51 protein-coding genes and 1 pseudogene (1 of these 52 running past the window's edge) are annotated in these 56,567 nt (G+C 73.7%); 22 read left to right on the forward strand and 30 right to left on the reverse strand.

What is annotated here, in order from left to right; all coding sequences use genetic code 11:
• On the forward strand, positions 1–1,087 hold a 1,087-nt coding region (locus CXR44_RS00100), incomplete at its 5' end, for a serine hydrolase domain-containing protein (RefSeq protein ID WP_342748517.1).
• 110 nt (positions 1,088–1,197) lie between these two features.
• The gene (locus CXR44_RS00105; protein WP_101782773.1) at positions 1,198–1,575 is read left to right on the forward strand and encodes a DUF6578 domain-containing protein; all 378 of its coding nucleotides are present in this window, start codon (positions 1,198–1,200) and stop codon (positions 1,573–1,575) included.
• Positions 1,576–1,742: 167 nt separating this feature from the next.
• Here the strand turns inward: CXR44_RS00105 and CXR44_RS00110 are convergent, their stop codons facing one another.
• Positions 1,743–2,702: a TIGR03619 family F420-dependent LLM class oxidoreductase gene (locus CXR44_RS00110; protein WP_101782774.1), complete on the reverse strand. Its 960-nt coding sequence runs from the start codon at positions 2,700–2,702 to the stop codon at positions 1,743–1,745.
• A 157-nt stretch (positions 2,703–2,859) separates the two neighbouring features.
• Between CXR44_RS00110 and CXR44_RS00115 the strand changes: the two genes are divergently transcribed.
• Together CXR44_RS00115 and CXR44_RS00120 are read left to right on the forward strand one after the other, a co-directional pair.
• Positions 2,860–3,732: an aminoglycoside phosphotransferase/kinase family protein gene (locus CXR44_RS00115; RefSeq protein ID WP_101782775.1), complete on the forward strand. Its 873-nt coding sequence runs from the start codon at positions 2,860–2,862 to the stop codon at positions 3,730–3,732.
• A 40-nt stretch (positions 3,733–3,772) separates the two neighbouring features.
• The gene (locus CXR44_RS00120) at positions 3,773–4,039 is read left to right on the forward strand and encodes a TFIIB-type zinc ribbon-containing protein (RefSeq protein WP_101782776.1); all 267 of its coding nucleotides are present in this window, start codon (positions 3,773–3,775) and stop codon (positions 4,037–4,039) included.
• Positions 4,040–4,489: 450 nt separating this feature from the next.
• Here the strand turns inward: CXR44_RS00120 and CXR44_RS00125 are convergent, their stop codons facing one another.
• The 3 genes from CXR44_RS00125 to CXR44_RS00135 all read right to left on the reverse strand — a co-directional run bounded on the left by CXR44_RS00125 (position 4,490) and on the right by CXR44_RS00135 (position 7,623).
• On the reverse strand, positions 4,490–5,467 hold the full coding sequence (locus tag CXR44_RS00125; protein WP_144069822.1) for a hypothetical protein: 978 nt from the start codon (positions 5,465–5,467) through the stop codon (positions 4,490–4,492).
• Positions 5,468–5,517: 50 nt separating this feature from the next.
• Positions 5,518–6,996, reverse strand: a complete 1,479-nt coding sequence (locus CXR44_RS00130) for a serine/threonine-protein kinase (RefSeq protein ID WP_101782778.1) — start codon at positions 6,994–6,996, stop codon at positions 5,518–5,520.
• Positions 6,997–7,107: 111 nt separating this feature from the next.
• The gene (locus tag CXR44_RS00135) at positions 7,108–7,623 is read right to left on the reverse strand and encodes a CGNR zinc finger domain-containing protein (RefSeq protein WP_101782779.1); all 516 of its coding nucleotides are present in this window, start codon (positions 7,621–7,623) and stop codon (positions 7,108–7,110) included.
• Positions 7,624–7,649: 26 nt separating this feature from the next.
• Between CXR44_RS00135 and CXR44_RS39205 the strand changes: the two genes are divergently transcribed.
• Together CXR44_RS39205 and CXR44_RS00140 are read left to right on the forward strand one after the other, a co-directional pair.
• On the forward strand, positions 7,650–7,823 hold the full coding sequence (locus CXR44_RS39205) for a hypothetical protein (RefSeq protein WP_180903126.1): 174 nt from the start codon (positions 7,650–7,652) through the stop codon (positions 7,821–7,823).
• Positions 7,824–7,890: 67 nt separating this feature from the next.
• Entirely contained in the window at positions 7,891–9,663 is a 1,773-nt protein-coding gene (locus tag CXR44_RS00140) for an AMP-dependent synthetase/ligase (protein ID WP_101782780.1), read from the forward strand.
• 209 nt (positions 9,664–9,872) lie between these two features.
• Here the strand turns inward: CXR44_RS00140 and CXR44_RS00145 are convergent, their stop codons facing one another.
• The 3 genes from CXR44_RS00145 to meaB form a co-directional block, all read right to left on the reverse strand.
• Positions 9,873–10,301 (reverse strand): acyl-CoA thioesterase, encoded by a 429-nt coding sequence (locus tag CXR44_RS00145; protein WP_245898695.1) that lies wholly within the window; start codon positions 10,299–10,301, stop codon positions 9,873–9,875.
• Positions 10,298–10,945, reverse strand: a complete 648-nt coding sequence (locus CXR44_RS00150) for a TetR/AcrR family transcriptional regulator (protein ID WP_101782781.1) — start codon at positions 10,943–10,945, stop codon at positions 10,298–10,300. Before CXR44_RS00150 ends, CXR44_RS00145 begins: the two co-directional genes overlap by 4 nt.
• A 69-nt stretch (positions 10,946–11,014) precedes the next feature.
• Complete coding sequence (meaB, locus tag CXR44_RS00155; RefSeq protein WP_101782782.1) at positions 11,015–11,974, reverse strand: methylmalonyl Co-A mutase-associated GTPase MeaB; 960 nt, start codon at positions 11,972–11,974, stop codon at positions 11,015–11,017.
• A gap of 123 nt (positions 11,975–12,097) precedes the next feature.
• Here meaB and CXR44_RS00160 point away from each other — a divergent pair, with 123 nt between their 5' ends.
• Positions 12,098–14,131: a serine/threonine-protein kinase gene (locus CXR44_RS00160; protein WP_101782783.1), complete on the forward strand. Its 2,034-nt coding sequence runs from the start codon at positions 12,098–12,100 to the stop codon at positions 14,129–14,131.
• A gap of 6 nt (positions 14,132–14,137) precedes the next feature.
• Here CXR44_RS00160 and scpA read toward each other — a convergent pair whose 3' ends face one another.
• The 5 genes from scpA to CXR44_RS00190 all read right to left on the reverse strand — a co-directional run bounded on the left by scpA (position 14,138) and on the right by CXR44_RS00190 (position 23,172).
• Positions 14,138–16,294, reverse strand: a complete 2,157-nt coding sequence (gene scpA / locus CXR44_RS00165) for a methylmalonyl-CoA mutase (RefSeq protein WP_101782784.1) — start codon at positions 16,292–16,294, stop codon at positions 14,138–14,140.
• Positions 16,291–18,138: a methylmalonyl-CoA mutase subunit beta gene (locus CXR44_RS00170; protein ID WP_101782785.1), complete on the reverse strand. Its 1,848-nt coding sequence runs from the start codon at positions 18,136–18,138 to the stop codon at positions 16,291–16,293. Before CXR44_RS00170 ends, scpA begins: the two co-directional genes overlap by 4 nt.
• Before the next feature lie 57 nt (positions 18,139–18,195).
• Positions 18,196–20,199, reverse strand: coding sequence for a peptidoglycan-binding protein (locus CXR44_RS40460; protein WP_245898696.1), 2,004 nt, complete (start codon positions 20,197–20,199; stop codon positions 18,196–18,198).
• Between the two features lie 85 nt (positions 20,200–20,284).
• The gene (mtnA, locus tag CXR44_RS00185) at positions 20,285–21,235 is read right to left on the reverse strand and encodes an S-methyl-5-thioribose-1-phosphate isomerase (protein ID WP_101782786.1); all 951 of its coding nucleotides are present in this window, start codon (positions 21,233–21,235) and stop codon (positions 20,285–20,287) included.
• 71 nt (positions 21,236–21,306) lie between these two features.
• Positions 21,307–23,172 carry a CASTOR/POLLUX-related putative ion channel gene (locus tag CXR44_RS00190; protein WP_101782787.1) on the reverse strand — a complete coding sequence of 622 codons (1,866 nt, stop codon included), beginning with the start codon at positions 23,170–23,172 and terminating at the stop codon, positions 21,307–21,309.
• Positions 23,173–23,300: 128 nt separating this feature from the next.
• Between CXR44_RS00190 and CXR44_RS00195 the strand changes: the two genes are divergently transcribed.
• Positions 23,301–24,413 (forward strand): DUF5925 domain-containing protein, encoded by a 1,113-nt coding sequence (locus tag CXR44_RS00195; protein WP_245898698.1) that lies wholly within the window; start codon positions 23,301–23,303, stop codon positions 24,411–24,413.
• Between the two features lie 72 nt (positions 24,414–24,485).
• Here CXR44_RS00195 and CXR44_RS00200 read toward each other — a convergent pair whose 3' ends face one another.
• On the reverse strand, positions 24,486–25,859 hold the full coding sequence (locus CXR44_RS00200; RefSeq protein ID WP_101782788.1) for an SWIM zinc finger family protein: 1,374 nt from the start codon (positions 25,857–25,859) through the stop codon (positions 24,486–24,488).
• A gap of 116 nt (positions 25,860–25,975) precedes the next feature.
• Between CXR44_RS00200 and CXR44_RS00205 the strand changes: the two genes are divergently transcribed.
• Genes CXR44_RS00205 through CXR44_RS00215 form a run of 3 tightly spaced genes read left to right on the forward strand, consistent with a single transcriptional unit; the run spans position 25,976 to position 30,172 of the window.
• Positions 25,976–27,031, forward strand: coding sequence for a peptidase C39 family protein (locus tag CXR44_RS00205; protein ID WP_101782789.1), 1,056 nt, complete (start codon positions 25,976–25,978; stop codon positions 27,029–27,031).
• Between the two features lie 4 nt (positions 27,032–27,035).
• Positions 27,036–28,913, forward strand: coding sequence for a S9 family peptidase (locus tag CXR44_RS00210; RefSeq protein ID WP_180903127.1), 1,878 nt, complete (start codon positions 27,036–27,038; stop codon positions 28,911–28,913).
• Positions 28,910–30,172, forward strand: coding sequence for a M20/M25/M40 family metallo-hydrolase (locus CXR44_RS00215; RefSeq protein WP_101782791.1), 1,263 nt, complete (start codon positions 28,910–28,912; stop codon positions 30,170–30,172). The genes CXR44_RS00210 and CXR44_RS00215 overlap by 4 nt, the downstream gene beginning before the upstream one ends.
• Before the next feature lie 24 nt (positions 30,173–30,196).
• On the opposite strand, the gene CXR44_RS00220 is transcribed toward CXR44_RS00215, so the two are convergent.
• From CXR44_RS00220 to CXR44_RS00235, 4 genes are read right to left on the reverse strand one after another with little or no spacing between them, the layout of a single operon-like run.
• Entirely contained in the window at positions 30,197–31,165 is a 969-nt protein-coding gene (locus CXR44_RS00220) for an ABC transporter permease (RefSeq protein WP_101782792.1), read from the reverse strand.
• Positions 31,162–32,022: an ABC transporter ATP-binding protein gene (locus CXR44_RS00225; RefSeq protein WP_101782793.1), complete on the reverse strand. Its 861-nt coding sequence runs from the start codon at positions 32,020–32,022 to the stop codon at positions 31,162–31,164. The genes CXR44_RS00220 and CXR44_RS00225 overlap by 4 nt, the downstream gene beginning before the upstream one ends.
• On the reverse strand, positions 32,019–32,411 hold the full coding sequence (locus tag CXR44_RS00230) for a GntR family transcriptional regulator (protein WP_101782794.1): 393 nt from the start codon (positions 32,409–32,411) through the stop codon (positions 32,019–32,021). Before CXR44_RS00230 ends, CXR44_RS00225 begins: the two co-directional genes overlap by 4 nt.
• 59 nt (positions 32,412–32,470) lie before the next feature.
• The gene (locus CXR44_RS00235; protein WP_101782795.1) at positions 32,471–33,541 is read right to left on the reverse strand and encodes a hypothetical protein; all 1,071 of its coding nucleotides are present in this window, start codon (positions 33,539–33,541) and stop codon (positions 32,471–32,473) included.
• A 208-nt stretch (positions 33,542–33,749) separates the two neighbouring features.
• On the opposite strand from CXR44_RS00235, the gene CXR44_RS00240 reads away from it, so the two are divergent.
• On the forward strand, positions 33,750–34,592 hold the full coding sequence (locus tag CXR44_RS00240) for a glycerophosphodiester phosphodiesterase (RefSeq protein ID WP_101782796.1): 843 nt from the start codon (positions 33,750–33,752) through the stop codon (positions 34,590–34,592).
• Between the two features lie 95 nt (positions 34,593–34,687).
• On the opposite strand, the pseudogene CXR44_RS00245 reads toward CXR44_RS00240, so the two are convergent.
• A pseudogene (locus CXR44_RS00245) lies at positions 34,688–34,918 on the reverse strand (hypothetical protein); the annotation flags it as partial.
• Positions 34,867–35,442 (reverse strand): NADPH-dependent FMN reductase, encoded by a 576-nt coding sequence (locus CXR44_RS00250; protein ID WP_101782797.1) that lies wholly within the window; start codon positions 35,440–35,442, stop codon positions 34,867–34,869. The gene CXR44_RS00250 and the pseudogene CXR44_RS00245, both read right to left, overlap by 52 nt.
• A 153-nt stretch (positions 35,443–35,595) precedes the next feature.
• Here CXR44_RS00250 and CXR44_RS00255 point away from each other — a divergent pair, with 153 nt between their 5' ends.
• From CXR44_RS00255 to CXR44_RS00270, 4 genes are all read left to right on the forward strand, one after another.
• On the forward strand, positions 35,596–37,089 hold the full coding sequence (locus tag CXR44_RS00255; protein WP_101782798.1) for an MFS transporter: 1,494 nt from the start codon (positions 35,596–35,598) through the stop codon (positions 37,087–37,089).
• Between the two features lie 13 nt (positions 37,090–37,102).
• The gene (locus CXR44_RS00260) at positions 37,103–39,814 is read left to right on the forward strand and encodes a helix-turn-helix transcriptional regulator (protein ID WP_101782799.1); all 2,712 of its coding nucleotides are present in this window, start codon (positions 37,103–37,105) and stop codon (positions 39,812–39,814) included.
• Between the two features lie 90 nt (positions 39,815–39,904).
• Positions 39,905–40,519 carry a DsbA family oxidoreductase gene (locus CXR44_RS00265; RefSeq protein ID WP_101782800.1) on the forward strand — a complete coding sequence of 205 codons (615 nt, stop codon included), beginning with the start codon at positions 39,905–39,907 and terminating at the stop codon, positions 40,517–40,519.
• 153 nt (positions 40,520–40,672) lie between these two features.
• Positions 40,673–42,103, forward strand: a complete 1,431-nt coding sequence (locus CXR44_RS00270; RefSeq protein WP_180903128.1) for an alpha/beta hydrolase — start codon at positions 40,673–40,675, stop codon at positions 42,101–42,103.
• A gap of 237 nt (positions 42,104–42,340) precedes the next feature.
• Here the strand turns inward: CXR44_RS00270 and CXR44_RS00275 are convergent, their stop codons facing one another.
• On the reverse strand, positions 42,341–42,928 hold the full coding sequence (locus CXR44_RS00275; RefSeq protein ID WP_101782802.1) for a phosphatase PAP2 family protein: 588 nt from the start codon (positions 42,926–42,928) through the stop codon (positions 42,341–42,343).
• Positions 42,929–43,008: 80 nt separating this feature from the next.
• Between CXR44_RS00275 and CXR44_RS00280 the strand changes: the two genes are divergently transcribed.
• Positions 43,009–43,980 carry a helix-turn-helix transcriptional regulator gene (locus CXR44_RS00280; RefSeq protein ID WP_101782803.1) on the forward strand — a complete coding sequence of 324 codons (972 nt, stop codon included), beginning with the start codon at positions 43,009–43,011 and terminating at the stop codon, positions 43,978–43,980.
• Between the two features lie 72 nt (positions 43,981–44,052).
• Here CXR44_RS00280 and CXR44_RS00285 read toward each other — a convergent pair whose 3' ends face one another.
• Positions 44,053–44,562 carry an ATP-binding protein gene (locus CXR44_RS00285; protein ID WP_245898700.1) on the reverse strand — a complete coding sequence of 170 codons (510 nt, stop codon included), beginning with the start codon at positions 44,560–44,562 and terminating at the stop codon, positions 44,053–44,055.
• Between the two features lie 159 nt (positions 44,563–44,721).
• Between CXR44_RS00285 and CXR44_RS00290 the strand changes: the two genes are divergently transcribed.
• Both CXR44_RS00290 and thrS read left to right on the forward strand, forming a co-directional pair.
• Positions 44,722–45,189 (forward strand): adenylyltransferase/cytidyltransferase family protein, encoded by a 468-nt coding sequence (locus tag CXR44_RS00290; protein WP_101782805.1) that lies wholly within the window; start codon positions 44,722–44,724, stop codon positions 45,187–45,189.
• A gap of 132 nt (positions 45,190–45,321) precedes the next feature.
• Positions 45,322–46,509 carry a threonine--tRNA ligase gene (gene thrS / locus CXR44_RS00295; RefSeq protein WP_101782806.1) on the forward strand — a complete coding sequence of 396 codons (1,188 nt, stop codon included), beginning with the start codon at positions 45,322–45,324 and terminating at the stop codon, positions 46,507–46,509.
• 9 nt (positions 46,510–46,518) lie between these two features.
• Here the strand turns inward: thrS and CXR44_RS00300 are convergent, their stop codons facing one another.
• Entirely contained in the window at positions 46,519–47,493 is a 975-nt protein-coding gene (locus CXR44_RS00300; RefSeq protein ID WP_219601611.1) for a magnesium transporter CorA family protein, read from the reverse strand.
• Complete coding sequence (locus tag CXR44_RS00305) at positions 47,494–48,207, reverse strand: DUF72 domain-containing protein (protein ID WP_101782807.1); 714 nt, start codon at positions 48,205–48,207, stop codon at positions 47,494–47,496. It lies immediately after the preceding gene.
• An 80-nt stretch (positions 48,208–48,287) separates the two neighbouring features.
• Here CXR44_RS00305 and CXR44_RS00310 point away from each other — a divergent pair, with 80 nt between their 5' ends.
• Entirely contained in the window at positions 48,288–49,631 is a 1,344-nt protein-coding gene (locus tag CXR44_RS00310) for a YibE/F family protein (RefSeq protein WP_101782808.1), read from the forward strand.
• Here CXR44_RS00310 and CXR44_RS00315 read toward each other — a convergent pair.
• The 4 genes from CXR44_RS00315 to CXR44_RS00330 form a co-directional block, all read right to left on the reverse strand.
• Complete coding sequence (locus CXR44_RS00315; protein WP_101782809.1) at positions 49,577–50,434, reverse strand: NAD(+)/NADH kinase; 858 nt, start codon at positions 50,432–50,434, stop codon at positions 49,577–49,579. The genes CXR44_RS00310 and CXR44_RS00315 overlap by 55 nt on opposite strands.
• 83 nt (positions 50,435–50,517) lie before the next feature.
• A complete protein-coding gene (locus tag CXR44_RS39210; RefSeq protein WP_180903129.1) occupies positions 50,518–50,880 on the reverse strand; it encodes a hypothetical protein in 363 nt (120 codons plus the stop codon).
• A gap of 523 nt (positions 50,881–51,403) precedes the next feature.
• Positions 51,404–51,880, reverse strand: a complete 477-nt coding sequence (locus CXR44_RS00325; protein WP_101782811.1) for a hypothetical protein — start codon at positions 51,878–51,880, stop codon at positions 51,404–51,406.
• Between the two features lie 8 nt (positions 51,881–51,888).
• Positions 51,889–53,088, reverse strand: a complete 1,200-nt coding sequence (locus CXR44_RS00330) for a helix-turn-helix domain-containing protein (RefSeq protein ID WP_101782812.1) — start codon at positions 53,086–53,088, stop codon at positions 51,889–51,891.
• Positions 53,089–53,262: 174 nt separating this feature from the next.
• On the opposite strand from CXR44_RS00330, the gene CXR44_RS00335 reads away from it, so the two are divergent.
• Positions 53,263–53,829 carry a COG4315 family predicted lipoprotein gene (locus CXR44_RS00335; RefSeq protein WP_101782813.1) on the forward strand — a complete coding sequence of 189 codons (567 nt, stop codon included), beginning with the start codon at positions 53,263–53,265 and terminating at the stop codon, positions 53,827–53,829.
• Between the two features lie 97 nt (positions 53,830–53,926).
• Here the strand turns inward: CXR44_RS00335 and CXR44_RS00340 are convergent, their stop codons facing one another.
• Both CXR44_RS00340 and CXR44_RS00345 read right to left on the reverse strand, forming a co-directional pair.
• Positions 53,927–54,472, reverse strand: coding sequence for a GNAT family N-acetyltransferase (locus tag CXR44_RS00340; protein ID WP_101782814.1), 546 nt, complete (start codon positions 54,470–54,472; stop codon positions 53,927–53,929).
• 60 nt (positions 54,473–54,532) lie between these two features.
• Complete coding sequence (locus tag CXR44_RS00345; RefSeq protein WP_425437394.1) at positions 54,533–55,495, reverse strand: helix-turn-helix domain-containing protein; 963 nt, start codon at positions 55,493–55,495, stop codon at positions 54,533–54,535.
• Positions 55,496–55,611: 116 nt separating this feature from the next.
• Here CXR44_RS00345 and CXR44_RS00350 point away from each other — a divergent pair, with 116 nt between their 5' ends.
• Positions 55,612–56,502: a glycoside hydrolase family protein gene (locus tag CXR44_RS00350; protein ID WP_245898703.1), complete on the forward strand. Its 891-nt coding sequence runs from the start codon at positions 55,612–55,614 to the stop codon at positions 56,500–56,502.
• 15 nt (positions 56,503–56,517) lie between these two features.
• Here the strand turns inward: CXR44_RS00350 and CXR44_RS00355 are convergent, their stop codons facing one another.
• On the reverse strand, positions 56,518–56,567 hold the 3' portion of the coding sequence (locus tag CXR44_RS00355; RefSeq protein ID WP_180903130.1) for a serine/threonine-protein kinase. Its footprint extends 1,660 nt past the window's final position; only the last 50 of its 1,710 coding nucleotides appear in the window; the start codon falls outside the window, past its right edge; its stop codon occupies positions 56,518–56,520.

Raw genomic sequence — 56,567 nt, forward strand, 5'->3', positions numbered from 1 at the left:
CGGAACGGCCGACGGGCTGGAGCGCGGCGGGACCGCCGACCGGCTGGAGCGCATCCTGGCGGAGGCGGTTCCGCGTGTGTGCGCGGCGGCGGTCGCGCTGATCGCGGTGGACGGCGAGGTGGCGGCGTCGGCGGTCGCCGGCGAGCTGGTGCGGTACGCCGACGCCGGCGGGACCCTGGCGGAGCGGCGGCCACCCGCGCGCCCCGACTCCGTCTTCGACCTGGCCTCGATCAGCAAGCTCTGCACCACGGTCGTCCTGCTCTCGCTGGCGGAGCGGGGCGACCTGGACCTCGACGAGCCGGTGGCCGCATGGCTGCCCGGCAGCGACCGGCGCCTCACCCTGCGCCGCCTGCTCACCCACACGGCCGGGCTGACGCCGACCCGCCGGATCGACCTCGAACTTCCCGGCGCCGACCCGGCCGCCCGGCTGGCCGCCATGGTCGCCACGCCGGTCACCGGGCCCGTCGGCGGGCCGTACCTCTACAGCGACGTCGGCATGGTCATGGCGGGCCGGGTGGCCGAGCTGGCGGGCGGGGCGCCGCTCGACGAGCTGGTACGCGACCGGGTCGCCGGGGCGCTGGGCCTGCGTGACCTGGGTTACCGGCCGGACGCGGCCACGCTGCCGCGCGTCGCCGCCACCGAGTGGAAGCCCGAACGGCCGGGGCCGGGCTGCGTGCGCGGCGAGGTGCACGACGAGACCGCCTACGCGCTGGGCGGGGTGGCGGGCCACGCGGGGGTGTTCGCCACGGCCGGCGACGTGCTGGTGTTCGGCGAGACGCTGCGGCGCGGCGGCGGCGCGATGCTGCGCCCGGAGACCGTGGCCGAGATGACGCGCGACCAGGGCGCGGAGGGTGCCGCCTTCCGGCACGGGCTGGGCGTGCGCCTCGGCGACCCGGCCATCGTGGGGCCGCTCGGCGGCGCGTACGGGCATTCGGGTTTCACCGGCACCTCGCTCGTCGTGGACCCGGCGCGACGGCTGACCGTGGTGCTGCTGACGAACGCCGTCCACCCGCTGCGCGGCCGTGACGGCATCCGCGCGCTGCGCCACGCGGTGGCCGCCGAGGCGCTCCGCCTGGCGACCCCGTAGCGCCCGCCCACTGTCCCGGACGGCGGGCGGGCGAGGCCCCGACCATGCCTTCGCCCCGGCTCGCACCCGCTGAGCTGGCGTAGCGCGTCCGGGCTGGGGAGACTGGTGGGATGAGGTGGAACATCTGGGTCGACGACTGGCAGATGCAGTGCTGCGGCGATCCGTTCAGCGTCGGCTCGACGGTCTCCTGGACCCTCTGCCCGGCCGACCGCGGCTGGCTGACCCGGGTCCTGGGCGAGAGGACCGCCGCCACCATCGACTGGAGTGAGGAACACCACAGCGACCCGTCCGACGACCAGCTCCGCGTCGAGGGCCGGGTCACCCATATCTCCGCGCTCCATGCTCATCTCGAGCGTCTCCCCGGCGAGGACGCGTGTCACCCGGTCAGGGGAGTCCTCTCGCCGCAGACCGACGCCGACGGGTGGACTCCGGATCAGGGCGACCTGAGTTTCGTCGGGTACCTCGTGACCCTCGCGGTCGACCCGTAGCTCCGGCCGTCACGGCGCGGGCCGGAGACATCGTCGCCGGGTCGTCGAACCCGTCCCTCCCCGCCGGCCGGCCGCCGCCTGCACCGCCCCTGCGAACACCGGGCCGGCCCCTCACGTCTTCGTGGGCATCGCTCACCGGGTGGGACGTCGTCCCAGCCCGGGCGCCCCTATGCGCCGGGCGCGAGGGCCTCCAGGGCTTCCTCGGCTCGGCGCAGCGCCTGTCCGGGGTCGGCGGTGACGATCCCCACGTCGAAGTTGAGGTCGTGGAAGACGTCCGTCACGCCGTGTCCGGCGAGGGCGGCGACGTCGCGCCGGATCTCGTCGTACGTGCCCGTCAGCGGCGCCCGGCCCCCATCCGATCCCCCGTCCGATCCCCCGCCCGGTCCCCCGCCCGGCCGCCCGTCCTGATCCGGGCCGGACGCGCCGGGCCGGACGAGGGTGACGCCCCGGCAGACGAACCGCAGCGCCTCCGGGTCGCGGCCGGCCTCCCTCGCCGCCGCCTTGACCGTCTCGATCCGCGCGCCGATGCCGGCCAGGTCCTCCCTGCTGGAACTCACCCACCCGTCCGCGACGCGCCCTGCGCGACGCAGCGCCACGTCGGCGCTGCCGCCCAGGAGGATCGGCGGCACCGGCGCCGGGCTCGGGTCCATGTGGGAGGCGGGCACCCGGTAGAACTCGCCGTCGTGCTCGACCACGTCCCGCGTCCACGCCTTGCGCAGCACCTCGACGAACTCCTCGCCCCGCCGCCCGCGCCGCTCGAAGCCCACACCCGCCGCCTCGAACTCCTCCCGCAACCAGCCCAGCCCCAGCCCGGCCGTCAGCCGGCCGCCGGAGACGATCTGCAGCGTGGCGAGCTGCTTGGCCAGCACGACGGGCTGGACGAACGCGTTGACCACCGCCACCCCCAGCCTGATCCGGCCGGTCACCCCGGCGAGGTAGGAGAGTGTCACCACGGGGTCGTGCACGGACCGGTAGACCGGCCCCATCGGGTGGCCGACGGGATAGAGCACCCGCTGGAACGTCCACAGCTCGTGGTAGCCCAGTTCCTCGGCCCGGGTGGCGATCCGGCGCATGGCGTCAGGGGTGGCCCAGGGTCCCGACTGGGGCACGGCGAAACCGACTCTCATCAGATCACAGTACTCACCGCTCATCCGGGGCCGACGCGAACGTACGGACGGGCGAGCGGCCCGCGCCGGCGACCAGGCATCCCGGGAGGGTCACCGTCCGGCTGAGCGCTCCGGCGACCCGGCCGTGGGAGCAAGCCGGGCACTCTAGGCTGTACGGGTGGATCTCGAGGCGGCACTCGCGGACATCGCCGATGCGCACGGCGGCAGGGGCGCACCGGTGCTCCACCCCACCCGCACCGACGTGGTGGTGCTGCGCCGGGGCGAGGTCGTGGTCAAGGCCCACTCCGCCCGCGAGGACGCGGCGGCGTTACGGGTGCGGTTGCGCGCCGTCGCCTCGGCGGCGCTGCACGGCGTGCTGCTCGCCCCGCTCCGCCCCGACGTGCTGACCGTGGCCGGGCGTCTGGTCACGGTGTGGCCCGCCGGCCGGCCCGTCTCCCCCGACGAGCTGGACGAGGCGCCGTGGGAGGAGGGCGCCAGGCTGCTGGCCAGGCTGCACGCCACCCCGCTGACCCCGCTGCCGCCGTTGCCCGCGGCCGGCGGCCCGGCGCGGGTCGCCCGCGCGGTCGAGCGGATGCCGGGCGACGGCCCCGTCGCCCGGCTGGTCCGGCAGGCGTTCGCCGAGTTGCCCGAGCCGGAGCCGGGCCCCGGGCTGCTCACCCACGGCGACTGGCACCTCGGCCAGCTGGTGCACCGCGACGGCTGGCTGCTCATCGACGTCGACGACCTCGGCGCCGGCGACCCGGCGTGGGACCTCGCCAGACCCGCCGCCTGGTACGCGGCCGGGCTGCTGGACCCGGTCGTGTGGGAGCGGTTCCTCGGCGCCTACCTGGCGGCGGGCGGACCGGCCCTGCGGGGCGGCGAGGACCCGTGGCGGTGGCTCGACCTGCCTGCCCGCGCGCTGACCGTCCAGCTCGTCGCGGTCGCGGTGCTCAACGCCCACCGGGAGGCCCGGGAACTCGACGAGGTCGAACATTCGTTGGTCGAATCGTGCAACAGAATCGTCCGAGCGTGGCGGGGCTGCGCGCGGTAGGTTGCCTGCAGAGACCCGAGGCCAAGGAGATCGACTAGAGATGCATTGCCCCAAGTGCCACGGCAACATGCGCACCTATGAGCGCAACGGCGTTCACATCGAGCAGTGCGACAACTGCCGGGGAATCTTCCTCGACTACGGCGAGCTGGAGACGCTGACCCGGATGGAGGCCAGCTACCACTCCGCTCCCCCGCCTCCCGCTCCCGGCCCGGCCTGGGGCGCCCCTCCGCCCCCGCACGGCGGCCACCACGGCCACTACGGCCACCACCGCCAGCGCAGCTGGGTGGGCATGCTCTTCTCCACCTGATCCGGCAAACCGAAGGCCGCGCACACACCCCGTGCGCGGCCTCCTCCTCATCAAGGGCCGCGTTGGGGGGCCGGCCAACTTGACCGGACCTCCTCGGCGTGGGCGAGGGCGAAGCACGGGTCGTTCTGATGCCGTTCCAGATCGGCCACCGTCCTGGCGTCAGGGTGGCCCCTGATCTGCTCGCGTCGATCTCTTCCTTCGTCGCCGTTATCGCCGATCTGGTCGAAGGCGGGAGGTAACGGCTCGATCACATGGTGACCACCGGCAGGCCTGATTGGCGCGAATCGGCCCTGATCCCCGCGACAGTGCCCCAACGACCGATTCGACATCACGCTAGGTCCTGGCCGAGTCGATCGGCGGCCCGGAGAGTTCCTCCGCCGCGTCTCCACGGTGGACGGACTCCTGCACGTCGGACCGCGCACGCCGGGACGACCTCGCGCCCGGGTGGGGTCAGGAGGGGAAGTCTTCGGGGTCCACGCCGGTGGTCTTGGCGTTGCCGCCGCTGATCGCGTGCAGCGTGATCCGCCAGTCGTGCCAGCGGATCCGCGTCGAGGTGTACGTGGTCTTGAACTTCACGGTCTCCTGGAACCGCTCGAAGCCGCAGTCGCGGGTGAAGGCGCGGCTCTTGCCGTCCCAGTCGACGCCGTGCGTGAAGAAGATCTTGTAGGTGCCGTCGCTGACGTTCTGGATCTTGTACTTGGCCTTCTTGCGCACGTACACGCTGAACGCCTTGGTCTTGCCGCGCATGAGCGTCACCACCGCGTCGCGGCTGTCGCCGTTGTGGATCTGCAGGGAGCCGCGGCCGTTGAGCGCGGTCCGGCGGACGAAGGTGCCGTTGCCGAGCCGTCTCGACTGCTTGCCCTTGGCCTTGACCGAGACCACGTCGGCCGGGTAGTCGCCGGCTTTCTGCAGCGCCTCGCCGGCCTCGTCGAGGTCCCGGAGCCGGTCGTCGAGCTCGGTCAGCACCGCGGAGGAGGTGCACAGGTCACGGCTGCCAACCCTGCCCACGGCGGCGGTGAGGCCGGTGGCGAACTCCCGCAGGCTCGACACGTAGGCGTCGTGCTGCGCGCGCACCTGCTCGGGCGGGGAGAGGGCGGCCAGTGCGCTCACGGCCCCGTCCACCTCGTCGCCGGCGCTCTCCAGGCGCGAGCCGAGCGACTTCAGCGATCCGGCGGCGACCATTGCCTTGAGGGCGTCGGCCATCGCCTTGCGCCGGGGTTCGAGCTCGTTCTTGTAGGCGTCGGGCGCCAGCGCGGTCACGCTGGGCGGGGCCGAGGTCGGCCCCGTGCTGGAGGGCTCCGCCGCCCCGCCGGCCACGCCACCGGCGGTGGGGGCGCCACCCGACGGTCCCGGGGGCGCCGCCGAGCACGCGCCGAGCGTCAGGGTCGCGAGTACGAGCGCGCAGGGGATCATCCTGGGGGCAGCCATCTGTCACACTATCGCCCGATTGATCCTTAGCCGTCAATTCGGCGGCGGGGCTACGCACCGTGGTGGTTCTGCGGTCCGGCGGAGAGCGCGGCCCCGCGGGCGGCTGAGTCGAGCCAGGGCCGGATGGAGCCGTCGGTGGTGAGGTCGGCGCGGTAGGCCACCGCCACCCTCAGGTAGCGGTTTTCTCTCCAGCTGTACCGCCATCGCTGGCTGCGGTAGACCTCGTCGGGACAGGGGGCGAGGCCGCCCCCGTCGCGGGCGCTCCAGAGGGTGAGGCGCTCGGCCCCGCCCCCGTCGCCCAGGTACCCGTGCGCGTCCCGGGCCATCGCCCAGTCGGGGAACGCTAAGACCTGGACGCAGACGTGGACAGGGTTCTCGGGCGTGGCGTGGGGACCGGGCTGCTCCACGTAGACGCCGACGACCAATCCGGTACAGTCACGGCGCGCGAGTTCCCTGACCAGGTCGCTGGGACCCGCTTCACGGGCGAGACGGGTGTCCTCGGCGATCCGGGCGAACTCGATGTTCATGTCGTTGGTGAACCGCCGCGGCAACAGGGCGTCCGCGGTGAACGGCGTCTCGTCGGTGGAGGCGCGGTTCCAGGAGTCGGGAGAGGGCGGCCGGGGCGCGCGCCGCGTGTCGTCCATCAGGCGGGTGCGCGGGGTCGGGGGCATCGCCGCGGTGGGAGCTTCCGCTGCCGCGCACGACGCCAGGAGTGCCTGAAGCCGCTGCTGGACCTGCTGTGCCGACTGGGGGCGCCGGTCGGGATCGCGCTCCAGTAGTTCGGCGACGAGCGCGGTCACCTCCGGCGGCAGGCCGGGGCGGAACGCGTCGAGGCGCGGGGCGTCCTCGTCGAGCTTGCGCCGCACGACCGCGATGCTGTTGTGCCCGATGAAGGGCGGCCGGCCGGCGAGCATCGCGAAGAGCGTCCCACCGAGTGCGTACAGGTCGGAGCGTTCGTCGCCGCGTTCCGTGAGGAACTGCTCCGGTGCGCCGAACTCCGGCGTTCCGGCCGGGGCCAGTTGGGTGGAGCGCGCCACGGTGAACGCGGCCTGGACGAACCCGGCGATCCCGAAGTCGATGACCTTCACCAGCCCGTCGCCGGTGAGGATGACGTTGTGGGGCTTGATGTCGTAGTGGATGACCTTGGCGCGGTGGGCGGCCTCCAGTGCGGCGCAGATGTCGCCGGCGATGGCCACGGCACGCGTCAGGGGGAAGGGACTCTCAGCCTGGAGACACGCTGTGAGCGTCTGGCCGTCCACCTTCTCCATGACCAGGAACAACACGTCGTCGCAGGTGCCCCGGTCGTACAGGGCGGCGACGTTGGGGTGGACGATCTGGGCGGCGGCGACCGCCTCGCGCTCGAACCGCCGGGGCAGGTCAGTCTGGGCGATCCCGTCGAGATCCAGCAGCTTGAGCGCGACCTCACGGTGGAGCACGCGATCCCGCGCGGCCCACACCTCGCCCATGCCACCCCGGCCCAGACGGTCGATCAGCTCGTAACGGTCCGCGATCAGCTTTCCCCGCTCCACGGGGCCAGCATACGAGCCGTCTCCACACCTGCGAAGACGGATGGTGCGGCGGTCGCCACACCGTCTCTCCGGCCTCCTCGGTGGTCCGTACGATGATCCAGACGAAGGTACCTAGGTGGACCTCGCCCGGTGTGCCGCCACGTTGACCCGGTTGGCGCAGGCCAGGGAGCAGAACCGGCGCCGCCCGTTGCGTGAGGTGTCGACGTAGACGGTGGCGCAGCCGGGCCTGTCGCACCGGCCCAGCCGCCCGCCGTCGGAGAACGAGATGGCCATGGCCAGCCCGCCGGCGGTGGTGTCCTTCGTCCGGGACACGATGTCGCCGTCCGCCGACGAGAAGTGCAGGTGGGGGGCGAGGCCGTCGTGGTTGCTCACGAACGGCTTGGTCGCGCTGATGTCGAGCAGGCCGTTGACCAGCTTGATCTGGACGTCGCGGTCGGTCTCGCCGAAGACCGGGGCGAGCAGCCGCGCCCACTCCCCCAGCTCGGCGGCCTGGGCCTGGGTCAGCGCGGTGCGAAGCATCTCGTGGTCGGTCAGCAGCGACTCGATCACCCGAGGGGTGAACTCCACGGCGTTGACGAGGGCCGCCGCGAGTGCCGCCCCGTTGCCGCCGTAAGCATTGAAATGCATAAGGCCATTACACCAGATTGGAGGTCATGCATACCAGGACGCTCCACGACCCGCTGTCCCTGACCGTCGTCTCCTCCCACCGCACCTCGGAGGGTCTCGTGTCCTACCTGCGCTGCGGTTGCGGCGCCTGGGAGGTGCGCACCACCGGCCGGCACGGCTCGGTCATCACGCTCCCCCGTTCCGTTGCCGACACGTGTTGATCAGGACATCGACTCGCGGCCCACGATCGTCCTAGAGTCGGCAGCACCACTCCCCAGGAGGACAGGCATGTCGAGCATTCCCTCCCTGCTGCGCGACCGCGTCGCGGCCACCCCGGACGCCGAGGCGTACCGGACCCCCTCAGCCGGTGGCTGGACCTCGCTGACCTGGCGCCAGGTGGGCGACCGCGTCCGCGAGCTGGCACTCGGCCTGGCCGCCATCGGCGCCGGCCCGGACACGCGGGTGGCCATCCTCTGCTCCACCAGGCTCGAATGGATCCTCGCCGACCTGGCGGTGCTGTCCACGGGCGCGGCCACCACCACGATCTACCCCTCCAACACCGCGGCCGAGTCGGCGTACGTCATCACCGACTCGGGCAGCACGATCGTCATCGCCGAGAACGACGACCAGGTGGCGAAGCTCAGGTCGGTGCAGAAGGAGCTGCCCGACGTGACCAAGGTCGTGGTCATCGACGGCACGCCGAGCGACGACGGCTGGGTGGTGCGCTTCGACGCGCTGCCCGGGCTGGCGGACGGCGAAGGCGACTATGACGCGATGGTCGACGCGATCAACCAGGACGACCTGGCCACGCTGATCTACACCTCCGGCACCACCGGCCGCCCCAAGGGCGTGGAGCTGACCCACGACAACTGGCTCTACACCGGCGGCGCGGTCCGCGAGCTGGGCATGATCTCGCCGGACGACCTGCACTTCCTGTGGCTGCCGCTGTCGCACTCGTTCGGCAAGCTGCTCGAGGTCGTGATGATCGACATCGGTGTGCCGACCGCGATCGACGGCCGGCTCGACAAGATCGCCGAGAACCTCGGCGAGCTCAGGCCGACCTTCATGGCGGCGGCTCCGCGCATCTTCGAGAAGATCCACAACACGGTGACCGCGACCGTGCGGCGCGAGGGCGGCCTCAAGCTGCGCATCTTCACCTGGGCGCGGGCGACCGGCCTGCGCGTGGTCAAGGCGCGCCAGCGCGGCGCGGCGATCCCGGCCACCACCCGCCTGGAGTACGCGCTGGCCGACCGGCTCGTCTTCGCCAAGCTGCGCCGGCGCTTCGGCGGGCGCATCCGCTTCTTCATCTCGGGCGCCGCCCCGCTGTCGCAGGACATCGCCGAGTTCTTCGACGCGGCGGGCCTGACGATCCTGGAGGGGTACGGCCTGACGGAGTCGTCGGCGGGCAGCTTCCTCAACCGGCCCGACACGGTGCGCTTCGGCACGGTCGGGCCGCCGTTGCCGGGCACGCGGGTGCGGATCGCCGACGACGGCGAGGTGCTGATCGGCGGGCGCGGCATCATGCGCGGCTACCACGGGCTGCCGGACGAGACGGCCGAGACGCTGGAGGACGGCTGGCTGCACACCGGCGACATCGGCGAGGTCGACGCCGAGGGCCGGCTGACCATCACCGACCGCAAGAAGGAGCTGATCAAGACCTCCGGCGGCAAGTACGTCGCGCCCACCTACCTGGAGGGCCGGATCAAGGCCGCCTGCCCGTACGCCTCGCACGTGTTCGTGCACGGTGACCGGCGCAACTACTGCACGGCGCTGGTCACGCTGGACATGGAGGTGGTCCGGCCGTGGGCGCAGGCCGAGGGGCTGCCGCTGGAGGCCGAGGCGCTGCGCGAGCACCCACGCATGCGCGCGGAGGTCGAGAAGGCCATCGCGCAGGTCAACGCGGACGAGGCGAGCTACGCGACGGTCAAGAAGTTCGCCATCCTGGCGGAGGACTTCACCGTGGAGTCGGGCGAGCTCACGGCCAGCCTCAAGATCAAGCGCAAGGCCGTCGAGGCACGCTACGGCGACACGCTCGACGGCTTCTACGACTCGTCCGTGTGAGCGCGGCGCGCCGGGGCCCGGGCCGCCCGCCCGCCCCGGCGTCCGCTTCTCGCCGACGCCCGCGCCCTCGCCCGGCGGGCCACAAGGCAGCCGGCGTCCGCTCCTGTTCGACGTCCGCTTCTCGCCGACGTCCGCTTCTCGCCGGCGCCCTCTCCTCGCCGGCGTCCTCTGCTCGCCCGGCGGGCCGCGGGGCGGCCGCGTGGGTCGGGTCAGGTGAGGGACGGTGCGCGCAGGAGCGGCTCGGCCGCGGCGCGGGTCTCGGCGGTGAACGGGGTGGGGCGCAGGGTCGCGGGGTCGAGGTTGACGTTGACCCGGTAGCCCTCCGCATGGGTGACGGAGCGGTCGGCCGACACGACGCGGAAGCCGTAGACGCCGCTGGTGCGCCCCATCTTGTCGATCCAGAACTCCACCAGCACCTCCCCCGCCCCGACGATCGGCACGCTGTAGGTGATCTTGAATTCGCGTACGGCCAGGAAGACGTCCTTGAAGCGGGACACCGCGGGGTCGAAGCTCCACCCCAGCTCCGCCCAGTACGCCGAGATGGCGCGCTCGACGAGCAGGGAGTAGCGGGAGTTGTGCAGCAGGCCCATCGCGTCGAGGTCGTCGAAGTGGATGTGCGCGGGGCGGGTCTGGGTCACGCGGATTCCTCCGGAAGCAGGGACGGGTCGGTGGCGAGGGCCCGCAGCCGGCGCAGCACGGCCCGGCGGGCGCGGGTGTAGACGAGGTCCCGGCCGAGCAGCCGCGCCTGGACGACGGCCGCCTCGCCGAGGGCCTCGATCTCGTAGGCGAGCTGGGCGGTGTCGGTGCCGGGCGGCAGCTCGCCGAGCTTCACGGCCTCGGCGGCCTGCCGCTCGAGGAAGGCGAGCCAGCGGGACATCGCCTGGGCGACGCGGTCGCGCACCGGGCCGGGCCGGTCGTCGAACTCGACCTGGGCGACGAAGAAGAAGCAGCCGCCGGGCAGCACCCCGTCGGCGTAGAAGGCCAGCCGTGCCTCGTGCAGGGCCAGCAGGCGCCGGATCCCGGCGGGCCGGCGGAGCGCGGGCTTGACGATGCGCTCGGTCCACTGGCGGCTCGCCCAGTCGACGGCGTCGAGCTGGAGCTGCTCCTTGTCGCGCCAGTGCGCGAAGAACCCCGACTTGCTCACCCCGGCGGCCTCGGCCAGCCTGCCCAGGGTCAGCCCGTCGAGCCCGTGGACGGAGGCGAGCGCCACGGCCCGCTCCAGGATCGCCTCGCGGCTCCGCTCACCGCGGATCCGGCGCCCGTCCGTCTTGGTGTCGGCCATGACCGCGACTATACACGACCGATCGGTCGTTCTTTTTTCCGGTCGGACCGGCCCACACCACGGGGCGGGTCAGGGACGCTTGAACGCGGCCAGCAGCCGGTCAGCCGCCAGGGCCGGGGTGAGGGTGCCGGCCAGCACCTCCTCCTCCACCCGCCCGGCGATGGCCCCCACCTCGGGGTCGTCGCGCAGCTCCGCCAGGAGCCGGTCCCGCACGAGCGTCCACGTCCACCGCACCTGCTGGTGCCGCCGCTTGGCGGCGAGGTCGAGCCCGTCCTGGTGTGCCAGGATCCGCTCCCACAGCTCGGGCAGGCCGTCGCCGGTCCGGCCGCTGCAGGTGAGCACCGGCGGCGGCGCGGTGTCGGAGCGCAGCATCCGCAGCGCCCCGGCGAGCTCGCGCGCCGCCTTCCGGGCCGCGAGGCGGTGCTCGCCGTCCGCCTTGTTGACCGCGATGACGTCCGCCAGCTCCAGCACGCCCTTCTTGATGCCCTGGAGCTGGTCGCCGGTGCGGGCGAGCGTGAGCAGCAGAAACGTGTCGACCATGTCGGCGACCGCCGTCTCCGACTGCCCGACCCCGACGGTCTCGACGAGCACGACGTCGAAGCCCGCCGCCTCCACCACCACCATCGCCTCCCTGGTGGCCTTGGTGACGCCGCCCAGCGTCCCGGACGTGGGCGAGGGCCTGATGAACGCCGACGGATCGGCCGCCAGGCGCGACATGCGCGTCTTGTCGCCGAGGATGCTGCCGCCGGTCCTGGTGGAGGACGGGTCGACGGCCAGCACGGCCACCCGGTGCCCCTGGCCGGTCAGCAGCACGCCGAGCGCGTCGATGAACGTGGACTTGCCCACACCGGGCACCCCGGAGACGCCCACGCGCCGGGCCCGCCCGGCCAGCGGGGTGAGCTCGACGAGCAGCCGCTGGGCGAGCGCGGCGTGATCGGACCTGGTGGACTCCACCAGCGTGATCGCGCGGGCGATCCAGGTGCGGGAGCCGTCCTTCACGCCCCTGACGTAGTCGTCCAGCGACCGCATGCGAGCACTCCCTTCCCGCACTCCCTGCCGCTCTTGATCATCTTAACTGCCGACATGTCATGAATTTTGACGCTAAGGTGCTGCAAGTCTGCCGTCCCTGTCGTCACAGGAGTCACTCCCCTCATGCCCAACGCCGAACCCCTGCACGAGGGCGACCCGGCATCGGTGGGACCCTATCGGCTGGCCGGTCGCCTGGGCGTCGGCGGTCAGGGTGTCGTCTACCTGGCCCAGGCTCCCAACGGGGCACCGGTCGCCGTCAAGGTGCTGCGCGAAGGCGTCACCGGTGACGAGCGCTTCGCCGAGGAGATCGCCGCCGCGCGCCGCGTCGAACCGCTGTACGTCGCCCAGGTCCTGGACGCGGGCGTCACCGGCCGGCCGTACGTGGTGACGGAGTACGTGGACGGGCCGTCGCTGCGTGATGCCGGGCCGCTGGCCGGCGAGGAACTGCGGCGGCTGGCGGTGGCGACCGCGACGGCGCTGTCCGCCATCCACCGGGCCGGCCTCGTGCACCGCGACTTCAAGCCGGCGAACGTGCTGCTCGGCACGGGTGGGCCGCGGGTCACCGACTTCGGCCTGTCGGCCGTGTTCGACGGCGTCGGGGCGGCCACCGGCAACGTGGCCGGCACTCCCGCGTACATGGCGCCGGAGCAGCTGGCGGGGCATCCCGGCGGGCCCGCCGCGGACGTGTTCGCGTGGGCGGCGGTGATGGTGTTCGCGGCCACGGGGGTGCCGCCCTTCGGCGACGACTCGCTGGCGGCGGTCGTCGGCCGCGTGCTGCACCAGGAGCCACGGCTCGGCGGGCTGCCGCAACCGCTCCTTCCCCTGGTGGCCGCCTGCCTGGTCAAGGATCCCACCGCCCGCCCGGCCATGCAGGACGTCCTGCCGCGCCTCCTCGCCGGCCAGGAACCGGACCCGTACGCGACTCCTCCCGCCACCGCCGTCCCGGGTGTGCGCGGTGCGCCGCCCTCCGCCTCCGGCCACCCCACGGCGCCCTTCCAGCCCGATCCTCCGGAGCCGGGCCTCCGGCACGGCCGGGAGGCCGATCCCCTCCCCCATCGGGCCGCCGGCCTGCCGCGCCGGAGCCCGGCCTCCGGGGGCGGGACCCACGACTTCGCGCCTCGGCCGGACCTCCGCTCCCAGCCCCGCCCGCCGGAACCGGCGCCCTGGCCGGACCGGGAAGCCGGGCCCCAGCTCCAGGAAACCTGGCGGGAGCGGGCGGAGGACCCGGCTCCGGGTGCGGGTGCGGTGCCGGGCGCTGGTGCGGTCCCCGGTGCCGGCGCGGTGCCGGGCGCTGGTGCGGTTTCGGGTGCGGGTGCGGTTTCCGGCGCTGGTGCGGTCCCCGGTGCCGGCGCGGTGCCGGGCGCTGGTGCGGCTCCCGGTGTGGGTGCGGGTGTGGGTGTGGGTGCTAGTGGGGCTCCGGGGGCGATGGTGTGGCCGCCTCATGACGCCGCGACGACGCCATCGGTCGCTGCCGGTGCCGCCGCGACCGCGCCACCCGGCGAGCAGCCGTGGCGCCCCGAGGAGGGCGCCCGGCACCCCGGCGGGTCCCCGCCGAAGCGGCGACGCGGGAAGACGGCGGCCATCGCGGTCGCCTCCGGCATGTCCGCCGTGGCGCTGGCGGGAGTGATCGTCTGGCTGACCCCGACCTCGCCGCAGCCCAAGTCGCAGGCGTTGCCGAGCGCCTCGGCCGGCGCCTCGTCGGCCACCTCCCGCGACGCGTCACCCCCGCAGCGGCCGCGCAGGACCCGTACCCCCGCGGCGGAGAGCACCGCCGACCCTTCGCCCGGCGACGCCTCGGCGACCGGGACGGCGACGCCCGACTCCTCCGCCACGGCGGCGGCCGACCGGCTGAGGGTGGGTTCCCTGCGCGCGATCGGCACCCCGAACGGCGACTGCTGGGCGGGCGGCCAGGTGACCCCGCGCGCGCTGGTGGTGCGCACGGGCGGGCCGCTCACCTTCAGGTACGCCTGGATCTACGACGGCACCACGGTCGGCCGGACCTCGGCCACCGTCCCCCGGAACGGCAGGCTGGCGCTGACCGCCCCCCGAAGCCTGGAGAGCGCCGGCGGGACCCACCGGGTCACCCTGCGGATCACCTCCCCGGTGGTCCACCAGCGCACCGTCTCCGTGACTCTCTGCGAGCGGGAGGCTCCCTGACGCCGCCTACCGCTGACGGGCCCGCAAGGCCTCCAGCAGGTCCAGGGCGGCGTCGGCGATCACGGTGCCCGGCGGGAAGATCGCCGCCGCGCCCGCCGCACGCAGCTCCGCGAAGTCGCCGGGCGGGACGACCCCGCCCACCACGATCATGACGTCCTCGGCATCGAGGTCGGCCAGCGCCCGCCGCAGGGCCGGGACCAGCGTGAGGTGCCCGGCGGCCAGCGAGGAGACGCCGACGATGTGCACGTCTGCCTCCACCGCCTGGCGGGCCACCTCCTCGGGCGTCTGGAACAGCGGGCCGACGTCCACGTCGAAGCCGAGGTCGGCGAAGGCGGTGGCGATCACCTTCTGGCCCCGGTCGTGTCCGTCCTGGCCCATCTTGGCCACGAGGATGCGCGGGCGGCGGCCCTCGGCGCGCTCGAAGTCGGCGCACGCCTGCCGTACCCGCTCGATGCCGGCGGAGGAGCCCGCCTCGTCCCGGTACACCCCCGAAATGGTACGGATCTGACCGGCGTGCCGGCCGAACACCCGCTCCAGAGCGTCGGAGATCTCCCCCACGGTGGCCTTGGCACGGGCCGCGTCGACGGCGAGCTTCAGCAGGTTGTGCTCCAGGCCGGGCGTCGGTTCGCCGGCGGCCTTGGTGAGCGCGTCGAGCGCGCGGGCGACGGCGGCGGGGTCGCGTTCGGCCCGCAGCCGGCGCAGCTTGTCGAGCTGCTGCGCGCGGACGGCGCTGTTGTCGACCTTGAGCACCTCGATCGGCTGGTCGGCGTCCGGACGGTACTTGTTGACGCCGATGACCGGCTGCCGGCCGGAGTCGATGCGGGCCTGGGCGCGGGCCGCGGCCTCCTCGATGCGCAGCTTGGGCAGCCCGGCCTCGATCGCCCGGGCCATGCCGCCCGCCGCCTCGACCTCCTCGATGTGCGCCCAGGCGCGCTCGGCGAGATCGTGGGTGAGGCGCTCGACGTAGTAGGAGCCGCCCCACGGGTCGATCACCCGGGTGGTGCCCGACTCCTGCTGCAGCAGGAGCTGGGTGTTGCGGGCGATGCGGGCGGAGAAGTCGCTGGGCAGCGCCAGCGCCTCGTCGAGGGCGTTGGTGTGCAGGGACTGGGTGTGCCCCTGGGTGGCGGCCATCGCCTCGACGCAGGTGCGGGCCACGTTGTTGAAGACGTCCTGCGCGGTGAGCGACCAGCCGGACGTCTGCGAGTGCGTACGCAGCGACAGCGACTTGGGGTTCTTCGCCCCGAACCCCGACACCAGCTTCGCCCACAGCAGCCGGGCGGCGCGCAGCTTGGCGACCTCCATGAAGAAGTTCATGCCGATGCACCAGAAGAACGACAGCCGGGGGGCGAACCGGTCGACGTCCATCCCGGCCGCGATGCCCGCCCGGAGGTACTCCACCCCGTCGGCCAGTGTGTAGGCCAGCTCCAGGTCGAGCGTGGCCCCGGCTTCCTGGATGTGGTAGCCGGAGATGCTGATCGAGTTGAACTTCGGCATCTTCTCGCTGGTGTAGGCGAAGATGTCGGAGATGATCCGCATGGACGGGGCCGGCGGGTAGATGTAGGTGTTGCGGACCATGAACTCCTTGAGGATGTCGTTCTGGATGGTCCCCGCGAGCTGCTCCGGCGCCACCCCCTGCTCCTCGGCGGCCACGATGTACAGCGCCAGGATCGGCAGCACCGCGCCGTTCATCGTCATCGACACCGACATGCGGTCCAGCGGGATCCCGTCGAACAGCACCCGCATGTCGTAGATCGAGTCGATCGCCACCCCGGCCATGCCCACGTCGCCCGCGACCCGCGGATGGTCGGAGTCGTACCCCCGGTGCGTGGCCAGGTCGAACGCCACCGACAGGCCCTTCTGCCCGGCCGCCAGGTTGCGCCGGTAGAAGGCGTTGGAGTCCTCCGCCGTGGAGAAGCCCGCGTACTGCCGGATCGTCCACGGCTGGTTGACGTACATGGTCGGGTACGGCCCGCGCAGGAACGGGGCGGCACCCGGGTAGGTGTGCAGGAAGTCGAGCCCGTCGAGGTCGGCGGCCGTGTAGAGCGGTTTGACGGCGATGCCTTCGGGCGTCTCCCACAGCTCGCCGTCCTTGGCCGCCTCACCGTCCCGGCGGGCCGGTCCGCCGGGAGGGTCGAGCGGGACGCCGGAGAAGTCGGGGATCATCGGGCCACTCCCAGGTCGTCGAAGGTCGTGCGGAGCACGTCCAGGGCGTCGCAGCCGGCGTGGAGGCAGGCGTCCACGCCTGCGTGGCTCTGCTTCCCGGCCAGCCACACGCGTCTCGCGCCGGCCCGTCTCAGTGCCGCGGCCACGGCCTCGGCGTGCTGGTCGTACATGCGGTCGCTGGAGCACAGGCAGGCGACGGCGGAGCCGCTGACGGCGAACGCGGTGGCGATCTGCTCGGGGTCCTCGCCGGGGCCCGCGGTCTCGGTGGCCAGGCCGCCCGCCTGGAAGAGGTTGGCGGCGAACGTGGCGCGCGGCGTGTGCACGGCGACGGGGCCGATCGTGGCCAGGAACACCTTGGGCCGCTCGGGCTGGGCGTCGGCGAGGTCCCGCAGCGCCTCGAACTCCCGCGCGTAGCGGACCCGCGGCAGCCCGCCCACCGCCGTGTCCGCCCCCGTGTCCGCCTCCGCCGCCGCGTCCGCCCCCGCCACCGTGTCCACCCCCGCCACCGCGTCCGCCTCCGCCGCCGCGCCGGGGGCCTCGGCGGTCGCCGGCGACTCGGTGGCGGGCCGGGCGAGGGGTCGTTCGGCGAGGTTCGGGAACTCGCTCACGCCGGTGATCGGGAAGCGGCGGTGCGCGATGTCGGCGTCGCGTCGCCGCCGGGTGGCGGCGACGCGTTCGGCGATCAGCGACTCGGCCGCCTCAGGTCCGCCCGCCGCCTCGATCTCCTGGAACCACGCCCAGGCCCGCTCGGCCAGTTCCTCGGTGCGCCGTTCGACGTACCAGGACCCTCCGGCGGGGTCGGCCACCCGGCCGACGCCGGCCTCCTCCAGGAGCAGCGCCTGCGTGTTGCGGGCGATCCGGCGGGCGAACGCGTCGGGCGGCCCGAAACAGGCGTCGAACGGCTGCACGGTCACCGCGTCGGCGCCGCCGACCCCGGCGGCGAAGCAGGCCACGGTGGTGCGCAGCATGTTCACGTAGGGGTCGCGGGCCGTCATCATGGCGGAGCTCGTCACCGCGTGCTGGAGCTGGGACGCCTCCGGCACGCCGCACACCTCGGCCACCCTGCCCCACAGCCGGCGCGCGGCACGCAGCTTGGCGATGGTGGCGAACTGGTCGCCGGTCGCCGCGTAGCGGAACTCGAGCTGCCCGAACGCCTCCGCCGCACCCAGCCCGGCGTCGGTCAGCGCGCGCAGGCCGCTCACGCCCAGCGCGATCGAGCAGCCCAGTTCGTCGGCGTCGCCGCCTCCCGCGTCGTGGTACGGCGTGGCGTCCACGGTGACGGCCCGCAGCCCGGGGAAGTCGGCGGCGCACCGCAGCGCCAGCCGTACGGCCGTCTCCTTGGCGTCCGCGCCCGTCACGCCCGCTCCGAGGTTGCCCGTGACGGCGGTGCCGCGTTCGGCGGCCAGGGCGAGCAGCGCGCCGGCCGCCTCGGCGGTGCGGGGGCCGGCCTCCAGCGCGATCGGGGCGAGGTCGAGGTAGACGTCCTTCAGCACCCGGCCGAGCTCGCCTGGGGGGATCGCGCCGTCGCCGACGACGAGCCAGAGGGAGGTGACGCCGTTCTCCAGGTCGGCCAGCACGGCTTCCGGGTCGGGGACGGCGTGCCGCTGCCGCACGTCCCACCCGGGCCCGGCCGCGCGGGCGGCACGGGCGGCACGGTCGAACGGCGGCGCGGCCGGGAGGTCGGCGGCGTCGTAGAGCGGCGCGAGCGTCACCCCGTCGTAGGTGGGGGTGGCCAGCGCCTCCTCGGGGGAGCCGGCCCGCGCCCCGGACCTGCGCAGGACCTCCAGGGCGAGCGCCCGCCAGTCGTCGCGCGTGGTGGAGGGGAACCCGGCTGCCAGTCTCATGATTCGGATAGTAGGCGGAACCCTCTCAAGCCGGTAACCCCAGGGTGGGCCCGCCGGTCAGGTCCGGGGCTCCTCCGGCGCGTCCGCCGTCTCGCGGGCCTCGGCGGCCTCCGGCGCATCCACCGACCCGACGGCCTCGACAGCTTCCTCGGCCTCGCGGGCCTCGGCGGCCTCGGGCGCATCCGCCGTCCCGGCGGCGCGGGGCGCCTCCCATGCCAGCCGCCAGGTGACGGGCCCGACGACGCCGTCGTCCTCGACCCCCTGCTGACGCTGGAACCGGCGGCACACGTCCCGGGAGGCGCTGCCGTAGGCGCCGTCCACCGCGATGTCCCAGCCGCGCGTGCGCATCTGCCGCTGCCAGGTGCGCACGTCCTCGCCGCGGGTCACGGGCGGATACCGCAGCAACCGGCCGGGGAACGGCGGAGCCCCGGGCCCGTCGCCGTCGCCGCCTCCGTCGCCCCCGGGCCGCGGGGCGCCGCGCCGGACCCACGCGTACAGCGGCTCGCCGGGGCAGTCGGTGGAGTACCCGTCGCGGTGCCCCTTGATCTCCCGGCCGGCGCCGCCCCGTTCCCTCAGGTGCTCGATGGCGTCGAGGACGGCGTGCAGCACGCCGTCGGGCGGCTGCACCAGCCCGGCGTTCCCGACCAGCCCCAGCACGGCGTAGTGCGCCGAGTTCAGCCCGGAGCCGTTGGCCGCGGGCAGCCGGTGCAACCCCCGCCCCTCGAACACCTTCTTGTGCGGACATCCGATGTAGGTGTTACCCGTGAAGTAGACGGTGCCCTCACGACGTGCCAGCCAGCTGTGGTTCGCCGTCCTCGGACACCAGATCACTCCGTCATGGACCTCGCGGATGATCGCGAAGCTGGCCCCGCGCAGGGCTGCGGAACGTGGCGTGAGGTTGCGCTGCTTTCGGATGTTCACCAGCCACATGTCCGACTTGCAGGTGGCGGTCGGCGGCCGTCTCCGCAACGAGGCTCCGTGCCCGGCCAGGATGACGGCGAGCATGAAAGCTTCTGCCGCCGCTCTGTTCTTCTGTGCGAGCTTGTCCTTGCCCGCGTTGTCCGCGGCCAGGGAAGTCTCGATGAACAGCGACAACTGTGCCCTGGTGAGGGTGAGCAGGAAATCCTGGGCCGGAACCCGGTCCGGAGCGACCTCGATGAGGCGCCGGCCCGCGTCGGCGGACAGGTGAAACTCGACGAGGTTCCTGTTGGTCGCCTCCCGCCAGCGCGGTATACCGTCGGTCCGCCCGCCGACGCGTGGAAAGGCGGCACATGCGGGACCGAAGACCTCTGTCAGAGCGGCACGGATTCTCGCGACATTGGCCGGATTGGTCGCCGCCTGGTAGAGGGCGACGCTCGTCGCGGGCCGGCCTCCCCGCAAGGACATGATGTGCCCTTCGGTCCAGAACCACGCCACGAGTTCGACGAAGGCATCCGACCACTTCGGTTCGGTGGCGAGATCCGCGCATGGGGCCGCGATCGGTATCCGGTCCCAGTGGCCGAGGGTCTCAGTGGTGACCCACATGCGTTCGTAGCCGACGGCCACGCGGTCGGCCGCGCCCGTGGGCAGCCAGCTCCCATCCGGCCCCCTCTGCCATCTGGTCCCTGTGCGCCGGCGGAGCCGTTCCACCGGCCATCTGTGCTGGGGAGTAGTGAGAGAGGAGTGGGATGCACCTTTCATCCGGATCATTTCCCGCCTCCGCGCGGGAAAGACGCAGACTTCGAGAACCGGCTGCCATTCTGAGACACCGATGTCATGGTTCAGCGTGAGGGCGAGGTCGCCCACCTGGAGATCGCGGTGGGATTTCCAGCCCTGCTGGGTGAGAATCTCGGTTTCTTCGTCCACGCAGTAGCCGATGTCCATCCAGCCGTTGCCGTCCATGTGGTGGCGCTGGATCGACCGGACCAGGGACACGCAGAGGTCGTGGTCGCCGACGATCCCCGGGTCCACCCTGCCGCCGGTGTAGTGGACCTTGACTCCTCTGGTCGAGTCCAACCGCGTGTAGCCGCCGCGGGGGGCTCGGGCGCCCCAGTCACGGCGTGACACGATGTCGATGGCCACGTCAAGCTCCCGGAAAGTTGCGAACGTGACCACCGAGCGTAACGCGGCCCCTGCGGACAGGTGGGCCATTTCGGAATTCAGGCCGCTAGGGCCTGATCACCCGTTTGTCCGTAATGATCGCCGTGATCAGGTCGTGCGGGGTCACGTCGAACGCCGGGTTCACCGCGGCGGTCCCCTCCGGGGCCACCCGCACGCCCCGGACCGAGACGACCTCCTCCGCCCCCCGGTCCTCGATCTCGATGCGCTCCCCCGAGGGGGTGGCGAAGTCGATCGTCGTCTCCGGCGCCACCACGTAGAAGGGCACGCCGGCCCGCGCGGCGCCGAGCGCCAGGGCGTACGAGCCGATCTTGTTGGCGGTGTCGCCGTTGGCGGCGATCCGGTCGGCGCCGATGAGGACCGCGTCGATCCCGCCCCTGGCCAGCAGGTACGGGCCGGCGCCGTCGGTGACGAGCCGGTGCCTGGCGCCCATCCGGCCCAGCTCCCAGCAGGTGAGCCGGGCGCCCTGGAGCAGCGGCCGCGTCTCCAGGGCGAGCACCTCGGCGAGCCGGCCCCGCTCGTGCAGGGTCTGGACGACGCCGAGCGCGGTGCCCCGCTCGACGGCGGCCAGCGCGCCGGTGTTGCAGACCGTCATGACGCGCAGCCGCCCGGTGGTCTCGGCGGGCGCGAGGAGGTCGGCGCCGCGCTCGCCCATGGCCACGCAGGCGGCGATGTCCTCGTCGCGGATCCGCAGGGCGGTCGCGAGCACGGCCGCCCGGCCCTGCGGCAGCCAGGCGGCGGCCTGGTCGACGCCCCAGGCGAGGTTCACGGCCGTGGGCCGGGCGGCCCGCAGCCGGGCGACGGCCTCGGGATCGTCACCGGCCAGGACGACGCCGAGCGCGCCCGCGACGCCCAGCGCGGGCGCGCCGCGGACGGCCAGCCGCCGGATGGCGCCGATCAGCTCCTCCACGGAGGTGATCCGGACCGTGACGCACTCGTCGGGCAATCGCGTCTGGTCGACGATCTCGATCGCGCCGTCCACCCAGTCGATGGTCCTCACACCACGCACGGTAGCCGAAACCGGGAATGACGCCACCGTTCACGTCGAAGCAGGCCGGCTGTCGCGGGCGGTCAACGTTCGGCGAGGACGATGACCGAGTCGTTCTCGCCGAGCACGACGGACCGGCTCTTCGCCGGGTTGAGCACGATGCCGTAGTGCGGCGGGGTGTTGCGCCCGGACGCGTCGCGGTAGCCGATCGCGGTCTCGCCCTTGCGGCGGGCCGCCTCGACCACCGTGGCGAAGGTGACCCGCTGCCCCGGACGCACGTACGAGGAGGCGGGACGGGGATAGATCTCCGAGCCGTGCGGGTCGAAGAGGTGGGCGAAGACGTCGGACAGGTGCCGGTTCTGGGCCAGCTGGGCCAGCAGCAGGCCGATGACCGTGTCGCTGATCACGATGTCGTCGGCCTCGGTCACCTCGGCCAGCACGCGGTTGCTCTCGTCGTGCATCTCGCTGACGATCGAGTAGTGCTCGCCGAGCGTGCGCTGCATGTCACGCAGCTGCAGCAGCGTCATGAGCGTGCGGGTGTCGGCGTGGTGCGGGGTGTAGCGGTCGTCCGACAGGACGATGACGTGCTGGAAGAGGCCGACGCCGAGCGACTCCAGGGCGTACCGGTCGGTGGTGTCGCAGGGTTTGACGTTCACGGTGAGGTTGCGCAGCCCGGCCAGGTCGGCGCCCGCCTTGGGGTGGTCGGTGGCGATCTCCAGCACGGCGCCGGGGGCGACGTAGGCGTCCAGGTAGCGGATGATCTGCTCGGCGCGGCCGTTCCAGTTGAGCAGCAGCGTGCGCTCCGCCTGCAGGGCCGGGGTGTCGGCGGCGACGATCGCGCCGGCGTCCACCTCGGGCGCGCGGGTGGCGGGACGGATGCCATGGGCGTCCTGCGCGATGACGATCACCTGGTCGGCGTCGGCGACGGGGGTGTCCATGGGCGGGTTGAGGACGACGCCCGACGGCCTGCGCAGGCCGATCACGCTGGCGTTCTCGTAGGCGTCCAGCGCCTGCCCGTACGTCCGGCCGGCCAGGTCGCCGGCGGAGCGCATGTAGATCTCGCCGCCGTCGAAGTTCAGCAGGTCCATGCAGACGACCGACATGCCGGACTGGCGCGAGGACTGCACGATGAGCCGGGACGCCGTGTCGTCGGAGTCGACCAGGTGCACCTCGTCGCCGCCCGCCAGCCGGGCGGCGGCGATGTTGCGCGTGGCGGTGATGGCGGCCACGGCGGGCGGGTGGGCGCCCTCACGCTTGGCCAGCGCCAGCAGGATCTTGATGACGTGCGCGTCGGGATCCTCGCCGTCGGGCGACAGGACGACCACGGACCGGGCGGTGGTGAGGTTCATCAGGGCGAGGTCGTGGGGCTCGGTGGGCCGGCCGGTGCGGCAGACGAGGCGGGTCCTGCCGAGGTCGCCGACATGGTCGCGGATCTCCTCCTCCATGTCGAGCTTGTCCCGGTCGGCGAGCACCGCGATGACCGAGCCGGGCCGGCCCGCCTGGGCCTTGACCAGCTCGCTGACGATCGTGAAGACCTGGTCGGACCAGCCGAGGACGACGGTGTGGCTGTTCTCCACGATCCGGGACCGGCCCCGGCGCAGCCGGTCCACCCTCTCCCGTAAGCCGTTGGACAGCAGGCCGACGAGCATGCTGACGATGAACAGGCCGCCGAGCGAGGCGGCGAACATGACCGCCATGTAGGCGATCGACCCCTTGTCGCTGGCCAGCTTGCCGGGGGTCAGCGCGTGCATGAGCGTGATCCACAGCACCTCGCCGGGGCCGCTCGCGCCCTCCGGCTCGTCGGGGGCCAGCCACAGGGTGAGGCCGGTGACCACGAGGATGAGCAGGACGGACACGACGGCCAGCCAGCCGACCAGCGAGGCCGTCCCCCTGGACATCGTGTTGTCGAACCAGTAACGCGCCCGCTCCCGGAACGTCGCCCCTGTCACCCTGTACCTCGCTTCTCGGATGATTTTGACCAACGAGACAAGGTACAGCCGGATCTGTCCTGTCATGGGAGTAAACCGCAAAACCGTTCGACATCCGGCGGCCGAGGCCGGATATTAGAGTGGTGTCTGTGATCAGGGAGGTGCCCTTCCCCAGCCCCGACTCCCCCGACCTGCCGATGCGGATCTGGATCGACGACGCCGACTCCGCCATCGACGTGATCGACGCGCTCGCCCTGTCGCCGTTCGCGACGGGGGTCCAGCCGTGGTCGCGCCAGGCCAACCTGGAGCGCGTGCGGCCCGACGCGGCGCTCGCGCCCGCCGACGGCCGCCTGGTCCGCAGCGCCCAGGTCGACGACGGCTCGGAGTCCCGGCTGATCTGCGGCGACGGGTGGACGTTGCGGGTCGTCCGGCATCGCAACCGCACCGCGACGGTCAGCGTCAGCGCGGTCACCGAGGAGCTGGCCCGTTCGGTGCTGAAGCAGAGCACCGACGGCGCCGAGGAGCCGGAGCCCGACACCGACCACGTCGACATGGGCTTCTGGTGGCGTGGCTCGCACGGCGGCATCCGCTCGGAGAAGCCGATCACCGCGCAGCCGTGGCCCCAGATCAGCGGCAACTACTCCGCCCGGGTGCGCCGCTCGCTCGACGACCTGATGACGATCACGCCCGCCGACGTCAACGGCCGGCTCATCCTGCTGCACGGCCCGCCGGGCACCGGCAAGACCACGCTGCTGCGTTCGCTGGCCAAGCAGTGGCAGGACTGGTGCCAGGTCGACTGCGTGCTCGACCCAGAGCGGCTCTTCGACGACCCGGGCTACCTCATGGAGGTCGCGGTCGGCTACGACTGCGACTCCGAGCACGACGGCAAGCAGCGCTGGCGGCTGCTCGTGCTGGAGGACTGCGACGAGCTGATCAGCGCGGCGGCCAAGTCGCAGGCGGGCCAGGGGCTGTCGCGGCTGCTCAACCTCACCGACGGCCTGCTGGGCCAGGGCCGCGACGTGCTGGTGGCGATCACCACCAACGAGGACCTGGCCCGCCTGCACCCCGCCGTGGTGCGGCCGGGCCGCTGCCTGGCCCAGCTGGAGGTGGGTCCGCTGACGCGGGAGGAGGCGGTGCGCTGGCTGGGCACCGCCGACGGCGTCGGGCCGGCCGGCGCCACGCTGGCCGAGCTGTACGCCGCGCGCTCCGGACGCGCCGTGCCCGCCGCCGCGAAGGACGACTCCACCGGCCTCTACCTCTGACCGGGAGGACGTGGGGAGCACCTCCCCACGCCCGCGCGGGGCCGGCCGCCGACCGGGTGGCCGGGCGGCCTGTCAGACGGTGACCTCCGCGGGCGTGTGGGCGCGGGCCGCGATGCGGGCGGCGAGGACGTGCTTGCACGGGCCACGGGAGCCGCGGTGGTCGAACCACCAGGGGCAGGTGCACTCGCCCGTGTCGATCCGCACCCGGCGCACCCCGCCCGGGGTGGTGACCTCGGCCGTGACGGCCGCGCCGGGCGGCGCGTCGAGCCGGACCGCGCCCGAGTCGACGAGGGCGCGGGCCGCGGTGAGGCGGGGGTTGAGCGCCGCCACCTGGTCGCGGTCGTAGGGCAGCTCGCGGTGGAAGTGGGACGCCTCGTGCAGGTCGTAGCCGACGCGGCCGGCGGTGCCGAGCTGGGTGAGCGCGGCCCGCACGCGCGGGGCGGGCAGCCCGGACCGGTCGGCGAGCAGCCCGACCTCGACGGTCGGCTCGAAGTTGAGCAGCATGCCCACCACGTCGGCGTCGCCGGCCGCCTCGTCGGTGGCCAGATCGGCCAGGACGGCGCCCTCCCCGGAGAAGCCCCGCCACGGCTGCGGGGAGATCACGAGGGTGTAGCGCATGCCGGGCAGCTCCAGCTCCCAGGCGCTCGCCGTGGGCTCCCACGCACCCCGGACCGGGCCCGTGCCGGTGGCGGGGCCGTAGACGCGCAGGGCCTTGGCGAACCTGAGCAGCGGCGCCAGCGTCGCCACCCGCCCCGCCCCCGACAGGCAGACGGCACCCGGCGCGGGGGTGGTCGACAGGCGCAGGTCGCGCCCGGCGGGGACGGCCCACACCGTCGCCGACGCCTTGCGCGGCAGCGACCGGACGAAGCGGATGGCCTGCGGGCCCCGCAGCTCGGCGCGCAGGTCGAAGGCGGCGGCGATCACCTGCACCTCGGCGAAGCCGCGCAGCCACCGCTCGGGCAGCGGCACCTTCTTCTCCACGACCGCGCCGTCGAGGGTGGTGACGGCCAGCTCGTCGGGGCCGACGCCGAGGTGGAGCGGGTCCTTGCCGCCGACGCGGACCAGCGCCTCGCGCAGCGGCGGGTTGACGTCGACGTTGGTGGTGCCGCGGTCGAGCACGTCACCGTCGAGGGCCAGCACGTCGAGCCGCGCGTAGACGCCGCCGCAGGCGGAGAACGACTCGAACCTGAGCCGCTCGCCGTCGCAGGTGACCACCGGGTCGCGGGTCCAGCCGGGCCGGGGCTGGTGGTAGCGGGTGAGCGCCACGTCGGCCACGGCGAGCAGCCCGGCGGCGGCCGGCGCGGCCTGGGTGAGCAGGCCGCTGAAGAACCGGGGATGGGCCTGGGGGCCGGACAGGGCCGTGCCGCCGGAGGTGGAGAGGCCGAGCCGGCCGTCGGCGAGCGTGGACGGGCCCGCGTAGGAATATGCCTGCACCGCTTGAGTCATGTCCGGAACCCTAGAGATCGCCACCGACAGAGACGGCGACGAGCGAGAGATCGCCGCCGGCGGGATCGCCGTGGTACGTAAACCTTCCGATGTGCGACAGAGGGGACGAAACCACAATGAGCCTGGTGCTCACCGTCGATCTGGCCCGCGTGACCCTGACGCGCTTCACGGTCCCCGCCCTGGGGACGCCTGGAGCGTGGACCAGCGAGGAGCGGCCGATCGGCTTCCCCGCCACCCAGCTCGTGCCGTCCTGGACGGCCCGCACCTCGCCGGGCTCCTGGGTGGAGGTGGAACTGCGGGCGCGGACGGCGGACGGCCGGCTCACCAAGTGGTACGTGATGGGCCGCTGGTCCGAGCAGGGGGCGCCGCGCACGTCCGTCGCCGGCCAGGGGGACGAGGACGGTGACGTGGCGGTCGACACGCTCGTGGCACGCCGGCCGCTGGTCGCGTTCCAGGTGCGTGTCACGCTGCACGGCGCCGCCGCGGAGGTGGGCTCGCTGTGCGTGATGGCCTCGGCCGTGCCGCACCACCCGCCCGCCCCGAGCCCGCCGGGCACGGCCGGCGCCGTCGAGCTGGCCGTGCCGTGCCACTCGCAGCACGAGCACGCCGGGCACCACCCCGAGTACGACGGCGGCGGCGCCAACTGGTGCGGCCCCGCATCGGTGGCGATGGTCCTCGGCTTCTGGGGTCGCGGCCCGGCCGCGGCCGAGCTGGAGTGGGTGGGCCCGGACGACCCGTGCCCGGCGGTGGACCACGCCGCGCGGGGCACGTTCGACTCCAGCTACCAGGGCACCGGCAACTGGCCGTTCAACGTGGCCTACGCGGGCGCCTACGGGCTCGGCGGGTTCGTGACGCGGCTGAGGTCGGCCGCGGAGCTGGAGGCGTTCGTCCGGGCGGGGATACCGGTGATCACGTCGCAGTCGTTCCGGGTGCACGAGCTGCCCGGGGCGGGCTACTCGACGACCGGGTCGATCATGGTGGTGACCGGGTTCACCGCCGAGGGCGACGTCGTGGTCAACGACCCGGCGGCGCCGTGCGACGCGCAGGTGCGCCGGGTGCATCCGCGCGCGGCGTTCGAGAACGTCTGGCTGCGCGGCTCGGGCAGCGGCGGCATCGCGTACGTGCTGCACCCGCCCGAGGTCTCGCTGCCCCCTTCCGATGGCAACTGGTGATGGAATGAGCATTCGACCGATCGACGTGGCCCGTACCGACGGCGGCCCCCAGTGGGTGGAGGCCGTCGGCACGCCCGAGGGCGTGGAGGTGTGGTGGGACGAGCCGCGCCCGCACGAGGGCGGCCGCAGGTGCGTCGTGCGGCGGCTGCCGGACGGCACGCGCCTGGACGCCCTGCCGGCCGGGTGGAACGCCCGCAACCGCGTCGTCGAGTACGGCGGGCGGTCGTGGCGGCCGCTCCCCGGCGGCGGCCTGGTCTTCACCAACTGGGCCGACCAGCGCCTCTACCGTCTGGACGGGGGCGAGCCGGTGCCGCTCACGCCGGCGGGCGACGCCCGCTACGGCGACCTCTACCTGCCGCCGGGCCGTGACGAGGTGTGGGCGGTCCGGGAGACCGGCGACGTGCGGGACATCGTGGCCGTCCCGCTGCCGGGTGACGCTCCGGTCCGGGTGGTGGCCCGGGCGCAGCACTTCCTGATGAACCCCCGGCTGTCCCCCGACGGCCGGCACGTGTGCTGGATCGGCTGGGACCACCCGAACATGCCGTGGGACGGCACCGAGCTGTGCGTCGCCCCGCTCGACGACACCGGAGTGGCGGGGCCGTACGAGGTGGTCGCGGGCGGGCCGCGGGAGTCGGTCACGCAGGCCGAGTGGCGCGACGCCGACAGCCTGTACGCGGTGACCGACCCGACCGGCTGGTGGAACGTCCATCTGGTGCGCCGCGACGGCGCAGGCGCGCGCAACCTGACGCCGGTGGAGACGGAGTTCGGCCACGCCCCGTGGAAGCCGGGGCTGGCGACGTTCGCGGTGGCGGGCGGGCGGCTGGTCGTCGTGTACGGCACCCCCGACCGCCGCCACCTGGGCGTGCTCGACCCGGAGACCGGCGCGTTGCGCGAGGTCGGCGGCGAGGCGACGTACTGGGCGTCCACGGTGTCGGCGGCGGACGGCAGGGCCGCGGCGGTGGCGGCCACGCCGTACACGCCGGCGGAGGTGCGGCTGGTCGATCTCGACGGGGGCGGGCACGAGCGGGTGTCGGCGCCGAAGCCGCTGCCGGACCGGGCGCTGCTGCCCGTGCCGGAGACGGTGACGATCGAGGGGGTGCACGCCCACCTGTATCCGCCGGCCGGGGTGCGCGGGCCGGCCCCGTACGTCGTCTTCGTGCACGGCGGCCCGACCGGCAACCACCCGGTCATGCTGGACCTGGAGATCGCCTACTTCACCAGCAGGGGCCTCGGGGTGGCGGTGGTCAACTACGGCGGCTCGACCGGCTACGGCCGGGCCTACCGGGAGCGGCTGCGCCACCAGTGGGGCGTGGTGGACGTGGACGACTGCGCCCGGGTGGCGCGCGGGCTGGTGGAGCAGGGCCGGGCCGACGCGGCCCGGATCGCGGTGCGCGGCGGCAGCGCCGGCGGCTGGACGACGGTGGCGGCGCTGGTGCACAGCGACGTGTTCGCGGGCGGCGTCGCGCACTACGCGATCACCGATCCGGAGAGCTGGGCGGCCGAGACGCACGACTTCGAGTCGCGCTACCTGGACGGGCTGATCGGCCCGCTGCCGGAGACCCGCGACCGCTACACCGAGCGCTCGCCGCTGCTGCACGCCGGGCGCGCGTCGGGGCCGTGCCTCATGCTGCACGGCCTGGAGGACGCGATCGTCGACGTGGGCCAGGCCGAGCGCTTCGTCGCCGAGCTGGACCGGCACGGCAAGCGGTGGGCGCTGCTCACCTTCGCCGGAGAGCAGCACGGCTGGCGCCGGGAGGAGACGATCGTGGCGGCGCTGGAGGCCGAGCTGGCCTTCTACGGGCTGGTGTTCGGTTTCGACACGCCCGAGGTGCCGCCGCTCGCACTGGAGGGCAAGCCGCTCGCGGCGGAGGGGGAAGCATGAAGGACGTCGCCGAGATCTGCTCGGACCTGATCAGGTTCGACACCACCAACCCGGGCTCGGGCGAGCGGCCGGCCGCCGAGTACACGGCCACGCTGCTGGCGGAGGCGGGCCTGGAGCCGGTCGTGTTCGAGTCGGAGCCGCGCCGCACGACGGTCGTCGCCCGGTTCGAGGGCGACTCGCCCGACGCGCTGCTCATCCACGGCCACCTCGACGTGGTGCCGGCCGACCCGGCGGAGTGGCGGATGCACCCGTTCTCGGGGGAGATCGTGGACGGCTGCGTGTACGGCCGGGGGGCGGTCGACATGAAGGGCTCGTGCGCCATGACGCTGGCGACCGTGCTCGGCATGCGGGCGCGCGGCCTGCGGCCTCGGCGGGACGTGGTGCTGGCGTTCCTGGCCGACGAGGAGGCGACCGGTGATCTCGGCTCCCGGCACGCGGTGACCGAGCACCGGGAGCTGTTCGACGGGGTGACGGAGGCGATCAGCGAGTCGGGCGGGTTCAGCGTCGCCTCAGGCGGGCATCGGGTGTACCCGGTGGCGGTGGGCGAGCGCGGCACGGCCTGGATGAAGCTGACCGCGCACGGCGTGGCCGGTCACGGCTCCCGCCCGGCGGTGGACAACCCGGTGGCGACGCTGGTCGCCGCGCTGGCGCGGGTGGCCTCCCACCAGTGGCCGGTCCGGCTGACGCCGTCGGTCGCGGCGCTGCTCCGGAGCCTGTCGGAGATCACCGGGCAGGAGATCGACCTGGACCGGCTGGACGCGGAGGCGGAGCGGCTCGGCCCGCTCGGCACCCTGTTCAAGGGCCAGATCCGCAACTCGGCGAACCCGACGATGCTGGCGGCGGGCTACAAGGTGAACGTGGTGCCCTCCACGGCCGAGGCGCACGTGGACGGCCGCTACCTGCCGGGGCTGCAGGAGGAGTTCCTGGCCACGATCGACGAGCTGCTGGGCCCGAAGATCACGCGGGAGTTCGTGAACCTGGAGGACGCGCCCGCCGCGCCGTACCCGTCGGCGTTCTTCGACGAGCTGGCGGGCGCGCTGGTGGCGGAGGATCCGCTGGCCCGGCCGGTGCCGTACGTGATGAGCGGCGGCACCGACGCCAAGTCGTTCTCCCGGATCGGCATCCAGGGGTACGGCTTCGCGCCGCTGATGCTGCGCCCGGACCTCGACTACTTCGGGATGTTCCACGGCAAGGACGAGCGGGTGCCGGTGGAGGGCCTGGAGTTCGGCACCCGCGTGCTGACCCGGCTGCTCACCTGAGCCGGGCGAGCGCGTCCTCGCGGCTCAGGCCCTGCGCCGCAGGGTCCGTCGCACGGCCAGACCGCCCAGCGCGGCGGCGGCGAGCGTGAGGATGGCGGCCTCCGTCCACTGGAAGCGCCAGAAGCGCGACGGCGGGTGGTAGGAGACGGCGTAGCGGTAGCCCTTGCCGAACAGGCACGCCTGCCACGCCTCGGCGTTGCGGCTGCTGCGCCCCGCGTCGACCCTGCGCGGGCACACCGAGGACGGCGGGTCCGCGACCTCCCGGCCCGCCGGGTCCAGCCACGTCGCGCCGACCAGCCTGGCGTCGGGCTCGTCGAACACGACGGTGCCGGTCAGCACGGTACGGGCGGGCTCGGCGTAGTGGTCGCTCAGCGTCACCAGCGTGAACATGGCGACCGCCACCCCGGCCACGGTCAACGCCATCGCGGGCAGCGTACGCCGGAACAGCGTCCCGGCCGCCGTGCCCAGCGCGAAGGCGAACAGCCACCACGCCGCGGGCGCCACCCCCACCATGTTGAACACGCCGATGTTGCCGAAGGTGGAGTCGATCCCGTCGCGGAACACCGGCCGCCACAGGCTGACCATGGCCGACAGCGCCAGCCCGCCCGCCACGACCGCCCCGCCGAGCACGGCCAGTTTGACCGCCAGCCAGCGCCGCACGGGCATCGCCTGGGTCCAGGCGAGCCGGTGGGTGCCGCGTTCGTACTCCCGGCCGAGCAGGGGCGCGCCCCAGAACGCCCCGATCAGAGCGGGCAGGACCAGCGGCATCCAGCCGAAGAGCGAGTAGACGGCGTCGTAGCGCTCCCCCAGCGCCACCGCCACGTCCAGGTCGCCGCAGTAGGCCGTGCCCGCCGGGCAACTGGGCGGCGCGTGCTCGGCCACGTACAGCTTCGCCTCGACGGCCGAGCCGAGCAGCAGCAGCCCCAGCACCGCGAGGAAGCCGGCGGTGACCAGGATCTGCGCGCGGTGCTGGCGCCAGGTCAGCCAGATCACGCGCCCACCCCCTGCCGGGCGGGGCCGGGCAGGGCCGCCGAGCCGGGGCTGCGCAGGTAGGCCAGGACCAGCTCGTCCAGGCCGGGCCGCCGGTCGCTCCAGCGCGGGTCCAGCACCGGCCGGTCCCGGACGAGCAGGGTGGCCTGCCGCCCGGAGCCGCTCGCGGCGACCACGCGGGTCCTGGCCGCCACCCCCTCGGCCAGCCCGGCCGGCCCGGTCAGCACCCGGTGTCCGTCGAGCAGGTCCTCGATGTCGCCGCTGACCTGGGCTCGTCCGCCGTTGAGCACGATCAGCCAGTCGCAGGTGTCCGTCAGGTCGGAGACCACGTGCGAGGACAGCAGCACGGTGAGCTCGTGGGCGGCCACCTCGGCCATGACGGCCCGCATCACGTCGTGCCTGGCCAGCGGGTCGAGGTTGGCGAGCGGCTCGTCGAGCACGAGGAGGGCGGGGCGCCGGGCCAGCGCGAGGGTGAGCGCCACCTGCGCCTGCTGGCCGCCCGACAGGCGGCCGACGCGGCGCTCCAGCGGGATGCCGAGGCGGCCGAGCCTGTCGCGCGCGGCCTCCTCGTCCCAGCGGGGGTTCATCCGCCGGCCGAAGGTGAGCATCTCGGCGACGGTGAACCCGTCGTAGAGCGGCTTGTCCTGGGCCACGAAGGCCACCTCGCCGCGCACCGTCACCTGCCCGGCCGACGGCTTCAGGAGGCCGACGGCGGTGTGCATCAGCGTCGTCTTGCCCGCGCCGTTGGGGCCGACGAGCGCGGCCACCCGGCCGCGCGGGACGGCGAGCGAGCAGTCGCGCAGCGCCCACGTCCGCCCGTAGCGGACGCCCAGCCCGGTCGTCTCCAGCACCGGCGTCACGCGATGTCCTCCTTGGCGAGGTCGGTGGTCACGGCGGTGAACAGGGCGTTCAGGTCGTCCTGGTCCAGCCCGGCGCCGCGCGCCTGCCGTACCCACTGCTCCAGGCCGCGCCGCAGCCGGGTGTGCTCGGCGAGCGTCGCGCCGCCGAGGGTCCGCCGTACGAACGTGCCCTGTCCCGGCCTGCCCTCGACCAGCCCTTCGCGCTCCAGCTCCCGGTAGGCCTTCAGGACGGTGTTGGGGTTGATCGCCAGACTCTCGACGACCTCCCGGGCCGTGGGCAGCTGGTCGCCGGGCCGGAGCGCGCCGAGCCGCAGCGCGTGCCTGACCTGGTGCACGAGCTGCAGGTAGGTCGACACGCCTGACCCGCGGTCCAGATGGAACTCGATCACTCAGCAACACCCTTTCACTATTTCAAGAGTGAAAGGGTGTTGGATGGCGCCACCTCCTGTCAAATCCCCTGGGGCGCGCCGCAGAACGGGCGCGTGCGGGCGGCATAGGAGCGGGCGGCCACGAGCAGGCCGATCCCCAGCCCGGCGAACGCCAGCCCGCCGAACGCGATCATCCAGGTCAGGCCGGCGACGGTGAACCCGCCCGACGGCCGGACCGCGGGCAGCACCCCGAGCCCCGCGAGCGCGGCGTACCCGGTCAGCACGCTGCCGTACGCGCCCAGACCGGCGCCCACCAGCCAGGCCGGGACCAGCGGCAGCAGCCGCGGCACCCGCACCCCTGCCAGCAGCACCGTCCACCGCGGGAAGACCACGCCCCACCGGTACATCAGGCCGAGCATGAGGAAGATCGCGAGCATCGCGGCCAGCACGGTGACGTCGACGCCCACCGACGCCAGCGCCCTGGCCAGGCCCGGCGCTGCGGCGTTCGCCTCCTCCCAGCGCCGCGCCGTGACGCCGAGAGCGTCGCCACCCAGGGTCCACACGGTCTTGACGCCCGCCCACGGCAGCACCCCGCACATCAGCAGGAAGACGGCGGCCCGGGTCCGGCCGGTCGCGGCGGAGGGGGCGGGGCGGACGAGCGGGCCCCCGCCCGGGTACCGGTGGCCCCCACCGCAGCGGACGCACACGCCTGCGCGGTGACGGCGTCGCACGATCCAGCAGCGCCCCAGCAGGACGGCCCCGGCCGCGTCGAGCAGCACCTGCGCCAGCCCGGTGGCGCTCTCGACACCGGCGCCGGACAGCAGGGTCACCAGGTGGAGCGGGAGGCTCACCGCGCCCGCGCCGAAGACGGGGACCGCCACGGCCAGCACGCCGGTCGCCACCGCCATGACCGCCCGGCCGCCCCCCTCACCCCTGGCCCCGCCGCTCAGCGGCGTGCGGGCCCTCGGCTCGGCCAGGCAGGCTGCGGCGGACAGGAGCGCCAGCGCGGCGAGGGCGACATGCGCGGCGGGCGGCAGGGCCACCTGCGGCGTCAGCGGCACCGTGGCCCCGGTCGCCGCCCACGCCAGTCGCACGGCCGCGTACGCCGCCGCCCAGGCCACCACGGGAAGTTCCGATCGCGTCCCTCTCATGACCCCGAAGATCGCAGTCGTACGGCCGCCTTTTGATCCCCCGCGCGGGGGAACCCGTTCCCTTCGGCGAGGGAGCGTCATCAGGGCGGCGCGGTGCCGCGTGATGCTCACCCGGCCGGCATCCGGAAGTTACCCAGATCACCACGCAAGGTCATGCAGGATTGTCAGGTTCGGATCACAGCCGGCCCCCGCACCCCCGAGGAGACCCATGTTCCGACGACTCGGCCTCGCCACCACGACCGCGCTGGTGATCCTGGCGGCCACCGCCCCGCCCGCGGCCGCCGCGCCCAGGCCCGTCAACGTCGCCCATCGCGGCGCGTCCGCGTACGCGCCGGAGAACACCGTGGCCGCCTTCGAGCTGGCGGCCGAGCAGGACGCCGACCTGTTCGAGCTGGACGTCCAGGAGACCAGGGACCACCGGCTCGTCCTCGTCCACGACACAACGCTGGCCCGCACCACCGACGCCGAGGAGGTCTTCCCGGACCGGGCGCCGTGGCACGTCGGCGACTTCACGCTGGCCGAGATCCGCCGGCTGGACGCCGGCTCGTGGTTCGGCCCCGCGTACGCGGGCGAGCCGGTGCCCACGCTGGAGGAGGCACTGCGCGCCATGCGGGGCCGCGGGCTCGGCCTGCTGCTGGAGATCAAGGCGCCGCACCTCTACCCGGGCATCGAGTCCCGCGTCGCCGCCGCGCTGCGCCGCCAGCCGCACTGGCTGGCCCCGGGCCGGACGGTGGTGCAGTCGTTCGACTGGCCGTCCATGCGCAGGTTCCACCGGATCCTGCCCCGGGTGCCGGTCGGGCTGCTCGGCACGCCGGCCGTCGCCCAACTGCCGGCGCTGGCGCGCTTCGCCCGCCAGATCAACCCGCCGCACCGCGACGTCACCGCCGCGTACGTCCGGCGGGTGCACGCGCTGCGCATGGAGGTGCACACCTGGACCGTGGACGACCCGGACACCATGCGCCGCATGGCCGGCCTGGGCGTCGACGGCATCATCACCAACCGCCCCGACGTGCTCCGCACGGTCCTCGGCGAGGCCCGCGAGGCGGCCTGACCGGCCCACGCGCCACCGGCGCCGGCGCCCTCGCGATCAGGATCGGCCGTCCCGGAGCGCGGCGCCGCCGACGACCACCGCCCCGCGTGCCCGGCCAGGAACAGCGCGGGCCCGCCCAGGACGGTGAGGGCGGTGCCCGCACTGACGGGGCCGAGCGGGTGCGCGATCGCCAGTTCGTCGCCCACGACCGCGACGATGATCCCGGCCGCGATGGGGATGTGGCCGTAGGCGGGCCAGGACCTCGATCCGCAGTCGCCTCCCCGCGATGACCGTGTCAGGCGGCATACGGCGTGTTGGTTCTGGCCTGGCGCAGGGCGTGCGCCCACCAGGAGAGCTGGTCGAGCATCTTCTTGGCTGCGCCGTTGGCCGCCGTGGCCTCGCGCGGCCGACCGTCCGCGTCGAACTGCTCCCAGGCCGTGGAAAAGCTGACGCTGTCCCGGACCGTGACGGCGTGCAGCTCGGCGAAGACCTGCCGCAGGTGCTCGACCGCGCGCAGGCCGCCGCTGACGCCGCCGTAGGACACGAAGCCGACGGGTTTGGCCTGCCACGGGGTGTAGTGCCAGTCGATGAAGGCCTTGAGGGAGGCCGGGTAGGAGTGGTTGTACTCGGGGGTGACGACGACGAACGCGTCCGCCCGCTCCAGCCGCGCGGCCATGGCCGTCACCTCGGGCGTGGGCCGGCCGGACAGAACGTGCGGAGTCGCGGCGTCGGCAAGGTCCACGAGGTCGACGGACATGTCGGCGTGGGAACGGGCCAGCCCGGTGAACCAGTCGGCCACGGTGGGAGCGAAACGTCCCTCGCGGACGGAACCGACGATGACGACCAGGTTGAGCAGGGCGTGTTCCTTCATGGCGAGGCTTTCCTTCTGGGTACGGGGTACGGCGATGAAGGTACGGGGGGGCGGCGGTGCGCGCATCGGTCGGATGACCAGGTTCGCGGGACGTCGATGACCAGGTAACGCGGCGGATGCGCCGGCGATGCCGTCTTCCTAGCGTCAGGCGCCATGACGCGGATCGAATCTCGTGCTGTTCCTGAACCCGTTTCCGGGCGGCCGGCGCCCACCCTCGCCGTGGTCCTGGCCGGGATGCTCACGCTGTCCATGTCGATGTCCGGGACGAACGTCGCGCTGCCGGACATCGGCGCCGACCTGAGAGCTTCCGGAGCGGCGCTGCAGTGGGTGGTGACCGGATATTTCCTGACCGCATCCAGTTTCATGCTCATCGCCGGGTCGCTGGGTGACCTGTTCGGCCGGCGTCGTGTCTACCGCGCGGGCCTCGGACTCTTCGCGGCCGGGCTGGCGCTGAGCGCTCTCGCGCCCGGCATCTGGCTTCTGGACGCGGCCCGCGCGGCGGCGGGGCTGGGCGCTGCCGGGGTCATGGCCAGCGGCGGCGCTCTGCTCGCGGCGACCTTCGAGGGAGCGGCCAGGGCCAAGGCGTTCGCCGCCTTCGGCACGGTGGGCGGGGTCGGGCTCGCCGCCGGGCCCACCCTGTCGGGACTGCTGGTCAGCGGCCTCGGCTGGCGGGGGACGTTCTGGGTCTTCGCCATCGCGGGGATGCTCATCTGGGCCGGTGCGCGGCTGGTCCCGGAAGCGCGTCCCGCCTCGGAGGCGAAGCCGCGCGTGGACGTGCCCGGCGCGGCCACCTTCATCGCGGCGCTCGCGCTGCTCATGGCGGCCGTGACGCAGGGGCCGCAGAACGGGTGGGGCCATCCGCTGGTGCTCGCCGCGCTCGTGGCCGGGCCGGCGCTGCTGGGGGTGTTCGTCGCGCTCCAGCGCCGGGCGGCCCATCCCGTGCTGGACCTCACCCTGGTGCTCGACCGGCGCTACCTCGCCTGGACGCTGGCGGGGCTGACGGGGGCCATCGGCTTCGCGGGCTCGCTGGCGTACCTGCCGGCCTACTTCCAGGGCGTCGACGGAGCCGGTGCCGGAGAGGCCGGTCTCATGATGCTGCTGCTGACGGGGCCGGTCCTGGTCGCGCCGATGGTGAGCGGGCGGCTGGTCAGCCGGGGCCATCCCGCCCGCGTGGTGATCGGCGTGGCACTCGGCCTGGTGGCGGCCGGCAACGCGTGGCTGACCGTCCTGCGACCCGGCCTCGGCGTCGTCGAGCTCGCGGGCCCGCTGCTGGCCATCGGCGTCGGGACAGGGCTGGCGAACGGCATTGTCGACGGCCAGGCCATGAACCAGGTCGCGCCCGCTCGTTCCGGCATGGCGGCGGGCTTCCTCAACACGGTCAGGGGCGGCGGGCAGGCGATGATGATCGCCGCGTTCGGCTCGGCTCTGCTCAACCTGGTGCAGGCGCGGGTCGGCTCGACGGAGCTGGCCGGGCGGGTGGTGTACGGCGATCTCCGCGGCGGGGACGCCGGCTTCCTGGCCGCGCAGCTCACCGGAGCCTGGCAGACGGTGCTGTGGGTCATCGCCGCGGTCACCGTCGTGATGCTGGTGCTCGTCACCGCCCTGCTGCGCGGGCGTCACCCGGTCATGGGCGCCACGGGCCGCTGACTACTGTGGGTGCGTGCTTGAGGGACGAGACACCGAGATCGCGACGATCGACCGGCTGCTGGCTGCCACCCGTGACGGTGGCAGCCAGAGCCTCGTCGTTCTCGGCGAACCGGGAATCGGCAAATCAGCCCTGCTGGAATACGCCGCGAAGGTCGCGGAGGACACCGGGATGCGGGTGCTGCGCGGCGTCGGCGTCGAGACCGAGAGCCTCCTGCCCTTCGCCGGGCTGCACCTGGTCCTGTCCGGCGTGTTGGACCGCGTCACCCGCCTGCCCGCCGCGCAGTCGGCGGCGCTGGGCACGGCCCTGGGGCTGAGCGAGGGGACCGCGGCCGGCAACCCCTTCGTGACCGGTCTGGCCGTCCTGACCCTGCTGGCCGACCTGGCCGACGAACGACCGCTGCTGTGCCTCATCGACGACGCTCACTGGCTGGACCAGGAGTCGTCCAACGCGCTGCTGTTCAGCGCACGGCGGCTCGGAGCCGAACGCGTCGCCATCGTCTTCGCCGCCCGCGAGGACGGCTTCGCCGCGCCGGGCCTCCCGGAGCTGCGCCTGAGCGGGCTGGACGACGAGGCGGCGGCCAGGGTGCTGGCCCGGCGTGCCGACGACTTGCCGGCGCACACGCGCGAGCTGATCCTGAAGCAGGCCAGGGGCAACCCCTTGGCGCTCGTGGAGCTGCCGACAGCGCAGCGCGACGACGAACGCTACGCCTCGCCGTACGGCATGACGGCCCTTCCCCCGCACAGCCGGCTCCTGCGCACGTTCGCCGGCAACGCCGGAGCCTTGCCGGAAGCCGCGCAGACGCTGCTGCTGACCGCCGCCGCCGACGACACCGGGGACCTGGCCACCGTGCTGGCCGCCGCGGGCCGCTTCGGCGTCCGGCTGGAGGATCTGGAGGACGCCGAAAGCGCGCGCCTCATCCACGTCACCGACGGCCGCGTCGTCTTCCGTCACCCGGTGATCCGTACGGCGGTTTACCAGAGTGCGACCGCAGGCCGGCGCATCGCCGTGCACCGTGCGCTCGCCGACGCCATGGCCGCACGCCGCGACCTGGCCGACCAGCGTGCCTGGCACCTGGCGGCGGCCGGGATCGGCCCTGACGAGCACGCCGCCGAGCTGCTGGAGCGGAGCGCGGAACGTGCCCGCCGTCGCGGCGGCTCCCACGCCGTCGCCGCCGCGTACGAGCGCGCTGCCGCACTGAGCTCCGAGCCCGGGCCGCGCGGCCGCCGCCTGACGCTCGCTGCCCGCGCCGCGGCTGACGCCGGCCGGCTGGACCACGCCGACACTCTGGCGGCCGAGGCGGCCGACCTGCTTTCCGACCCGCTCGACGCCGTCGAAGCGGTACGCGTCAGGGCCGCCATCGCCGACGAACAAGATCGTTCCAAGGCCGCCCACGGCATGCTGGTGGAGTTCGCGCCCGCACTCGCCGAGCGGGCGCCGGACGAGGCCGGCGCGTTGCTCTTCCAGGCCGCGCAGGCGGCCTGGCACGCCGGGGACCAGCAGGCCATCGACACGACCGCCGACCTGGCCAAGTCCCTGGCCCTCCCCCAGAGCGGCCGCATCGCCGCGCTGGCCAGGCTCGCGGCGGGCCAGCACCACCTGGAAGGCGTCGCCGACGGCGCCGCGGCCGTCCGCGAGCTGCTCGCCGGTTCGCCCGAGCCCGGTGAGGTGCTCCGGGAATCGGTACGGCTGGGCTGGTGGCACCTGTTCAACGGCGACCTGCACAACGCCCGCGACCTGGCTGCCGACCTGGAGCGGCAGTGCCGGGACCAGGGCGCCATCGGCGTGCTCTGCCTCGTGCAGATGCTGCTCGCCCGCGCCTGCCTCCTGCTGGGACGGCACCGCGACGCCCTGACCGTCGCCACGGACGGGCTGCGTAATGCCACCGACACCGGCCAGGCCCGCGTCCAGGTCTACATCGCCACGATCCTCGCCCACCTCGACGCCGTCCGGGGCGACGAGGACGCGTGCCGCGAGCACACGGACGAGGCGCTGGCCCGGGGCATCGCCCCCAGCAGCGTGCACGCCGCATGCGCGCTGAGCCTCCTGGACCTCGGGCTGGGCCGGGCGGAGGCCGCGCTGGACCGGCTCGTGACCGTGGCCTCCGCGCCCGACCGTCAGGGAGTCTTCGCCAGCCTGCCCGACCTCGTCGAGGCCGCCGTACGCGCCGGCCAGCCGGAGCAGGCTCGCCAGGCCGCGGCCTGGTACGGGCGTGGCGCCGCCCACAGCCGGCAATCCTGGCATCAGGCGCTGGCGCTGCGCTGTGAGGCCCTGCTCGCCACCGACCCCCAGACAGTCGAGGCCCGCTACGAACGGGCCGTCCGCCTGCACCAGGACGCCTCGGCCTCCCCCTTCGAACTGGCCAGGACCCGGCTGTTGTACGGCGAGTGGCTGCGCCGCGCCCGGCGCGCCACCGATGCCCGCACCCAGCTGCGTGCCGCCCTCCAGGTGTTCGAACAGCTCGGCGCCGTACCCTGGGCCGAACGTGCCAGGACAGAGCTGCGCGCCACAGGAGAGAGCGTCCTGACCCGGGCCGCCCCGGACGTACTGGATCGGCTCACCCCGCAGGAGCTCCACGTCGCCCGGCTTGCCGCCCAGGGCCTGACCAACCGCGACATCGGAGCGCGGCTGTTCATCAGCCCCCGTACCGCGGGTTATCACCTGTCGAACGCCTACCACAAGCTCGGCATCAACTCCCGCACCGAGCTTGCCCGCCTCGCCCTGTAGCCACGACCTGGTCATCCGGCAGATGAAGCGCGGATCCCGGCCTTCGTAGATTCGCGGGGCGACGAAAAACCACCTCACCGGGAGCCTGTCATGAAGGTTCGCATCGTTCTCGACATTCTCTGCTCGTGGTCGTACCTGGGCTTGACCCGTTTCGGACGGGCAGCCGAGCGGTTCCGTGCCGAAGGCGGGCGTGTGGAGGTCGAGTTCCTGCCTTTCCACCTCGATCCCACCGCGTCCCCGGCAGGGATGCCGCTGAAGGAGCGGCTGGTCCAGCGGTTCGGCGCCGCCGTGCTGGACGGGCTGGAGCACATGACCAAGGTGGCGGCGAGCGACGGCCTGCGCCTCGACTACGAGCACGCGATCGCCACCCACACCGGGCAGGCGCACGGGCTCATCGCCGTCGCCTCGGCGCAGGGGCGTGGTGAGCAGATGGCCGAGCGGCTATTCCGTGCCCACTTCACCGACGGGCTCAACGTCGGTGACCCGACCGTGCTCCACAGGCTCGCCGACGAGATCGGTGTGGCCTGGAACGGTGAGGACGCCACCAGCGTGTCGTCGGGGCTCCGACTGGTGCGGGAGCTCGGCGTCACCGGCGTCCCCGTGTTCATCTTCAACGGCGGCGAAGTGCTGAGCGGGGCTCAGAGCGAGGAGGTCTTCCTCGACTCGCTGCGCGGAGCTGAGGCTACCGGCCCGCGAGGGGTCTGAGTGCTCCACTCAGCCGACGAGCCACCTTGCGGTTGATCTCGGCGTCCAGACGGCGGATCCGCGGAGAAGCCAACGGTTATGGCGGGGTTATGCGGGTGGTCGCATGATCTTGTGGTCATCAGGCCCGTCTCGTCGTCGACCACGAAGGATCGCATGAAGAGCCACATCGCGCTCGCAGCCGTCTTGTCCCTGGCCATCAGTCTGATCCCGGGCGGCGCCGCCGGTGCCGCCCCGTCCCCACCGGCGATCAGCTGGATGCCGTGCCCCGAGGATGCGACCGCCGAATGCGGCACGCTGAAGGTGCCCATCGACTGGGACACTCCCGGCGGCGCCACCGTCGACCTGGCGGTGGCCCGGCGCAAGGCCGCCATCCCGGCCACCCGGGTCGGCTCCTTGGTCGTCAACCCCGGCGGGCCGGGCGCCTCCGGTGTCGACTTCGTGGTGCACGGCAGCAGTTACTTCAGCGCCGAGCTTCGCGGCCGCTTCGACATCGTCGGGTTCGACCCACGCGGGGTGGGCCGCAGCCACCCGGTGGTCTGCTCGGCGACCCTGGTGGGTGAACGTCCACACCCGCTCATCAAGAATCAGGCCGACATGGACGCCTGGGTGTCGTTCAACCGGCGGCTGCGGGAGGACTGCCGGGCACGCACCGGGCCGCTGTACGACCGCGTGAGCTCGCTGGACGTCGCGCGTGATGTGGAGGCCCTTCGGATGGCGCTGGGCGACGACAAGCTCACCTACTACGGCGTCTCGCACGGCACCCTGATCGGCCAGGCATACGCCGAGCGCTTCCCGGGCAAGGTCAGGGCGCTCGCGCTCGACTCGAACTTCGACCACAGCGTGAACACCGCGAGCTACCTGAACACCGCGGCCACCCAGACGGCGAGAGCGTTCGACCGGTTCGTCACCTGGTGCGAGGCGACGGCGTCGTGCGCGCTGAACGGCAAGGACATCCGGGCGTTCTGGAGAAGGCTTCTTGAGCGGGCCGACCGCGGGGAGCTCCACGAGCCGGGTCGGCCGGACGTCCCCCTGGGCCCCTACGAGCTGGTGGACACGGCGTTCGCCGGCCTCTACAACCCCAATTGGGCGGAGCTGGCCGAGATGCTGGTGGCAATCGACACCGGCGGCCCGTACCTGTCGGCGAGCGCCGGGAAGGACGAGGAGGTGAGGGTCACCACACCGGTGTTCTGCCAGGACTTCCACCTGCCGGTCGCCGACTACACGCAGTACGCCGCACTCCTGCGACGGCAGGCGGCGCGGGCCAGGGACATGAGGTACAGCCCGCCTGCGCTGGGCCGGATCGCTGGTTGCCTGGGGCAGCCCACGCCCATTCCCAACCCGCAACACCGGCTGCGTGTGGACGCCACCCCGCCCATCCTGCTGGCCTCCTCGCTGCACGACCCCGCCACCGGCTACCAGTGGACCCTCAGCACGGCCGAGCAGATCGGCGCCGAGGCCCGCGTGCTCACCTACGAGGGCTCGGGGCACGGCGTGTACGGCCGGAGCGCATGCACCATCGGCGCGATCGACCGCTACCTGCTCTCGCAGTCGGTCCCGGCCAACGGGATCCGCTGCCCGGAATGACGTCTCCTCAGGCATGGCGATCGGGGGCGAACGTGGCCCTCCGGTGCGCCGAATGTCGGCGGCGACCCATGTCGAGCCGGCCGCTGTGGTGGAGCGAACCCGCGGTCCGGCAGCCTCCCGGCTCCTGGACGACTTCCAGGCCAGAACGCGGATCGAGTCCTGCCGGTCACGCCGGAGCGGGCGCAGGTCGCCCGCCGCGCCCACCGGGACTACGGCAGGGCAGCGGGCACGAAGGCTCTAGGTGACGCCGAAGGCCGCCAGGGTGGCCCAGGTGGTCAGTGTGCCCGCCAGGGCCCCGGCCAGCACCTGGCCCGGGGTGTGGTGGGTGAGCCGGACCCGGGCCCAGCACACCAGGGCCACGACGGCGGCCCCGGCGAGCAGGGTGGGCACGGGCGGCAGGACGTGCGCGAGGACCACGACCGTGCCCGCCGACACGGCGGCGTGGAAGGAGATCTTCCAGCGCAGCGTGATCGGCACCGTGACGGCCAGCGCGACGAGCATCGCGGTCACCGTGGCGACCAGCAGCCGCGGCGCGCCCAGCACCACCAGCAGCACGAGCGCGGCCAGCACGGCGGCCACGGCGGCGAGCAGCGGCCCGGTGCGGCGGGCCCGGTCGACGATGTGGTGCGAGTCGAGCCGCCCCGACCGCACCCCGGCCGCGATGACCGCCGCGGGCACGCCGCCGCACAGCACCGAGGCGAGCAGCCCCCACACGGCGCCGGCCCAGCCCTGGGCGATCAGGCCCACGGCGGGCGGCATGGCGATGACCAGCACCTGCGGCGCCAGCAGGTCGGTCACCTTCGTCGCTAGCTGGTCGGCGGTCATGCGACGAAGATTACGCGATCATGCCTGGCGGCCCGTGCCCAGCGCGCCCGTGCGCGGGGCACGGTGGGATATAAAGGATCGTGGCCGAGATCACCTTGAACCTCCGCCAGCTCCAGGCGTTCGCCGAGGTCGGCTACGAGGTCGCGGGCGGCGGCGGGGCGCACGGCGCGATGACCGCGCTGCGCCGGGTGGTGCCGCTCGACGCCTACGAGTTCGTCGCGTTCGACCCGGCCACCGGCCGCCACCACAGCGTGGTCTCCGACGGCCATCCGCGCATCGACGGCGACGCCGCCGAGGAGTACACCGGGCTCGACGCCTACCGCCGCGCCCTGGCCACCCGCGCCCCGGTGCCGATGCCGGAGCCCGGCACCGAGCGCTACTTCCGCCGCCACCTGGCCCCCTACGGCTGGCGGGCCGGGCTGACCGCGCCGCTGTTCCTGGCCGAGGGCCGCTACACGGGTCTGCTGCACCTGGCGGCCCGCGACCGGTTCCCCGAGCGCACCGGCGAGCTGGTGAGCGCGGTGGCCCCCATGCTCGCCCACGTCACCGACCTGACCCGATGCGTGATCGACCCGGTGGGGCTGCCCAGCGGCTTCCACGCGGTGGCCTTCGACCGGGTCGGCACCCGCCGCGCGGTGCCCGGAGCCGGGGTGTCGGCGACGCTGATGGCGGAGCCGGCGCTGGCGGCGCTGGCCCGGGCGTTCATCGACTCCCGCGAGCTGAGCCGCCACGGGCTGTGGCTCGACGGCGACGGCTGCTGGCACGAGCTACGGCTGGTGCGCGCCGGAGTGGGGTTCCAGGGCTCGGTGCAGGGGGCCGTGGTGGCCGAACGGCCGTGCGCGCTGCCGTACGACCTGACCGTCCGGGAGGTGGACGTGCTCACCCGGGTCGCCGCCGGCGACTCCAACCCGCAGATCGCCGCCGCCCTGGTGCTCAGCGTCCGCACGGTGACGACCCATCTGGAGCACATCTTCGCCAAGCTCGGCTGCGACAGTCGCACCCGGCTCACCACCAAGGCGCTGTCCGAAGGGTTGTGCCGCCTCGACGTCTGATCCGCGCGCACGCTCCGCGGGCCGCCCGCGGGTCGAGCGGCCGGCGGCACGGGTCGGCTCGAACCGGACGGGTCAGCTCCAGCCGGCGGCGTGGGCCAGCTCGAACCAGACGGTGGTCGCGCCGCCGCTGCGACTCAGTCCCCAGCGGTGGCTGAGCGCCTCCAGCAGCGGCAGACCGCGCCCGCCGGTCGCCCGCGGGCCGGTACGGCAGGCGCACGGCGGCTCTTCGGAGCCGGCGTCGGCCACCCACACCCGCACCGCGGCGCCGGAGGTCCGCACGGCCACCGTGAACCAGCCTCCGGCGCCGGAGCGAGAGTGCAGGATCGCGTTGGTGGCCAGTTCGCTGGCCAGCAACGCGCAGTCGTCGTACAGGGGGTGGTCGCGGCCGAGGGCTGCGGCGACGAGCCTGCGCACCCGCGACACCTGCGACGGCAGGCCGGGCAGCCGCACCAGGAGATCGCGCGGCCCGGCCTGCGCGCCACCGGTCTGCGCGCCACCGGTCTGCGGGCCGGACCCGGGATCTCCCGGTGCGGCGGCCGGCTCCACCGGCTGGATGGGTGTGTGCGGACATGGCGGTGTCACGGCGACCTCCCCCGATTCGGGCGACGTTAGGAGACGCGCCAGCCGGCCCCCAAGGTGTCACGAAAAGGTAGGAATGCCCTTTCCCATGGTCACCCGCACGGCGGCCACGGCGGACCGAGTAGTCTGCGGATCGACGCATCGACGAGGAGGGTGCCGGACGTGAGCAGCCTGGAGGCCGTCTGGGTGCAGCCCTACACCGAGCCGGGGGCGGCGGTGGTCACCGGCGTGTTCGACATCCTGCACGTCGGCCACGTGCGCTACCTGGGCGCGGTCGCCGGCCGCGGGCTCCCGCTGGTGGTGGGCATCGAGGACGATCCGCGCGTACGCGCCTGGAAGGGGCCGAGCCGGCCGCTCAACACCGCGGCCGAGCGGGCCGAGGTGATGGCCGCGCTGCGCTTCGTCGCGGGCGTGTTCATCGTCGCCGGCCCGCCCGCGGCGCACGGCCCCGAGGACTACATCGACCTGCTCGCCCCCATGCGGCCGGGCGCGCTCGCGCACACCGCGGGCGACCCCCACGCGGGCGCCAGGCGGACCGCGGCGGCGCTGCTGGGCGCCGAGTGCTGGGAGCTGGAGGCGATCCCGGGCCGCTCCACGACCCGGATCGTCAATGCGGCGGCCAAGGGCTGAATGCTACGGTGATCCTCATGCAGCGCGCCTTCGTCACGACGACGCCGGACCCGTTCCCGGCGCGCTGATCCACGCACCCCGGGCGGACGCCCGGGGGACACGGTCGTTCGCCCTTTCCGAAGGGACACGATCATGAACGACCACCGCAGGCTCGGCCGTGAGCTGGGCATCTTCGACACCGATCCGCTCGTCGGGTCCGGGCTGCCCTTCTGGCTGCCCGCCGGCGCGGCGATCCGCAAGGCCGTCGAGGACTACGTCCACGAGCTCGAACGCCGCCACGGCTACCAGCACGTCAACTCCCCGGTGCTCGGCAAGCGGGAGCTGTACGAGAGATCGGGCCACTGGGCGCACTACGCCGAGGACATGTTCCCGCCCATGCTGCTGGGCGGCGAGGAGTTCGTGCTGCGGCCCAGCCTGTGCCCGCACCACGCGCTCATCTACCGTTCGCGGCAGCGCAGCCACCGTGACCTGCCGCTGCGCGTCGCCGAGCTGGGCGGGATGTACCGCTCGGAGCTGTCGGGAGTGCTCGGCGGGCTGACCAGGGTTCGGGCCGTCCAGCTCAACGACGGCCACGTCTTCTGCGCCCCCGAGCAGGCCGCCGCCGAGGTGTCGGCGGCGCTGGACCTGGTGGAGACCGCGCACGCGCTGCTCGGCGTCCGCGCGGCGCGCTACCGACTGTCGCTGCGGGGGGACGGCGGCAAGTTCGTGGACGACGCGGCCATGTGGGCGCGTGCGGAGGCGGTGCTGCGCGCCGTCCTGGAGGAGCGCGGCCGTCCCTACGACGAGGAACGCGGCGAGGGCGCCTTCTACGGACCGAAGATCGACATCCAGGTCGCCGATCCGGCCGGCCGCGAGTCGACCCTGTCGACCGTCCAGGTGGACTTCTTCCAGCCCGGCCGCTTCGACCTGGGCTACGTGGGCGGCGGCCGCCCGGTCATGGTGCACCGCAGCGTCGTCGGCAGTCTCGAACGCCTGGTCGCGCACCTGATCGAGGTGCACGGCGGCGCGTTTCCCGCCTGGCTGGCACCCGTGCAGGCGGTCGTGCTGCCGGTCTCCGACGCCGAGGTGCCGGCGGCCGAGGGGCTGGTGCGGCGCTGCGTCGCCGCCGGGCTGCGAGCCGAGCTGGCGCCGCCCGCCCGGGGCAGCCTGGGCGCCCGGATCAGGGCCCACCGGCTGGTGCCGTACCAGCTCGTGGTGGGGCCGCGCGAGGTGGCGGCGGGCGACCCGCCGGACGCGGCGCCGGTGCGGCTGCGCGACGGCGGCCAGGCCGGCGTGGTGCCGGTCGAGGAGCTGGCGGCGTGGTCACGCCCGGCCTTCTGACCGGCGCTTCTACAGCCAGTCCCGCTTCTTGAAGGCGGCGTAGAGTCCGACGGAGATGCCGCAGATGAGCAGGGCCGACAGCCAGAATCCCCACGGCTGCCCGGAGCCCGGGTAGGGGACGTTCATCCCGTAGAAGCCGGTGATCAGGGTGGGCACCGCGATGACGGCCGCCCACCCGGTGAGCCGCTTCATGATCTCGTTGAGCCGGAACCCCTGCTGGGCCAGGCGGGTCTCGCGGAGGTTGGCGAGCTGGTCGCGGGTGGAGTCGATCCACTCGTTCGCCCGCAGCACGTGGTCGTAGACGTCCTCGTAGTAGGGGACGAGCTCCGTGCCCACGACCAGGTCCTGCTCGCGGCGGATCAGGGTGCCGAGCACCTCCCGCATGGGCATGACGATCTTGCGGAGCCGGGCGGTGTTCCTGCGCAGCTCGTAGATGGTGCGCTGGAGCGTCCGCCCGTCGATCTGCCTGTCGTCCTCGAACAGGGTCTCCTCCAGGTCGTCGATCCTCTCGTCCAGCTCGTCGACGACGTCGAGGTGGCCGTCGACGACGTAGTCGAGCAGCCCGTGCAGCAGGAACGCCACACCGTGCGCGCCGAGGCGATGATGGGCGGCGTCCCAGCGCCTGACGACCTCGTCGATGTCGAAGCGTTCGCTCTCGCGGACGGTGACGAGGGCGTTGCGGAAGACGAAGACGCTCACCTCCACCGCGTCGAGCCGGCGGTGCTCCAGGCGCACGCCGTAGACGGTGATGAAGAGATGGTTGTCGTAGACGTCGACCTTGGGGCGCTGGTTCTCGGAGACGACGTCCTCGACGGCCAGCTCGTGCAGCCCCAGCTCGGTCTCCAGCAGGGCGAGCTCCCGGCGGTCGGGGGCGCACAGGTCGAGCCAGACGATGTTGGCGGGGTCGCCGGCGTAGCCGGAGATCTCTTCGGCCGGGAAGCCCTCTTTGTCGAGGACCCCGTCGCGATACAGGCGGGTGCGCACCTAGACGAGTCTGGCAAAGCGGATCGCGTTGCGCACGGCCGCTCCCCCCGGATCGTTGTTGAAGTAGACGTAGGCGTCGTCCCAGCCGGCGTCGCGCACCCGCCGGGCCCAGGTGGCGAGCGACGCGCGGCCGTACTCGGGCCGTGGTGTCGCCCGGCCCTCGTGCAGCCGGACGTACCCCCAGCGGGCGGTGCGCCAGAACGGGCTGACCGGCCGGCCGAGCCGGTCGGCCCAGCACAGGGCCGCCCCGCGGGAGGCGAGGACGTCGCGCACCTCGCCGGTCCACCAGGTCGGGTGGCGGAACTCGACCGCCACCCGCACACCGCCCGGGAAGCAGGCCAGGCACCGGTCGAGCGCGCCGGGATCGGCTCTGAGCGTCGGCGGGAGCTGCAGCAGGACGGGGCCGAGCTTCTCCTTCAGCTGCGAGGCGGCCGCCATCAGCCGCGCCACCGGCTCCTCCGGGTCGGCCAGCCGTTTGATGTGGGTGAGATAGCGGCTGGCCTTGACGGCCATGACGAATCCGGCGGGCGTGCGCTCGCGCCAACCGGCGAACGACTCCGGCTTCGGCAGGCGGTAGAACGCGTTGTTGCTCTCGACGGTGGCGAACGTGCCGGCGTACGTCTCCAGCCACAGCCGCTGCGGGACGCCCTCGGGGTACAGAACCCCGCGCCAGTCCCGGTACTGCCAGCCGGAGGTGCCCACCAGCGTCGCCATGAGCTGGGACTACCCGGCGAATGGGCGGATACCCGTCTGTTCGTGCAGTACTGTCACTCCTCGGAGTGCGAGGAGGCGTGATGGGTGGCAACCACGGGCACGGCACGAGCGTGCCCACCTCGCGGCGCGCGGTCGTGGCGACTCTTGCGGTGCTGGTGCCGGTGGCGATCGCCACGGTGGTCATGCTGGTGTGGCTGTGGCCCGCCGGGCAGCAGTCCGACGTGCCGCCGGACGGCGTCTCCCAGCTCGGCGGCACGGTGATCGCCGTGCAGAGCCAGCCGTGCCAGCCGACGCCGGAGGGGATGCCGCCCGCCGACTCCGCCACCTGCGGCGACGCCGTGGTGCGCATCAACGAGGGGTCCGACACGGGCCGCCAGGTGAAGCTGCCGCTGCCGACCGGGCCGGGCGCGCAGCGCTTCGAGGCCGGCGACGACGTGACGCTCATCAAGTTCGACGACCCGGAGCCGGAGAGCACGGGCTACCAGATCTCCGACCACGACCGGGAGTCGCAGCTGTGGCTGTTCGGGCTGGCGTTCGCGCTGGCGGTGATCGCGTTCGGCCGCTGGCGCGGGGTCACGGCGCTGGTGGGCCTGGCGATCACGTTCGTGCTGCTGCTGACGTTCCTGATCCCCGGCATCCTCCAGGGCGAGCCGCCGATGCTGGTGGCCATCGTGGGCGCGGCGGCGATCATGCTGAGCGTGCTGTTCCTGACGCACGGGTTCACGTTGACGACGTCGATGGCCGTGCTCGGCACGCTGTCCAGCCTGACCGTCACCGGCGTGCTGTCGTACGCGTCGATCGGCTTCGCGCGGCTCAGCGGCGTCACCGACGACAGCTCGTTCACGCTCGGCATGAGCATGCCGATCGACACGCAGGGCCTGCTGCTGGCCAGCATCATCATCGGCGCGCTGGGCGTGCTGGACGACGTGACGGTCACGCAGGCCGTCACGGTCACCGAACTCGCGGCGGCCAACCCGTCGTACGGCTTCCGCCGGCTCTACCGGGCCGGCAGCCGGGTCGGGCGTGCCCACATCGCCTCGGTGATCAACACCATCATCCTGGCGTACGCGGGCGCGTCGCTGCCGTTGCTGCTCCTGTTCAGCATCGGCAACCAGCCGCTCGGCGAGGCGCTGGCCACGCCGGTCATCGCGCAGGAGATCGTCCGCAGTGTGGTGGGCACGCTGGGGCTGATCTCGGCGGTGCCGATCACCACGGCGCTCGCGGCGCTGGTGGCGTCCCGGCGTGACCCGGACGGCCACGACGCGCACCAGGATCACGACCCCGGGCACGACCACGATCCCGGGCACGATCCCGGGCGGGAGCATGGGCACGGGCGGGAGTCACGGGGCCGGCACGGCCGGGACGCGGGTCAGCCGGCCTCGACGCTGCCGTCGACGCGCAGCTTGCGGCGGGCCCGCTCGTAGAAGGTCGTGCCGAGCCGCACCACCTTGGCGGCGCCGGGCAGCGCGGTGACCGTGAGACGGTCGCCCGGGCACAGGTGCCCGGCGACGGCGCCGTCGACCTCCACGGCGAGCCGCCCGCTGGTGGGCAGGAGCTCCAGCGTGACCTCCTCGTCCGCGGGGAGCACCAGGGCCCGGTTGAAGACGGAGTGGGCGGCGGCGGGCACGACCAGCACGGCCTCCACCCGGGGCGAGACGATGGGCCCGCCGGCCGAGAAGCTGTAGGCGGTGGACCCCGTGGAGGTGGCCACGATGACGGCGTCGGCGGCGTAGCGGACGAAGGGATGACCGGCCGCGACGACGGCGACGGCGGCCAGCCCCTCACCGGGGATGCGGGCCAGCGCGATGTCGTTGAACGCGGTGACGTCGGCGCCGTCGAGGCAGGTGCGGACGGCCATGCGCGGCTCCACCGTGAAGGCGTGGCTCGTGATGGCCGACAGCGTCGCGGGCAGTTCCCTGACGTCGATCTCGGCCAGGAAGCCGAGCCGGCCGAGGTTGACGCCCAGGACCGGGGTGGACCGGCCGGCGATGAGCCGCATGGTGCGCAGCATGGTGCCGTCGCCGCCGAGGCTCACCAGCAGGTCGGCCCGCCGTACGAGGGCGTCGGCGTCGACGGCCACGGCGCTGCAGTCGATCCGGCCGACCTCCTCGGGCAGCCCGAGCACGGTGGCGCCGCGACCCGCGGCCCAGCTCACGATGGTGTCGATCGCCTCTTTCGAGTCACGCCGCGGGTGCAGCACCAGCCCGACCGTCCCGACCATTCCCATGGGGCCCAGCCTATGGGGCGCGTGGACGGGCGAAGGGCCGCGGCCGTGGTCGGCGCGGCCCTGTGCTGCCGTCGGCTCGTGGATCAGCCCACGTTGTTGATGTTGGTGTTGGTGTTGTTGACGTTGGCGCCGCCGCCACCACCGCCGCCACCGCCACCGCCACCGCCACCGCCGCCGCCACCGCCGCCGCCGCCACCGCCGCCGCCGCCGCCGCCACCGCCGCCGCCACCGCCGCCGCCGCCACCGCCACTCCAGTGGCCACGGTTACGGCACTTCCACGGCTTGTTGTGGTACTTGCACGGATGCGTCGGGTAGTCCGCCGTCGTAGCGGTCGACTTGCTGAGCACGGGCTCCGCGCTGGCAGGCTGAGCCGAGATCGCCGCGGGAGCGACGAAGGCCGAGGCGACCAACGCGCCCGTGGCGACTGCGTTCCTGAACTTGATCATGACAGATGACTCCTTGCCATCGCCGGTGAGTGTGCTGCGGGCAACTGCCCTGACGCGCAACACCAGGTCGAGGCCCGAAAAAGGGCCCGCATGACGGCGGCGCGATCTCTTTCTCACGCTAGGGCGAGCAGACGGAGACAGTCATCCAGGGGAGGCAAAAGTCCAGGTTCGGTCGGATTGCTCTGGAGGGCGGGCACGAAGGGATCACTCCCGCTCGGCTACCGTGCGCGACGGCTCCTGCGGGTGCCGTGATGCCAGGTAAAAACCCTTCTTTCCCGGGGTGAAGTTATCCGGGCATCCCACGGGTCGCCGCCGCGACTTCCCGCCGAAGACCTCGCCACGGCAAAGAGCCCGAGCCGGTCCGCCCCCCTGAGCGAACGCCGCCCCAGGCGGGACCGCGCGACGCCCGTGCGGCGCCGGGCGCGGGACGGGATCTCCGGCCGAGCCGGCGGGCGGGCGAGGGTAAATCATGCTCCACCGCAGGTGGTGACCGGCATGACCCTGCCCGCGACCGGCCGGCGGCTCAGTCGCGGTGCGCCCCGTCGGGCCAGATGACGCGCACCCGGATGCCGCGGGCGCGCGCCTCGGCGACCACGTCGGCGGTGCCGCCGTGCCCGCGGGCGGGCAGGCCGTCCCACACGGCGAACAACTCGTCGGCGTCGTCCAGCAGGTGGCGGCCGGCCGCCATGTGCGCCTCGGAGGTGGACTCGACGAACGGCAGCCGGTGCACCTCGTCGGCATGCCGTACCAGCTCGTCGTAGCCGCCGCGCGCCTCCTCGGGCAGCGCCTCCCGGTAGCGCTGGGCGGGGACCACGGCCTCCAGCGAGCCGCCGAGGTCGAGGACCGCGCGGGCGAAGATCTGGTCGGCCCCGTCCGCCAGGCACGACAGGCCGGTGACGGGGCGCGCCTCCTCGGCCAGGACCGCCCGTAGCTCGGCCTCCACCAGGTCGGCGGTGTCGGGCGGCAGCCCCCGGTGACCGGCGATCGCGATCCGCGTCATGCCCACTCCTACAGCGTCGTGGCGTGCAGTCTTTCGTCGAAGGTGCGTACGGTGACCGTGATCGGGCCCGCGTAGGCCCGGCGGAAGCGCCTGGCGCGCTGGATGACGCGGTCGGAGCCGTAGGCGACTCCGAGGCGCAGGGCGTCGGCGGCCAGGTCGAACGCCTCGTCGTGACGGCCGTTCATGGCCTTGGCGGCGGCCATCTCGGTCATGAGGACGCCGTGCTGCTTGGCGGCGGGCGGGGAGGCGGCCAGCGACTCGGAGAAGGCGCTCTCGGCCTCCGCGGCCCGTCCGAGCCGTACCGAGACCACGGCCCGGTAGCCGGCGAGCTTGGCGTGGTCGAACGGGAAGACCCACGGCCACGGCGGGGTGGCCGCGCGCTCGCCGCGGGTCACGGCGACGTCGGCGACGCGCAGGGCCGCACGGGCGGCGTGGGCGTCATGCCCCGTCGCGTGGGCGAGCGCCTCGATGCTGGACAGCCACGCTCGCGCGATGTGCGGCGGGTCGTCGCCGAGCTCCCGGCGGGCCTGGGCGAGCAGGGCGAGCGCCAGCCCCGGATCGTCGGCCTCCACCTCGAACGCGGCGCGGCTGCCGAGCATGTAGGCGGCCAGCAGCCGGTGACCCGCCCGGCGGGCGCTGTCCACGGCGAGCCGGTAGTAGACGCGGGCGGTGCCGAGGTCGAGCAGGTCGCCGTGGATCCACGCGGCGAACCCGGCCGCCTCGCTGAGCCCGGCGCGTACCTCGTCGGCCAGGCGCGCGTCGATCCCGTGCAGCACGGACCCGGCCAGCTCGACGTGGGCGACGGCGCCGCTCACCAGCTCCCTGGACGGGGTGGCGGCCTCCAGGCGGCGGCGCGCCCCCGTGACGCTCATCAGGGACACGGCGCTGGTCTCGTCCGCCTGCCGGCCCATCCGCGCTGCGGACCTCTCGCCCGCCCGCTCCCCGAAGCGCAGCAGGTGAAGCGGTATCCCGAGCCGGCCGGCGACCTCGCGCACCTGGTCCACGGTGAGCGGCTGGCGACCGCGCAGCACCTTGGAGACCCAGCTCTGGGAGTAGCCGATCACCTCGGCCAGCTGGGTCTGCGTCCAGCCGCGCGCCCTGCGCACCTCCCCGATCAGGGCCGGGACGTCGCACGTGGCGAGCGCGGCGGCGACGGCCGGCGCCGACCAGAAGTGCGGCGGTAAACGGTGGGGTGGCTGGCTCACCATGCCAGGCTATGCGCACCCCGGCCGTCCTGCCGATGGCCGTGAGGAGAATGTTGCCGGGGCGGCCGCCGCAGCCGGGGCCTCGCGGCTAATGCGCGGGACGGGTTAGCGCAAGGGTTCCGCAAGGCTCGCCCCGTACGCCGGGCAGGGCGGCGGGGCCCTGCCGATCCTGAGGACATGAGGACATTCCCAGCCCCCTTGACCGGGACGGCCATCGCACTGTTTCTGCTCACCGCCTGCGGCGGTACGGGGGGCGACGCCTCGCCGGCGTCGGCCCCGCCCGCGCCCGCCTCCTACTCGCCGCCCGGGCCGAGCCCCGACGACTCGCCCCCCATGACGGGGATGTCGCCGGACGGCAGCCCCGGGGAGGCCACTCCGGTGCCCGAGGCGCCGGTGAGCGTGGCGGAGAGCGGCATCGGCCGGATCCTGGTCGACGGCGAGGGGCGCACGCTCTACCTGTTCGAGAAGGACAAGAACGGCAAGTCGAGCTGCTACGACGCCTGCGCGAAGGCCTGGCCGCCGTACCTCACCCAGGGCAAGCCCAAGGCCGAGGAGGGGGCGAAGGAGAACCTGCTCTCCACGACCGCCCGCAAGGACGGCGCCGAGCAGGTCGTCTACGGTGACTGGCCGCTGTACTACTACCAGGGCGACGAGAAGGCCGGCGACACCAGCGGGCACGACATCGAGGAGTTCGGCGCCGAGTGGTACGCCGTCGGACCGAACGGAAAGAAGATCACCGGCTAGCGTCCGCCGCGGCCCGGCGGCCGCCGGACTCGCCGTGCGGCACCGCGACGGCCTCCTCCGCCCGCCCGGAGGAGGCCGTCGCGGTGCGGCGACGCCGTCACTCCCGGTCCGGAAGTCTCGTCGCGTAGATCTGGTCGAAGCCGTCGTACCCGTCGCCGTCGAGGTGCTCGGCGCGGGTCAGACCGGCCCGGACCGCCACCCGCCCGGAGGCGACGTTCGCCGGCCTGACCCGGGCGATCAGCGGGAGGCCGGGGACGTTCCTGGCCGCCCAGGCGGTGACCGCGGCCGCCGCCTCGCCGGCGTAGCCGCGGCCCCACGCCGCGGCGGCGAACCGGTAGAAGAGGTTGAGCACGTCCATGCCGCGCAGGTCCATGTGCTTGATCCCGCAGAAGCCGAGCGGCGCCGGATCGTCGTGGCGCCGGACGACCCAGTAGCCGTAGCCGTGGCGGCGCCAGTGGGCGTCCCAGCGGTGGTAGAGCTCCTCCGCCTCCTCGGGGGTCGCGAGCGCGTCGGACGGATTGTGGACGCAGGTCCGGGGGTCGCTGTGGATCGCGTGGACGGCGTCGACGTCGGTCACGGCCGGGCGTCGCAGGTCGAGCCGGTCGGTCCGCAGCCGCGGTCCCCCGCCGCTCAGGTCGTTCATACGAAGATCGTAGCCACCGGGACGGTCCGGGTGCCGGACGGCGTCCTGCCCGGCGAGACCTCAGCGGAACCGGAGGTCGCGGCGGAAGGCGCGGCGGTGGGTGGCGGGGGCGACGCCCCGGCGTGCCGCGAAGTGGTGGCGCAGGGTGTCCGCGCCACCGAACCCGGCGCGCGCCGCGACCGCCTCCACGGCCAGGTCGGTCGTCTCCAGCAGCTCCTCGGCGAGCTGCAGCCGCTGGTCGAGGAGCCATCGGTGCGGCGTGGTGCCGGTCGCCGCCTTGAACCTCCTGGCGAACGTCCGCGGCGACATCGCCGCCCGCGCCGCCAGGGTCCGGACCGTGAGCGGCTCGGCGAGGTGCTCCTGCATCCAGTCGATCAGCTCGGCCAGCTCGTACGGCGCCCGCGGCGCCGGCATGGGCGCCTCCACGAACTGCGCCTGCCCGCCCGAGCGGTGGGCGGGAACCACCAGCCGCCGGGCGAGCGCGTTGGCCGTCGCGGCGCCGTACTCGCGGCGGACCAGGTGCAGGCAGGCGTCGATCCCGGCGGCGGCTCCCGCGCTGCTCAGCACGGGCCCGTCGGCGACGTACAGGATGTCGCGGTCCACCCTGACCCGGGGGAAGCTCCGGGCGAGCAGCCCGGCGAACTGCCAGTGGGTGGCGGCGCGGCGCCCGTCGAGCAGCCCGGCGGCGGCCGGCAGGAACGCGCCCGTGCAGATCGAGAGCACCTGGGCGCCACGCCCGGCCGCCTCGCGCAGGGCCGAAAGGAGCGGCTCCGGCACGGGCGCGTCGAGCTGTGGCCAGGCCGGGACGGCCACCAGGTCGGCGGCGGCCAGCCGATCCAGGCCGTGCTCGACCTGGATGGCGAACCCCGACGTGGTCGGGACCACCCCGGGCCGCGGCGCGCACACGGCGAAGTCGTGGACGGGCAGGCCGTCGTCGGACCGGTCCAGGCCGAAGACCTGGCAGACCACTCCCAGCTCGAACGCGGCCGCCCTGTCGCCGACCACGGCGACGACGTTCCGGATCACGAGCCCGATTATGGCAGGAACTTCCCGTACTACGGCATTGCTGCCACTCCTGTCGGACGGGCGGTGCGGCGAGGCTGGATGCCATGGCATCCCGTACCCCCTCACCTGGACCTGTGGATCCGCGACCTGCCCATCACCATCGGTCTCCCGTCGCCTTCCCGCTGCCCGGGGGCGGCCCGCCCGTGGTGGCCGTGCCGGCGCCCGGGCCCGGCCCGCAGCAGTGGGCGGGCGCGCCGAGCGCCGCGCTCGACGCCGACGGGACGTTCGTCCTCGCCTACCGCGTACGGTCCGGGACGGATCACAACGTCATCGCCCGGTCGGCCGACGGCGAGCGCTACACCCCGGTCGCCGTCCTGTCCCGGGACCGCTTCGGCGCGGCGATGGTCGAGCGCCCCGCCCTGGTCCGCACCCCCGCGGGCCGCTGGCGCCTGTACGTCAGCTGCGCCACGCCGGGCACCAAGCACTGGTGGATCGGCGTGCTGGAGGCGGACACCCCGGAAGGGCTGGCCGGAGCGCCGGCGCGCCCGGTGTTCGAGGGGGACGCGCGCACGGCGGTCAAGGACCCGGTGATCCGGTACGACGGCGGCCGGTGGCGGGCGTGGATCTGCTGCCACCCCCTCGACGAGCCCGGCGCCGAGGATCGCATGAGCACCGCCTACGCCACCAGCGCCGACGGGCTGACCTGGCGGTGGCACGGCACGGCGCTCACCGGCCGCCCCGGCGCGTGGGACGCCCGTGGCGCGCGGCTGACCAGTGTCCTGCCCGACGGCCGCGCCTGCTACGACGGGCGCGCCTCGGCGCGGGAGAACTGGTCCGAACGGACCGGCCTGGCCGTTCCCGCGCGTCCCGGTGACGCCGCGCGGCTCGTGCCGGTCGCGGGCCCACCCGTGGCGGACGTCCGCTACCTCGACGTCCTGTCCCTGCCGGCGGGCGGCCACCGCCTCTTCTACGAGGCCCGCCTGCCCGACGAGAGCCACGAGCTGCGCACCGAGCTGGTCCGGTGACCGGCACGCCCGGGTTCAGGAGGGGAGGTCGAGGACGACGTACTCGTACTCGCCCTCGCCGGCCT

This window comes from Nonomuraea indica (genome assembly GCF_002850745.1).
GTDB lineage: Bacteria > Actinomycetota > Actinomycetes > Streptosporangiales > Streptosporangiaceae > Nonomuraea > Nonomuraea indica.

Coding starts and splice junctions, on each gene's coding strand:
- CXR44_RS00150 (WP_101782781.1), bottom strand. CDS start 10,945: ATGGCCGACACCAAGACGGACGGGCGCCGGATCCGCGGTGAGCGGAGC.
- CXR44_RS00200 (WP_101782788.1), bottom strand. CDS start 25,859: ATGACTCAAGCGGTGCAGGCATATTCCTACGCGGGCCCGTCCACGCTC.
- CXR44_RS00205 (WP_101782789.1), top strand. CDS start 25,976: ATGAGCCTGGTGCTCACCGTCGATCTGGCCCGCGTGACCCTGACGCGC.
- scpA (WP_101782784.1), bottom strand. CDS start 16,294: ATGATCCCCGACTTCTCCGGCGTCCCGCTCGACCCTCCCGGCGGACCG.
- CXR44_RS00255 (WP_101782798.1), top strand. CDS start 35,596: ATGACGCGGATCGAATCTCGTGCTGTTCCTGAACCCGTTTCCGGGCGG.
- CXR44_RS00325 (WP_101782811.1), bottom strand. CDS start 51,880: ATGACGCGGATCGCGATCGCCGGTCACCGGGGGCTGCCGCCCGACACC.
- CXR44_RS00135 (WP_101782779.1), bottom strand. CDS start 7,623: ATGCATTTCAATGCTTACGGCGGCAACGGGGCGGCACTCGCGGCGGCC.
- CXR44_RS00310 (WP_101782808.1), top strand. CDS start 48,288: ATGGGTGGCAACCACGGGCACGGCACGAGCGTGCCCACCTCGCGGCGC.
- CXR44_RS00105 (WP_101782773.1), top strand. CDS start 1,198: ATGAGGTGGAACATCTGGGTCGACGACTGGCAGATGCAGTGCTGCGGC.
- CXR44_RS00250 (WP_101782797.1), bottom strand. CDS start 35,442: ATGAAGGAACACGCCCTGCTCAACCTGGTCGTCATCGTCGGTTCCGTC.
- CXR44_RS00335 (WP_101782813.1), top strand. CDS start 53,263: ATGAGGACATTCCCAGCCCCCTTGACCGGGACGGCCATCGCACTGTTT.
- CXR44_RS00235 (WP_101782795.1), bottom strand. CDS start 33,541: ATGAGAGGGACGCGATCGGAACTTCCCGTGGTGGCCTGGGCGGCGGCG.
- CXR44_RS00215 (WP_101782791.1), top strand. CDS start 28,910: ATGAAGGACGTCGCCGAGATCTGCTCGGACCTGATCAGGTTCGACACC.
- CXR44_RS00270 (WP_180903128.1), top strand. CDS start 40,673: ATGAAGAGCCACATCGCGCTCGCAGCCGTCTTGTCCCTGGCCATCAGT.
- CXR44_RS00330 (WP_101782812.1), bottom strand. CDS start 53,088: ATGGTGAGCCAGCCACCCCACCGTTTACCGCCGCACTTCTGGTCGGCG.
- CXR44_RS00265 (WP_101782800.1), top strand. CDS start 39,905: ATGAAGGTTCGCATCGTTCTCGACATTCTCTGCTCGTGGTCGTACCTG.
- CXR44_RS00125 (WP_144069822.1), bottom strand. CDS start 5,467: ATGGCTGCCCCCAGGATGATCCCCTGCGCGCTCGTACTCGCGACCCTG.
- CXR44_RS00120 (WP_101782776.1), top strand. CDS start 3,773: ATGCATTGCCCCAAGTGCCACGGCAACATGCGCACCTATGAGCGCAAC.
- CXR44_RS00240 (WP_101782796.1), top strand. CDS start 33,750: ATGTTCCGACGACTCGGCCTCGCCACCACGACCGCGCTGGTGATCCTG.
- CXR44_RS00305 (WP_101782807.1), bottom strand. CDS start 48,207: ATGGCGACGCTGGTGGGCACCTCCGGCTGGCAGTACCGGGACTGGCGC.
- CXR44_RS00340 (WP_101782814.1), bottom strand. CDS start 54,472: ATGAACGACCTGAGCGGCGGGGGACCGCGGCTGCGGACCGACCGGCTC.
- CXR44_RS00315 (WP_101782809.1), bottom strand. CDS start 50,434: ATGGGAATGGTCGGGACGGTCGGGCTGGTGCTGCACCCGCGGCGTGAC.
- meaB (WP_101782782.1), bottom strand. CDS start 11,974: ATGCGGTCGCTGGACGACTACGTCAGGGGCGTGAAGGACGGCTCCCGC.
- CXR44_RS39210 (WP_180903129.1), bottom strand. CDS start 50,880: ATGATCAAGTTCAGGAACGCAGTCGCCACGGGCGCGTTGGTCGCCTCG.
- CXR44_RS00160 (WP_101782783.1), top strand. CDS start 12,098: ATGCCCAACGCCGAACCCCTGCACGAGGGCGACCCGGCATCGGTGGGA.
- CXR44_RS00140 (WP_101782780.1), top strand. CDS start 7,891: ATGTCGAGCATTCCCTCCCTGCTGCGCGACCGCGTCGCGGCCACCCCG.
- CXR44_RS00275 (WP_101782802.1), bottom strand. CDS start 42,928: ATGACCGCCGACCAGCTAGCGACGAAGGTGACCGACCTGCTGGCGCCG.
- CXR44_RS00170 (WP_101782785.1), bottom strand. CDS start 18,138: ATGAGACTGGCAGCCGGGTTCCCCTCCACCACGCGCGACGACTGGCGG.
- CXR44_RS00110 (WP_101782774.1), bottom strand. CDS start 2,702: ATGAGAGTCGGTTTCGCCGTGCCCCAGTCGGGACCCTGGGCCACCCCT.
- CXR44_RS39205 (WP_180903126.1), top strand. CDS start 7,650: ATGCATACCAGGACGCTCCACGACCCGCTGTCCCTGACCGTCGTCTCC.
- thrS (WP_101782806.1), top strand. CDS start 45,322: ATGAACGACCACCGCAGGCTCGGCCGTGAGCTGGGCATCTTCGACACC.
- CXR44_RS00210 (WP_180903127.1), top strand. CDS start 27,036: ATGAGCATTCGACCGATCGACGTGGCCCGTACCGACGGCGGCCCCCAG.